General features: G+C 45.2%; 36 protein-coding genes. 25 read left to right on the top strand and 11 right to left on the bottom strand.

Annotation, left to right across the window (positions count from 1 at the left end; all coding sequences use genetic code 11):
• Positions 1 to 17: 17 nt before the first annotated feature.
• A complete protein-coding gene (gene ruvC / locus IQ257_RS13995) occupies positions 18 to 554 on the bottom strand; it encodes a crossover junction endodeoxyribonuclease RuvC (RefSeq protein ID WP_193873793.1) in 537 nt (178 codons plus the stop codon).
• A gap of 241 nt (positions 555 to 795) precedes the next feature.
• On the opposite strand from ruvC, the gene IQ257_RS13990 reads away from it, so the two are divergent.
• Positions 796 to 2,169 carry a gluconeogenesis factor YvcK family protein gene (locus IQ257_RS13990; protein ID WP_193873792.1) on the top strand — a complete coding sequence of 458 codons (1,374 nt, stop codon included), beginning with the start codon at positions 796 to 798 and terminating at the stop codon, positions 2,167 to 2,169.
• A 55-nt stretch (positions 2,170 to 2,224) separates the two neighbouring features.
• Positions 2,225 to 2,662 (top strand): tRNA (adenosine(37)-N6)-threonylcarbamoyltransferase complex ATPase subunit type 1 TsaE, encoded by a 438-nt coding sequence (gene tsaE, locus IQ257_RS13985; protein ID WP_193873791.1) that lies wholly within the window; start codon positions 2,225 to 2,227, stop codon positions 2,660 to 2,662.
• Positions 2,663 to 2,759: 97 nt separating this feature from the next.
• Here the strand turns inward: tsaE and IQ257_RS13980 are convergent, their stop codons facing one another.
• Positions 2,760 to 4,067 (bottom strand): oligosaccharide flippase family protein, encoded by a 1,308-nt coding sequence (locus IQ257_RS13980; RefSeq protein WP_193873790.1) that lies wholly within the window; start codon positions 4,065 to 4,067, stop codon positions 2,760 to 2,762.
• A gap of 125 nt (positions 4,068 to 4,192) precedes the next feature.
• On the bottom strand, positions 4,193 to 6,994 hold the full coding sequence (locus IQ257_RS13975) for a hypothetical protein (protein ID WP_193933068.1): 2,802 nt from the start codon (positions 6,992 to 6,994) through the stop codon (positions 4,193 to 4,195).
• A gap of 699 nt (positions 6,995 to 7,693) precedes the next feature.
• Here IQ257_RS13975 and IQ257_RS13970 point away from each other — a divergent pair.
• From IQ257_RS13970 to IQ257_RS13950, 5 genes are all read left to right on the top strand, one after another.
• Positions 7,694 to 8,182: a glycosyltransferase gene (locus IQ257_RS13970; protein WP_193873788.1), complete on the top strand. Its 489-nt coding sequence runs from the start codon at positions 7,694 to 7,696 to the stop codon at positions 8,180 to 8,182.
• A 50-nt stretch (positions 8,183 to 8,232) separates the two neighbouring features.
• Positions 8,233 to 9,225, top strand: coding sequence for a glycosyltransferase family 2 protein (locus IQ257_RS13965; protein WP_193873787.1), 993 nt, complete (start codon positions 8,233 to 8,235; stop codon positions 9,223 to 9,225).
• Positions 9,226 to 9,515: 290 nt separating this feature from the next.
• The gene (gene leuS, locus IQ257_RS13960) at positions 9,516 to 12,080 is read left to right on the top strand and encodes a leucine--tRNA ligase (RefSeq protein WP_193873786.1); all 2,565 of its coding nucleotides are present in this window, start codon (positions 9,516 to 9,518) and stop codon (positions 12,078 to 12,080) included.
• 201 nt (positions 12,081 to 12,281) lie between these two features.
• The gene (ispG, locus tag IQ257_RS13955; RefSeq protein WP_193873785.1) at positions 12,282 to 13,499 is read left to right on the top strand and encodes a (E)-4-hydroxy-3-methylbut-2-enyl-diphosphate synthase; all 1,218 of its coding nucleotides are present in this window, start codon (positions 12,282 to 12,284) and stop codon (positions 13,497 to 13,499) included.
• A 343-nt stretch (positions 13,500 to 13,842) separates the two neighbouring features.
• Positions 13,843 to 14,607 (top strand): HAD-IA family hydrolase, encoded by a 765-nt coding sequence (locus IQ257_RS13950; protein WP_193873784.1) that lies wholly within the window; start codon positions 13,843 to 13,845, stop codon positions 14,605 to 14,607.
• A 44-nt stretch (positions 14,608 to 14,651) separates the two neighbouring features.
• Here IQ257_RS13950 and IQ257_RS13945 read toward each other — a convergent pair whose 3' ends face one another.
• Both IQ257_RS13945 and IQ257_RS13940 read right to left on the bottom strand, forming a co-directional pair.
• Positions 14,652 to 15,671 carry a hypothetical protein gene (locus IQ257_RS13945; protein ID WP_193873783.1) on the bottom strand — a complete coding sequence of 340 codons (1,020 nt, stop codon included), beginning with the start codon at positions 15,669 to 15,671 and terminating at the stop codon, positions 14,652 to 14,654.
• Between the two features lie 80 nt (positions 15,672 to 15,751).
• A complete protein-coding gene (locus IQ257_RS13940; RefSeq protein WP_193873782.1) occupies positions 15,752 to 16,690 on the bottom strand; it encodes a serine hydrolase in 939 nt (312 codons plus the stop codon).
• 112 nt (positions 16,691 to 16,802) lie between these two features.
• On the opposite strand from IQ257_RS13940, the gene IQ257_RS13935 reads away from it, so the two are divergent.
• The 12 genes from IQ257_RS13935 to IQ257_RS13880 all read left to right on the top strand — a co-directional run bounded on the left by IQ257_RS13935 (position 16,803) and on the right by IQ257_RS13880 (position 29,190).
• Complete coding sequence (locus tag IQ257_RS13935; protein ID WP_193873796.1) at positions 16,803 to 17,522, top strand: C40 family peptidase; 720 nt, start codon at positions 16,803 to 16,805, stop codon at positions 17,520 to 17,522.
• A 38-nt stretch (positions 17,523 to 17,560) separates the two neighbouring features.
• Positions 17,561 to 18,580, top strand: coding sequence for a glycosyltransferase family 2 protein (locus tag IQ257_RS13930; protein ID WP_193873781.1), 1,020 nt, complete (start codon positions 17,561 to 17,563; stop codon positions 18,578 to 18,580).
• 941 nt (positions 18,581 to 19,521) lie between these two features.
• Positions 19,522 to 20,163, top strand: coding sequence for a glycosyltransferase family 4 protein (locus IQ257_RS13925; RefSeq protein ID WP_193873780.1), 642 nt, complete (start codon positions 19,522 to 19,524; stop codon positions 20,161 to 20,163).
• Between the two features lie 29 nt (positions 20,164 to 20,192).
• Entirely contained in the window at positions 20,193 to 20,807 is a 615-nt protein-coding gene (locus tag IQ257_RS13920) for a glycosyltransferase family 4 protein (RefSeq protein WP_193873779.1), read from the top strand.
• A gap of 70 nt (positions 20,808 to 20,877) precedes the next feature.
• On the top strand, positions 20,878 to 22,563 hold the full coding sequence (locus IQ257_RS13915) for a glycerol-3-phosphate dehydrogenase/oxidase (RefSeq protein WP_193873778.1): 1,686 nt from the start codon (positions 20,878 to 20,880) through the stop codon (positions 22,561 to 22,563).
• Between the two features lie 86 nt (positions 22,564 to 22,649).
• A complete protein-coding gene (locus tag IQ257_RS13910) occupies positions 22,650 to 23,207 on the top strand; it encodes a metal-dependent hydrolase (protein WP_193873777.1) in 558 nt (185 codons plus the stop codon).
• A 26-nt stretch (positions 23,208 to 23,233) separates the two neighbouring features.
• Positions 23,234 to 24,034, top strand: coding sequence for a class I SAM-dependent methyltransferase (locus IQ257_RS13905; protein WP_193873776.1), 801 nt, complete (start codon positions 23,234 to 23,236; stop codon positions 24,032 to 24,034).
• A 37-nt stretch (positions 24,035 to 24,071) separates the two neighbouring features.
• Positions 24,072 to 24,800 (top strand): class I SAM-dependent methyltransferase, encoded by a 729-nt coding sequence (locus IQ257_RS13900; protein WP_193873775.1) that lies wholly within the window; start codon positions 24,072 to 24,074, stop codon positions 24,798 to 24,800.
• Between the two features lie 60 nt (positions 24,801 to 24,860).
• A complete protein-coding gene (locus IQ257_RS13895; protein ID WP_193873774.1) occupies positions 24,861 to 25,904 on the top strand; it encodes an NAD-dependent epimerase/dehydratase family protein in 1,044 nt (347 codons plus the stop codon).
• A gap of 49 nt (positions 25,905 to 25,953) precedes the next feature.
• Positions 25,954 to 27,174, top strand: a complete 1,221-nt coding sequence (locus IQ257_RS13890) for a polysaccharide pyruvyl transferase family protein (RefSeq protein WP_193873773.1) — start codon at positions 25,954 to 25,956, stop codon at positions 27,172 to 27,174.
• A 44-nt stretch (positions 27,175 to 27,218) separates the two neighbouring features.
• The gene (locus IQ257_RS31205; protein ID WP_322744326.1) at positions 27,219 to 28,004 is read left to right on the top strand and encodes an acyltransferase; all 786 of its coding nucleotides are present in this window, start codon (positions 27,219 to 27,221) and stop codon (positions 28,002 to 28,004) included.
• Positions 28,005 to 28,167: 163 nt separating this feature from the next.
• Positions 28,168 to 29,190: a sulfotransferase family protein gene (locus IQ257_RS13880; RefSeq protein WP_193873772.1), complete on the top strand. Its 1,023-nt coding sequence runs from the start codon at positions 28,168 to 28,170 to the stop codon at positions 29,188 to 29,190.
• A 121-nt stretch (positions 29,191 to 29,311) separates the two neighbouring features.
• Here IQ257_RS13880 and IQ257_RS13875 read toward each other — a convergent pair whose 3' ends face one another.
• Positions 29,312 to 30,712 carry a flippase gene (locus tag IQ257_RS13875; protein WP_193873771.1) on the bottom strand — a complete coding sequence of 467 codons (1,401 nt, stop codon included), beginning with the start codon at positions 30,710 to 30,712 and terminating at the stop codon, positions 29,312 to 29,314.
• Positions 30,713 to 31,074: 362 nt separating this feature from the next.
• Between IQ257_RS13875 and IQ257_RS13870 the strand changes: the two genes are divergently transcribed.
• From IQ257_RS13870 to IQ257_RS13860, 3 genes are all read left to right on the top strand, one after another.
• Positions 31,075 to 31,377: a hypothetical protein gene (locus tag IQ257_RS13870; protein ID WP_193873770.1), complete on the top strand. Its 303-nt coding sequence runs from the start codon at positions 31,075 to 31,077 to the stop codon at positions 31,375 to 31,377.
• Positions 31,340 to 32,308, top strand: a complete 969-nt coding sequence (locus IQ257_RS13865; protein ID WP_193873769.1) for a hypothetical protein — start codon at positions 31,340 to 31,342, stop codon at positions 32,306 to 32,308. The genes IQ257_RS13870 and IQ257_RS13865 overlap by 38 nt, the downstream gene beginning before the upstream one ends.
• A gap of 116 nt (positions 32,309 to 32,424) precedes the next feature.
• On the top strand, positions 32,425 to 33,669 hold the full coding sequence (locus IQ257_RS13860; RefSeq protein WP_193873768.1) for an MFS transporter: 1,245 nt from the start codon (positions 32,425 to 32,427) through the stop codon (positions 33,667 to 33,669).
• A gap of 232 nt (positions 33,670 to 33,901) precedes the next feature.
• Here the strand turns inward: IQ257_RS13860 and dndE are convergent, their stop codons facing one another.
• The 5 genes from dndE to IQ257_RS13835 all read right to left on the bottom strand — a co-directional run bounded on the left by dndE (position 33,902) and on the right by IQ257_RS13835 (position 38,751).
• Positions 33,902 to 34,333: a DNA sulfur modification protein DndE gene (dndE, locus tag IQ257_RS13855; protein ID WP_193873767.1), complete on the bottom strand. Its 432-nt coding sequence runs from the start codon at positions 34,331 to 34,333 to the stop codon at positions 33,902 to 33,904.
• 114 nt (positions 34,334 to 34,447) lie between these two features.
• Positions 34,448 to 35,488, bottom strand: a complete 1,041-nt coding sequence (gene hisG / locus IQ257_RS13850) for an ATP phosphoribosyltransferase (RefSeq protein ID WP_228060697.1) — start codon at positions 35,486 to 35,488, stop codon at positions 34,448 to 34,450.
• A 73-nt stretch (positions 35,489 to 35,561) separates the two neighbouring features.
• Complete coding sequence (hisZ, locus tag IQ257_RS13845) at positions 35,562 to 37,106, bottom strand: ATP phosphoribosyltransferase regulatory subunit (RefSeq protein ID WP_193873766.1); 1,545 nt, start codon at positions 37,104 to 37,106, stop codon at positions 35,562 to 35,564.
• A gap of 118 nt (positions 37,107 to 37,224) precedes the next feature.
• Positions 37,225 to 37,872, bottom strand: coding sequence for a Uma2 family endonuclease (locus IQ257_RS13840; RefSeq protein ID WP_193873765.1), 648 nt, complete (start codon positions 37,870 to 37,872; stop codon positions 37,225 to 37,227).
• Between the two features lie 99 nt (positions 37,873 to 37,971).
• A complete protein-coding gene (locus tag IQ257_RS13835) occupies positions 37,972 to 38,751 on the bottom strand; it encodes a pentapeptide repeat-containing protein (protein WP_193873764.1) in 780 nt (259 codons plus the stop codon).
• A 232-nt stretch (positions 38,752 to 38,983) separates the two neighbouring features.
• Here IQ257_RS13835 and IQ257_RS13830 point away from each other — a divergent pair, with 232 nt between their 5' ends.
• From IQ257_RS13830 to IQ257_RS13820, 3 genes are all read left to right on the top strand, one after another.
• Positions 38,984 to 39,961: a carbohydrate kinase family protein gene (locus IQ257_RS13830; RefSeq protein WP_193873763.1), complete on the top strand. Its 978-nt coding sequence runs from the start codon at positions 38,984 to 38,986 to the stop codon at positions 39,959 to 39,961.
• The gene (locus tag IQ257_RS13825) at positions 39,958 to 41,181 is read left to right on the top strand and encodes a class I SAM-dependent methyltransferase (RefSeq protein ID WP_193873762.1); all 1,224 of its coding nucleotides are present in this window, start codon (positions 39,958 to 39,960) and stop codon (positions 41,179 to 41,181) included. The genes IQ257_RS13830 and IQ257_RS13825 overlap by 4 nt, the downstream gene beginning before the upstream one ends.
• 18 nt (positions 41,182 to 41,199) lie before the next feature.
• The coding region (locus IQ257_RS13820) for a Crp/Fnr family transcriptional regulator (protein WP_193933066.1) at positions 41,200 to 41,917 on the top strand (718 nt) is incomplete at its 3' end.

Here is a 41,917-nt window from a genome sequence, read left to right as displayed (position 1 = left end):
CCCCTACACCCCACACCCTACTCCCCCTCATGAAACCAAGCTGTTAAAGCAACTGCCAGTGCATCTGCCGCATCATCCGGCTTAGGAATACTTTCTAAATTCAACTCCCGTGCTACGGCTTGCTGCACGTCATATTTGTCAGCATTTCCATAACCGGTCAGCGCCTGCTTGACTTGAGCGGGTGTAAACTCTACCATCGGCACGTTATGTTGTGCCAGCACTAACATTAAAACTCCCCGTGCCTGAGCCACCATAATCGTAGAACTCATTCGGTAGAAAAACAGTTTCTCAACGGCTACCAAATCGGGTTGACAATGCTCTACTAATGTGTGTAAGTCCTCATAAATTGTACAGAGGCGCACGCCAATCTCAGTTTTGGCAGGCGTTTGGATGACCCCAAAGTCTAGCAACTGCACCGACTCAGCCTTCGGCTTTGTTGGTAATTTGACAGAACCAACCCTTGTCCCTGCCATTGTTGCCGCTGTTTGGCAAATAATGGCTCCAAAGCCTAAAATTGCTAGTCCTGGGTCAAAACCCAAAATACGCTTTTCCATTCACTTGAGTTCTCACCTGTGCTAGCGAAAAACGCGATCGCATCTCATTGTCCTATCGCCTCCTAGTATAATTTCCACGAATGTATCCTGATGAATACCCACTTCCCCTTGATTAAGTAACATGGCAACGTTGACAGCAGGCAGCCTATGAAATCGAGTTAAATACTTGAGAGAATCCACTACTCTTGGTTAAAGTCTATCCAGTCTTGATGTTCCCCTTCCCTCGTACTTGTAATCAGTGATGTCCTCAATCAGTATTTTCAAACGCGCTCTACGCACCCTAAGATGTGAGTCAAGCGGTCGAACGCCCCGGCGCTTTAACCGATGGTTTAAATGGTTAGCTCCTGGCTTATTGATAAAACGCTGGTTGCTTTTAAGTGCGAGTGGTGTCCTGCTGACGAGTCTGGGGGTAGCAATCTGGGCAAAGCTGACGCCGATTTTTTACTTCATTCAACTCACGTCCGACATTCTGGAAAGCATCGCCACCTATGTCCCCAATTATGTATCAGGTCCGAGCGCTATTATTGTGGGTTTGATGTTGATTTTTTGGGGGCAAACCCGGACGGTTAGCTCAATTACCGAGGTGTTAAAGCCTGGAGGAGACGAGGAACTCGTAGACGTACTCATGGCACATCGCCGCCTTTACCGGGGACCGAAAATTGTGGTAGTAGGTGGTGGGACAGGTTTATCTACTCTACTGCGGGGACTCAAGGTTTATAGTGCCAATATCACGGCAATTGTCACCGTTGCCGATGATGGAGGTTCTTCTGGACGCCTGCGGCAAGAGTTTGGGGTATTGCCACCTGGAGATATTCGCAACTGTTTGGCAGCACTGGCAGACCAAGAAAAGTTATTAACTGAACTGTTTCAATACCGTTTCAAAGCCGGTAGTGGTTTAGTGGGTCACAGTTTTGGTAATTTGTTCTTAACCGCTATGAGCAATATTACCGGAGATTTGGAACGAGCGATCGCTGCTAGTTCTCAGGTTTTAGCCGTGCGGGGACGGGTGCTACCTGCAACCCTAAGTGACGTTTGCCTTTGGGCAGAATTAGCCGATGGGCGTCGGATTGAGGGAGAATCGAATATTACTGAAGCTAACGGTAAAATTATCAAGATTGGCTGTACTCCTGAAAATCCACCCGCCCTACCAGCCGTTATTAAAGCTATTGACGAAGCCGATTACATTATCATCGGACCCGGTAGCCTGTATACCAGTATCATTCCCAATCTTTTAGTCCCAGAAATTGCTGAAGCACTCGCCTCTCGTTCCGTTCCTCGCATTTATGTGTGCAACGTTATGACGCAACCGGGGGAAACCGATGGATACAGCGTCTCTGAGCATATCCGAGCCATTGATAAAGCCTGTGGTAAACAGCTATTTGATGCGGTGTTAGTCCATCGAAAAGTTCCCTCAGCCGAGGTGCTGATTAAGTATGCCCAAGTTAATTCCCATCCCGTTTTTCTAGATCGAGAAGCAACCCTTCTATTGGGACGTCGCATTGTTCAAGCTAATGTAATGTATGAAGATGAGCAGACTAATCTAGTGCGGCACAATCCCGAACGGTTGGCACGGATTTTGCTACGGTGGTACAGTCGAGCGCATTATGAACTGTAAGCAACCCCGCTCTTAAGAGACGGGGCTTCAGCAAATAAGCTATGAAGAGTAATTAATGACTAAATTTGTTTTGGCAGATGCTGAGGCAACGCGATCGCTCGGTGTTAGTCTAGGACAGTCTCTGCCGGCGGGTAGCGTGATTTTGCTTGAGGGAGATTTAGGTGCTGGCAAAACGACACTGGTGCAAGGAATTGGTGAGGGATTGGGGATTCGTGATGCGATTGTTAGTCCCACGTTTACTTTGATTAATGAGTATCCCCAAGGGCGTATTCCCCTTTATCATTTGGATTTATATCGCCTGCAGTCTGAAGAGGTAGAGGCGTTAAATCTGGAAAGTTACTGGGAAGGTATAGAAATGCCGTTGGGAATTGTAGCAATTGAGTGGGCAGAGCGTTTACTTTATTTACCACCCAATTATTTGCATATCTATTTAAAGTATTCAGCAGAGGGGGGGCGTCAGGCTGAATTGGTATCGGTGGGGAGTGGGGAGTAGGCTTTTGCCGTGAGCGTCAGCGTTCGACACTTCGAGAAGCCTCAGTGAACACTGAGCCTCTCCGCACTAAAGGCACTCCAGGATTCAACATTCTGCCTTATCTTCTTGACGAAATCTTTGCAGCCAATGTCGAAACAATAGAAGGAGCAATTCCTAAATACTTGACCACTAAGATATGCAGCCAAATATTCCACATCGCCATGGTTGTAGCCGTAGCGATCGCGGCTCCTATCGTGCCTAACATTGGAATTGCGATCGCATTTAACACCACATTTAGTAAAGCACTGTAGCCGAAGATGTAAGCCGACTGGTTTTGATGACCGGTCATACTCATTAAATATCCCACCGATCCAGCTCCTACATTCACAAGCTGCCCCAACACCAAAATCGTCATTTCCCCACGGGCAGCTACAAATTCTGACCCAAAAATGCCGAGAATGGACTCAGCAAACCCAATCAGGCACAAAGCAATCATCAAGGAGGGCCAGAAAATCCAATGAGCCACTGTAGAAACTAGCCTTTGCAAACTCTGGCGATCGCCTTGAACATACAGTGCAGAAAAGGCTGGGGCTGCAACTGTATTCACCGCCTGCAACACCACACTCGCCCAGATTGAGGTTTTCGCCGCCACACTGTAAATCCCGACGGCTTTCGGTCCAACCCAGGCTCCAATCATTAAGATATCGATTTGACTCAAGAGAATATGAAACCCCGCCGTGAGTAACAAAGGAAAGGCAACCGCTAACCACTCACGAGGCTTATAAATCGGAGGGGTACAGTAAACTTGTTGATTCCACCGCCCGCGCAGCAGCCATAACTGCACTAACACAACGACTAATAACCCTAATATAGAGAGGGTGATTGCAGGTACACTAGTCAGCGTCTGGTTTTGCTGAAACAGCACAAATGCCCCTAACATCACCAACAAGTGCCAAATAACTTGAAACGGAGCATACGCCAACGTTATCTGTCCTGCTGCTCTCGCCATTTCTGATTGCAGGTGCGCCAGTGCCACTAGCGGCACCATCCAAATACCCACTAGCATGGGGGTTGAGTATGCCCACTGCCGAATGGTACTCAACCCTAAAATGCTCGCCACGCCGCCTAAAGCCAGCAGGAAACCTGCCAGTAAAATGAGCTGCCAGCTACCCCGAATCAAGCCACGCAATCGCCCCCAATCTTCTTGAACGCTGTATTCCGGGATAAAGCGTACAACCGCAGTTGGCAACCCTAACTCAGCTAGAATTGCCAACAGTAATATCCAAGAGATGACATATTCATAAATGCCATACTCTACCGTTCCCATCCATTGAGCCAAAACGACCTGAGCAAGATATTTCAGTCCGAGACTAGAGACGAGTAAAACGAAGGCAACCCCTGCACCTCTAGCTAGAGCAGTTAACATGGCTGAGTGCTATAAGCAGGGGAAGAAGGGAAAAATTTCCCCCCTTACTCTTGTTTCCGAATAACCGAAGATGGCGATGGAACTGGTAAATTAGATGCACTACAACTGACTAAACTATCCAACGCTTACCATTGTAGGTCTGCGATGGAAGGGTCTCCCTCACTGAAATCCATGTCTGAATCAGTCGGTAACGTATCGAGATAAAAGCTGATCGCATTAACCTCATTTTTGAGTTCTGCGAACGCGACTTCTAACTGCTCAAGGGTTTTCGCGTCCAATCGAGGATTTAACCGCTGGTTAAGGGCATCAAGCTGACGATTGATGTCAGCGATCGCCTCATCTCCTTCATTGGCTAAGTTAACCTCAAAGGCACGCGGTTGATGCTCAGGCTGAGAGGGTGTCAGAGCATTGATCTGACGGTTAATCTCAGCGATCGCGTCCTCAACTCCACTCCACTGGATATCTGGAGGTGTTGGTAAATTCTCCAGACATAATTCCATGGCATTTAACTGAAAATCAATATCCTTAATGGCGTCATCATCTAAAGGAGCGGGTGAACCATCCGGACTCGACATCATGCTGTTGAGCTGATCCGTCAACTGCACAATCGCTTCTCCCAACTGCTCGACGGCTTGTATTTCAGGTCGGGCGAGAAGTTGTTGCTCGAGAGCTTGGAGTTGAGAGTTAATATCTGCAACAGATGCTTCTAGGGGACTGAGTTCGATTTGTGGAGCAGTTGGCAAATTACCAAGACGCAGGGCAATAGTATTGAGCTGTTCTTTCAGTTGAGCGATCGCAGTTTGTGCCAGTTGAATTGTTTGTGTCTCAGATTGGAAGCTGAACTTTTGGTTCAGAGCGTCAAGCTGATGATTGATCGTAGCAATGACTTGCTCTTCGGGGCTGAGTTCAATAGCTGGAACAGTCGGCGAACTCTCTAAGATATCTGGCACTGTTTCGGCAGGCGGTGACTGCTCAATAGGCAGGCTGATAGCATTTAACCGCTCACTGAGTGCTGCGATCGCTGCTTCGACTTCGTAAAGATCAACCGTTGAAGATGAGGACGTTGGTAGCTGATCAAGACGCAAGGAAACACTACTCAGTTGCTCCGTTAGCAGCTCGATTACTTGCAGTTCCGGTCGCTCGTTGAACTGTTGGTTGAGAGTGTCTAGCTGAGAGTTGATGTGAGTAATAGCTTCTTCGACTCCACTCAAGTCAGCGTCTGGGGCAGTAGGTAACTCGTTAACCCGTACTGTTAAAGTATCAACTTGACCCTTAATCTCGGCAATTGCCACCTCAACAGTACTCAAGTCTACTGGTGCAGCCGTGGGGAGTTGGGCGATCGCTGTTTGTAACTGCTCAATCGCTTCAGTTTCTGGGCGCTCGTTGAACTGTTGGTTGAGAGTGTCTAGCTGAGAGTTGATGTGAGTAATAGCTTCTTCGACTCCACTCAAGTCAGCGTCTGGGGCAGTAGGTAACTCGTTAACCCGTACTGTTAAAGTATCAACTTGACCCTTAATCTCGGCAATCGCCACCTCAACAGTACTCAAGTCTACCGTTGCAGAAGTTGGCTGCTGGTCGAGGCGTGAAGTTAGAGCATTAAGCTGCTCTGTTAACTGAGCGATCGCTTCTTGCTCTGGTCGAGTCTCAAAGTGTTGGCGCAGGGTGTCTAGTTGAGTGTTGAGCTGACCGTGAATTTGTACGATCGCTTCTTCTAACCCATTTAAGTCTGTCTCTGGGAGAGCAGGTAGCTGATCGAGCCGTAGCATTAATGATTCTAGCCGCTCATTAATATCAGCGATCGCTCTGTGTAACTCACTAGTATCTGTCGCTGGGGAGGTTGGTAGCTCATCAAGGCGCAACGTTAATGATTCTAGCCGCTCGTTAATATCGGCAAAACCACTCAGATTGGTTTCTGAAGACGCGGGTCGTTGATCGAGGCGCAACGTTAATGATTCTAGCCGCTCGTTGATATCGGCGATCGCTTCGTGTAATCTGCTCGTATCCGTCGCTGGGGATGTTGGTAGCTCATCAAGGCGCAACGTTAATGATTCTAACCGCTCGTTAATATCGGCGATCGCTTCGTGTAATCTGCTTGTATCCGTCGCTGGGGATGTTGGTAGCTCCTCAAGGCGCAAGCTTAGGGTACTCAGTTGCTCTGTTAGTTGCCCAATTGCTGTTTGCGATTGTTCGATCGCCTGTAGTTCGGGTCGGTTATCGAACTGTTGAGTGAGATCGTTGAGCTGAGAGTAAATTTGGGCAATGGCTTCTTCAAAGACACTCAGGTTAATTTCTGAGGACGCGGGGAGCTGGTCGAGGCGCGAGCTTAAGGTACTGAGTTGCTCTATCTCCGGTCGCTCGTTGAATTGCTGGTTGAGAGTATTAATCTGAGCGTAAAGTTGAGCAATGGCTTCCTCGAAACCACTTAGGTCAACCTCTGAGGAGGCGGGTAGTCGATCAAAACGTATCGCTAAGGTATTCACCCGCTCGTTAATATCGGCGATCGATCCGTCTAGGCTGCTCAGATCCACCTCTGAAGAGGTTGGCAGTTGCTCGAGATTCCGACTTAGGCTATTTAGCTGCTCTTTGAGTTCAACAATTGCTGCTTGCGATTGCTCTATTGCTTGTTTATCAGGTCGGGCATTGAATTGCTGAGTGAGGCTGTTGAGCTGATTGTTGATGGCTGGCAGCGTCTGAACTTGCTGGTGTAGATTTTGAATATGTTGATAGGCTTCTGTAATTGCGGTTGTTGTATTTTCTTGAGTCTGCTGTTGAAATTGGCGTCGATTAACTACGTTCAGGGCAAGGGCTATAGTCAGGGGAGTTGCTGCGTAGACGACTTGCTGAGATGTCACCGCTACGACGGTGCCTAAGGCGGAGCCAGCGAGGGATATGTATTCAGCAATATCTAGCCAGGACTGTTGTTTCATTTCTATCTCAATCTAGAGTGATGGTTTGGCGGTTTCCCTTAAAAATTAGTGGGGGTCGATGCCTTTGGCGGTTTGCTGCTGGCAAGCCCTGTTAAGCAAGTGCCTCCCTAGTGGAAAGGCTAAGGGGTGATTTCGCTAGTAGATTACCCTGACGCTGTACTTATACTTGCGATTCTCGAAGTTAAATTAAAGGTGCCATGAACTGAAATGGGTGCATCTAGACGTTTACAGGGATACGCTATTACATTCCGAGTAAACTTCCCTCTGTCCGGATTTTTTCAGCAGGTACGTTTTGCCTATTCCAAGGCTCCGTGGATCGCAGAAAGCCGATCAGCTTGAGTGACTCCTTGAGAGAAACTCCAGCTATAGAGTTCCCTAAAAACTAATCCAACTAACAGATTTGTTTTTTCTAATTTACTCGTTCTTGTAGACCTTGCCAATAAATAGATTCAGGAGGTTGATTAGTTCATAGAAAATGTCGGCTACTCTTTGTTAAAATTTCTCAGTGACAAATAAAAGCTGCTGGCTTTAAAGTGAAAATTGGATGAATTAAAAATGAATTTTTTGTAAATTTATTGATTTTCATGAACGAATATAGGTAAACTAGGAAATGTTTATGTTGAAATTGATTTCTCTCTAAATTAGAATACAAATTGTTAAAAAAGAAAATATCAATAAATTTAAACCCATGAAATTACCATGGTTGAGTTTACCGTAGCCATCTGCACTTATAACGGTGAAAACCTTTTGCCTGCTGTTTTAGATAGTCTGCGATCGCAGATTGGTCATGAGGAAATTAACTGGGAAATAATCGTCCTAGATAATAATAGCTGCGATAACACAGCGAACGTTGTTACAGACTACCAAGACACTTGGAAAGAAGCTTATCCGATTCGATATTACCGAGAAACTCAGCAAGGACTTGCTTTTGCTCGACGCTGTGCTATTAAGTACGCTTTGAAACGTTTTTTCCGTAACAATGGTTTGTCTCGATACTCTGTGCGAATGTTAAATTATAAAGCTTGGCAAATACCTTTGGTAATACCTGCTTATATGATAAATGACCTCAGAAAACTCGTTTTTCACTGGCTCAAGTATCGCCGCGTTCTAAAAAATGATAAAGTTGCGGCTGGAGAAATGGAGCTTCTTTTAGCAATTTTTATCAGTCATTTTTACAAAAACATATAAAAAATAGTCTGCAAAATATAGCTAATAAATGATAAATAACGATAAAAATAATGGTTAATTTACAACGAATAGATAATAAGTCAATCTTATTAAAACCAGATGATATTCTGTGTTTTGCAGTAATCCGAAACGAGACTTTACGTCTGCCTTTCTTTTTGAAGTACTATAGAGAAAAAGGGATTTGCCATTTTTTTATCGTTGACAATGATTCGGATGATGAGACGTTGAGTTATCTGTTGGAACAAACTGATACCTATGTTTGGCATACCCAAGACTCGTTCAAAAATAAGCTGGCTTGGCTAGAGTGGCTACTTAAAGACTACGGAAGTAATTATTGGTGTTTACTGGTTGATGCTGACGAAATTTTTTATTATCCAGACTGTGAAACAAAGCCGATAAAAGCCCTCTGTCGTCAAATCGAAGTACAAAAGAAAGATGCACTAAGTATCGTTATGTTAGATATGTACTCCGATAAGCCAATTCAGGAGGTGCAGTACGAGCCAGGAACTAATTTTTTAGAAGTTTGTCCTTATTTTGACAGAGAGTTTTACCATCACAAAGAAGGACTAATACACGATTATTACTGGGGAGGGTTAAGACAACGGGTATTTGGAAGTCAAACGGACAATCCCAAAAAACTCTATTGTCTAACGAAGTTTCCCCTAATTAAGTACCATAGCCGGATGCAACTCTATTCCGAGCATAGGATTAAAAATATAAAATGTTCTTCAACAACAGGATGTCTTTTACACTTTAAATATCCATCATCTTTTGTAAATTATGTCAAGAAAGAAATCCATCGAAATCAGCATTGGCAGGGAGCTGTTGAATATAAAAAATACGCCCAGCTTCTTGAAAAAAATGAAAACTTAAATTTATATCATGAAAACCTATCGGTAAAACTGGAAACGAGTCAGCAACTGATAGCAATGGGAATTATGAAACGAGGTTATCAAAGCTTTTTGTTTGAGGTTGGCTATGATGTCTATGTTCGACTGAGAGCTTTAGGCAAAGCATTATCTAAAAAACTTTGGAACTCCTGAGTTTCCCCCATTTGGTATAACTACGATAGCGGCAATCTTCGCCAGCAGCGATCGCTTGTGAGCGATTTCGCCTGTTAGCTTCCTCTAGTTAGCTCACCTGAGTGGGTGAATCCTGTAAGTAAGCCGCGCTTTGACAATGCTAATTTGAGCTTTAGCCATGGCAGGTAGAACCTAAAGGATTTGGATGATTATACGTTTAGCGTCGTTTTTTGTCTGTCTGCTGACTGTCGGGTTAATGTGCCAAAATTGTTGAAGCGAACACGTTTAACTATCCACTAGGAGATTCTTTTGTGCAGTCAGCTTACAACCCCGCCGAGATAGAGGAAAAGTGGCAAACAACTTGGACACAATTAGGCTCAGACCAAACCCCTACAGAAAAGGACAAGCAGAAATTTTACGCCCTGTCCATGTTTCCCTATCCCTCAGGCAACCTGCACATGGGTCATGTTCGCAATTATACGATTACGGATGTGATTGCCAGGATTCGTCGAATGCAGGGTTATCGGGTACTTCATCCGATGGGTTGGGATGCCTTTGGTTTGCCTGCGGAAAATGCGGCAATTCAGCGCGGAATTCATCCGGCAAAGTGGACGTATCAAAATATTGCTCAGATGCAGTCTGAGTTAAAACTATTGGGGCTTTCCTACGACTGGAATTGCGAACTTGCGACCTGTTCGCCGGAGTATTACAAGTGGACGCAGTGGATTTTTTTGCAATTTCTTAAAGCGGGATTGGCGTATCAAAAAGAAGCCGCCGTTAACTGGGACCCCATCGACCAAACTGTACTAGCAAACGAACAAGTCGATAGTGAAGGGCGTTCTTGGCGTTCCGGTGCTAAAGTTGAGCGCAAATTATTGCGGCAGTGGTTCCTGAAGATTACTGATTATGCAGAGGAATTGCTCAACGACTTAGAGAAGTTGACGGGTTGGCCCGAACGGGTCAAGCTAATGCAGGCAAACTGGATTGGTAAATCTGTGGGTGCTTATTTGGAATTCCCGATTGTGGGGATGGATGAAAAAATAGGTGTGTTTACCACTCGTCCAGATACGGTGTATGGCGTTACCTATGTGGTACTAGCGCCGGAACATCCGTTAACGCCAAAAGTTACCACCGCTGAACAAAAAGCAGCCGTTGATGCTTTCATTCAAAAAGTCTCAGAAGAAAGCGAATTAGAACGAACAGCGGAGGATAAGCCAAAGCAAGGAATTCCTACGGGCGGTAAGGCAGTTAATCCGTTTACCCAAGAAGAAATTCCCATTTGGATTGCTGACTACGTGCTGTATGAGTACGGCACGGGTGCGGTGATGGGTGTTCCGGCACATGATACCAGAGACTTCCAATTTGCAACCGAACAGAATTTGCCTATTCAAGTGGTCATTGTGCGGGCTGATGCGGCAGACGTCAAAGCTGCACCCAAGCAGGCTTACACTGAAGCGGGAATTGTGGTGAATTCTGACCTGTTTAATGGGATGGAATCCCCCCAAGCGCAGGAAGAGATTGTTAAATACGCTGAAAAACAAGGATGGGGCAAAGCACGAGTCCAGTACCGCCTCCGGGATTGGTTAATCTCGCGCCAGCGGTATTGGGGTGCGCCAATTCCGGTGATTCACTGCCCGAAGTGCGGCATAGTGCCAGTGCCGGAAGCAGACTTGCCCGTGCAGTTGCCGGAAGATGTGGAATTTACTGGCGGTCGCATTTCGTCCTTATCACAAGTTGAAGGATGGACAGACGTGCCTTGTCCGACCTGCGGCACTCCAGCGAAGCGGGAAACGGATACGATGGATACGTTTATCGATTCGTCGTGGTATTTCTTGCGATTTACGGACGCAAGAAATGAGTCTCAAGTCTTTGACCCTAACAAAACCAATGACTGGATGCCCGTTGATCAATATGTAGGCGGGATCGAACACGCAATTTTGCACTTATTGTACTCGCGGTTCTTTACGAAGGTATTGCGCGACCAAGGGCTTCTCAACTTTGACGAACCCTTCCAACGCCTATTAACTCAAGGTATGGTTCAGGGCTTAACCTACATGAATCCCAGAACTGGGAAGTGGATTCCTTCTGTAGAAGTAGATTCTGCTGAACCCAAAGATCCAGAAACGGGGGAAGCGTTGGAAGTCTCTTACAAAACGATGTCCAAGTCTAAGTATAACGGTGTTGCGCCTGAGGCAGTGATTAACAAATACGGCGCAGATACGGCGCGGATGTTTATCCTTTTCAAGGCACCGCCAGAAAAAGACTTGGAGTGGGATGATGCGGACGTGGAAGGGCAATTCCGTTTCCTCAACCGTGTTTGGCGTTTGGTGACGGATTTTGCTTCCGCTAATTCTGAATACTCGATTGCAACACCAGAGACGTTGAGTAAGTCGGAAAAAGACTTACGACGGGCAATTCATACAGCAATTAAGGAAGTTACCGAGGATTTAGAGGACGAGTATCAGTTCAATACGGCTGTCTCGGAGTTGATGAAACTCAGTAACGCCCTTACGGATGCCGATTGTAAGAACTCACCCGTATACGCGGAAGGAATTGAAACCTTAATTGTGCTGTTGGCACCCTTTGCACCACATATTGCTGAGGAACTCTGGCACGGAATTGGTCATACTGATTCAGTACACGGGCAAGGCTGGCGCAAAGCTGACGCGGGTGCCTTAGTGGTGGATGAGATTCCCTTAGTGATTCAAGTTAATGGTAAACTGCGGGGTACGATTCAAGTGCCAGCGCAAGCCGATAAGCAAGCATTGGAACAATATGCCCGTAAATCGGAAGCCGCCCAGCGTTATATCGAGGGTAAGGAAGTTAAAAAGGTAATTGTAGTGCCTGGTAAGTTGGTGAATTTTGTGGTGGTTTGAAAGTAACTTTCGTCTTTCAAAGTGAAGAAGCGTATTTGTTTTTAGTGGTGTCTAAATCTTGGGCAAAGGACATTGCTACTCCCCACTCCCCACTCCCTACTCCCCTTTTTCTCCCCCTTAACCCAAAAACTCCCCAACTGTGGCACTCTGAAAAAGAGAAATACCTGATACATCTTGCCACTTTAAATTATCCAGTAGTCTATGCAAACCCTTCCAACCCCTCAAACTGCTCCCAAACCCCCAGAATTCGATACCACCATCCATCGCCGTAAGACTCGCCCAGTGCAAGTCGGTAACATCACCATCGGCGGTGGTTATCCGGTGGTAGTGCAGTCGATGATTAACGAAGATACCTTAGATATCGAGGGTTCTGTGGCTGCAATTCGCCGCCTGCATGAGATTGGCTGCGAAATTGTCCGTGTCACCGTGCCAAGTATGGCGCACGCCAAAGCCCTTGCAGAAATCAAGCAAAAACTCATCCAGAGGTACCAAGCTGTACCCCTAGTTGCCGATGTTCACCACAACGGCATGAAAATTGCCCTGGAAGTTGCCAAGCACGTTGATAAGGTGCGGATAAATCCAGGGTTGTACGTCTTTGAGAAGCCAAAACCTAGTCGCAGCGAATACACCCAAGCTGAATTTGACGAAATTGGTGCAAAAATTAAAGAAACCCTAGAACCTCTAGTTATCTCTCTACGCGACCAAGGTAAGGCGATGCGGATTGGGGTTAATCACGGTTCTCTGGCTGAACGAATGCTGTTTAGCTACGGCGATACCCCCGAAGGGATGGTGGAATCGGCACTGGAATTCATCCAAATTTGCGAATCCCTAGACTTCCGCAACATCGTTATCTCCTTAAAAGCCTCCCGTGTCCCGGTGATGCTAGCGGCGTATCGGCTGATGGTAAAACGGATGGATGAGTTGGGTATGGATTACCCCTTACATCTTGGCGTTACTGAAGCGGGTGATGGGGAGTACGGGCGAATTAAATCTACTGCTGGGATTGGCACCCTGTTAGCTGAAGGCATTGGTGATACCATCCGCGTCTCCCTCACTGAAGCACCTGAAAAAGAAATTCCCGTTTGTTATAGCATTCTGCAAGCCTTGGGACTGCGGAAGACGATGGTGGAATATGTCGCCTGTCCTTCTTGCGGTCGCACGTTGTTTAATTTAGAAGAGGTGCTGCATGAAGTTCGGGAAGCGACTAAGCACTTGACTGGATTAGATATAGCAGTAATGGGTTGTATTGTCAATGGGCCCGGTGAAATGGCAGATGCTGATTATGGGTATGTGGGTAAGCAACCGGGTTATATTTCCCTGTATCGCGGCAGGGAGGAGATTAAGAAGGTGCCAGAGGATAAGGGTGTTGAGGAGTTGATTAATTTGATTAAGGCAGATGGACGTTGGGTAGAGCCTTAAGCTATCTGATAACTGGCGATTATTCTGGAGTTCCAGGATAGTCGTTTTAAATTCCCAAATAAATTTAGGATTCCGTTATGAGGCTTTCCCATTATTGAACTAGTAGACGGGAAATACGATGACTGGGCTGGAAGCTTTGCAATCTGTCCAATTTGTCACCGTGAAAGGCAAGCGATCGCTCTTTTGTCCATGAAGTTTGACTTTCATCCGTTGGCTGCGATTTTTAGTTTCCCCGAGTGACAGAAGAGGGTTAGGGTGGGTAAGGGAGTAATCTTTTGTTGGTAGGGACACGATTGAGTGTGTTCATACCATTTACGTGAATTTTGTCAACAATTCCTCTGCCATGACCAAACTGCGGGCATTAATTTTTGACGTTGATGGCACATTGGCGGATACTGAGCAATATGGTCATCGTGTGGCATTTAATCGTGCTTTTGCCGATGCGGGGTTTGATTGGGATTGGTCAGTTCTGCTTTATGGTGAGTTACTGACTGTGGCTGGCGGCAAAGAGCGCATCCGCTTTTACTTGCAACAGCATCGTCCCGATTTCCAACCAGCCACCAACCTTGACGAGTTGATTGCTAAACTGCACAAAGCTAAAACCCAGAATTATCAACAATTAGTAGGAAAAAGATCTATTCCCCTGCGTCCGGGAGTCAAGCGATTGCTCGAAGAAGCTCACAGCCAAGGGATGCGTTTAGCGATCGCCACAACAACCGCACTTACAAATGTTACTACTCTCCTGAAACAAACCCTCGGTGCCGATAGCCCTTCGTGGTTCGAGGTAATTGCCGCTGGTGATATCGTACCTGCCAAAAAGCCAGCCCCCGATATTTATAAGTACGTGCTGCAAACGATGGGTTTAGAACCCCAAGAGTGTGTGGCGATTGAGGACTCCTATCAAGGTTTGCAAGCTGCTCTAAAAGCGGGTATCAAAACTGTGGTTACGGTTAATGATTACACGCGAAATGATGATTTTTCGGGTGCAATACTGGTGTTAAATCACTTAGGAGAACCTGAAGAACCCTTTACTCTCTTGGCGGGTGATGCTGGAGATGCTAGTTATCTGGATATGGTATTGGTGAATCGTTTGTGCGATCGGGAGTAGGGAGACAAGGAGAATTCCCCCCATCACCCCAAACCCCCTGCTCTCTAACGCGAGAAGTTAGGGAAGGTGTAACCTACTCCTAATATCAATCCAAAATCTGTCGTATCTTCAATAAAGCCGACATTAAGGGAAGCATTTGCCACAAAGGAGCTGGATATGGGAACATCAACACCACCTGTCACCAGGAAACCGATGTTATTATTATCATCGGTAGAAAGAATTAATCCACCTCCTGCGAATGGGGCGACGCGAACGGGTTCAAAGGGATCTTCCGTCGGAATGGCGAAGTCGTAAGTCAGGGGTATCATAAAAACTACATCATCTCCGAAGATCACGCTTGGTCGCACAGATAGGGTGGGCGTGAGACCAATTTTACTGTTTATTACAAAACCGGGTTCACCTAAAGCTGTTTCACCCTCATCCTCATCATCCTCATCGCTCAAACCAATATTGCCGCCCACTCCGATATAGCTGGGAACTCCACGAGTGCCTCGACCGAAATCGACATCCAGATCAGTTTGAGCTAAGGTGGTGTTTCGCTCAGGGGGTGGGGCTGATGCACTCTTGGGGGTTGTTGATGCAGGAGACGCTGCTGACTCGGTGGCAAGCAGAGCCGCTGATGTTGCCGTGGTTCCGGGAATCGATGGGGGTGCGATCTCGCTATCTACCTGAGCAGAACTTATTTCCTGACGTTCAGCGGTTTGGACTTCTGCTTGAGAATGGGGGGACAGTACTGAAGGGATTGGTGCGATCGCATTCTGTCTTACCCTAGATTCGGAAGTATGGGTAAGAGCGGGCTTACTTGCCAGTCCCTCAGCAAAGGACGTGGGAGGTATAGCAGGCTGAGTGGCTGAAATTGGTGCTTGAGCAGGATGTAAGTCAACGGCTGAACTGGACCTTGCCGCCAGCTCAACGGCTGGAAAGGGTGTCGCTTCTGATGGTAAGCGATCGATAGGGGCTTGATTGCTGGGTACTTCAGCACGGGCTGACAGGGTGCTGCTAGCAAGGGACAAAGCCCCTATACCTAACAGATAAGAGATAGATTTAAAACAATTACTTTTCAAGGGTTACTCCTCACACAATGATTTCAAACACGAAGAAGAGCCAAATCGATTGGCTCATATTTTCTGTTGTAGTTAGACAACTAAGTCAATTTACTCATTACGTCAACAATTTGTCGAGAAATAAAGGGGAGAATCGTCTGATTCTGGCTGTGAGCCTTGCCCTCAGTAAATACAACTAGCAAATAAGGGTACAGGGAGGGTATTTCAATATATGCCGCATCGTGGCGCACCTGGGATGTCCAACCCGCTTTAGACCATAGTTGCGCCTCTGGGGGAAGACCATTACCCAAAAACCCTGTAATCTGATTTTCATCATCGTCTCTCAAGTCAGCAGGATTGAGACTGCGTTTCATCAAACTCATCATCATTTGCGAGCGCTCTGATGATACCGCCACTCCCCCGACAATACTGTGCAGTAACCGTGCTGTGGCATTCGTTGTTAACATATTGCGATTTTCCCTCAATTCCCCCAAGAATGCCCGTTCTCGCCCATAAGGTCCGTCACCCCAAGTTTTTTGATTGACATTAATCGATTCCAATTCTGACCAACCCAGAGACTGAAAGTAACGATTGACGATATTACGCTGAAATTTCCAGGTTTCAAAGGGTCCCGGCGGTAACTCCGGTCCACTAGTCGTACCGCTCAAGATATCAACCACCAGACTCGTCGCATCGTTGCTGGAGTTGATAATCATATCCCGTATTGCTCTATCTAACTCAGCAGATCGACTAACCATCGCCGTTTCCACCCACTCCTGAATGGCAACGATGTAGAACAGTTTCACAACACTGGCAGGGTAAATCCGCTCAACACCGCGATAGCTAAAGCCTCGGACTTGGTATTTCCAGAATTCCTCAGCCGAGAGAGCACCGCCAGTATTTACTGGCACGGGTGGATCGTAGACAATCCAGGTGAGGGCTATTTGATTTTGAGCTAGTCCTGGAAACTCCGCCCAAGTGGTTTCTAGAATTTCGGTGCCGAGTTGTTCGAGTTGTTCGTTTTTGCAGAAGAATGTCATGGGCTTGAGTAGTGAGTTGTCTAGGGGTGGATTTTCTCCTAAATTTAGGCAATTACCGATCGCTTTGCTGCCCTCGGTTGGTTTTGAGCAACTGTGATTTGTGTTTACCCGTATGGTTTTATTTGAGAAATTACCAGAATCTCAGAGTGGTGAGTACTGCTGCCGCAGCAATTTGAACCTGTATGATTCTCCCACTTGCGATAGCTTGGCAACCCAAGCCGCAGGGGGGCGACAGTTGCAGATACTCTCATCTACACCTGTAGAGAAGGCGATAGAGATGCGTTTGTGCGAGGATGGTTACTCAGCTTGGTTGCCACTTGAAGATATAGCGGAACTGGAACCTGCTGCTAAAGGATATCAGGCGATCGCTCTTTCTCCAACCCAAATTCAAGAACGAGTTCCGGCGATAATCGCTTTTACGAAACAAGCCATGCAACAACCAAATTATTATCACTGGGGGGGAACCGTTGCTCCCAACTATGATTGTTCGGGACTAATGCAAGCTGGGTTTGCCGCGTCGGGAATTTGGCTGCCAAGGGATTCCTATCAGCAAGAAGCCTTTACTCAAACCCTTGAGATTGAGGAACTTCTACCAGGAGATTTGATATTTTTCGGAACACCCGAGAAAACGAACCATGTTGGCTTATATTTGGGAGACGGATACTATATCCATAGTTCGGGTAGACAGACCGGTCGTAATGGAATTGGGATTGACCAGCTCTCAGAGCATGGGGATAAAATTAGTCAATTTTATTATCGGCAGCTACGGAAACTCGGACGTGTGGTGGCAAATTATCAAGGGAACAGTAGGACAGGCAAGATGCCTGTCTAAGATTAGTGTTTCATAACTCAAGCTGATTCGACAGACCTATGAATACCTCACTATTTCCTGAAGGACAGCAAGCCTCCACAGGCTTAACCTCAATGAGCCCTGATGTATCAGTAGTAGTACCTATCTACAACGAAGTCGAAAGTTTACCCTCATTAATTGCAGCCATTTCCACCAGTTTCAATGACACCGGACTCAGCTACGAACTCATCTGCGTAGACGATGGCTCCAGTGATGGCTCGACGGAACTGCTGAAGGAACAGGTTCTCTCTCACCCCCATCTGAGAGGTGTGCTACTGCGCCGCAACTATGGTCAAACCGCAGCAATGGCAGCGGGATTCAAATACGCAGGAGGTCGGGCGGTTGTTACCTTAGATGGTGATTTGCAAAATGATCCTGCTGATATCCCTTTACTATTAGCCAAACTCAATGAAGGCTACGACTTGGTAAGTGGTTGGCGGAAAAATCGCCAGGATGCAGCGCTGACAAGGTTACTCCCTTCAAAAATTGCCAATTGGCTGATTGGACGAATCACTGGCGTCAAACTCCATGACTATGGTTGCTCTCTGAAAGCCTATCGCTTGGAATTGGTGGCAGATATGAATCTCTACGGAGAATTGCACCGATTTTTGCCGGCTTTAGCATTTATTGAAGGAGCCAAGATTACCGAGTTACCGGTGCGCCACCATGCCCGCCGTCACGGAAGCAGCAAGTATGGACTGGGACGGACGTTTCGAGTGGTGCTGGATTTACTCACAGTCTTTTTTATGAAAACGTTCTTGACCCGACCCATGCACGTTTTTGGGCTGCTGGGCATGATTTCCATGCTCTGTGGGATAGTGATTGGAGTGTATCTGACAGTTCTCAAGCTGGGTTTTGGGGAACAAATTGGCGATCGCCCCTTACTTATTTTAGCGGTAGTACTGCTGTTGGCGGGAGTGCAGTTATTTAGCGTAGGTCTGTTGGCGGAGCTATTGATGCGAACCTACCACGAATCTCAGGGAAGACCTATCTATAGGGTGAGGGAAATCGTCGAGTCAAGGGATACAGTAGAGGCTTAGGGATTTTGGCGTACCTCCTTGAGTGCAATTCAATATCAGACGGTTGATGTATTGCAAACTACAAAATGCCAAATGTTGAAAAAATCTTTGTGCCAGTTAAAGATGTGGAACACAGGCTATAGATAAACAGTAGACTCAACTGTGATCATTAAGTAAGATTAAGTGATAAGCTCTATTTTGGGATAACACTTTAGAGACACTCTTCCTTTTGTAAAGGTAAGGTAAAGCAAATCCAGAGACTAGCCTCGGAAAAGGATATAGGATTTAGTTATAAATACAAAAATTTACATAAGTAGAACTCTATAGAATATTTTCCTAATGCTAGTTCAGTAGTTGTTGCTCTGCAAGGCAGATAGTACAGGAAACCCAAGATAATGGGGGACGAAAGACACTCTACGGCTGATTCGTCTATATATAGAGAAGTAGGCAAAAATAATTGACAAAAGCAGGTTGATATGTTATCGAATTAATCAAGGCGGCTTTAGACTAACGCTATATGTAGTGTGATTCTCTGTCTAACTGCTAGATATAGAGCCTGAGGTACGTAGGGATTGTTTAAGTAGCTACAAAGTTAAGAGTTATTTTTATAATTTCTTAGGCTTTTATTATAACAAAAAACTATATTAATTTAGAATAACCCTTTATGAAGATTGCGTGAAGTCGGCACTAAAGTATGGAAATCTTCCCTGGGAATATGATATTTCTATTCTCTAGAAGAAGTGAAGTAGGTTCACGTCCTTCAACATAAACTATTTATGAAGATTTCAGTCTACCTACTTAGTCTTCCCACAAGCTACGTGCTGAAATTGAAATTTATAGAGATTGTCTATAACGATGGGCTTTAAATCCATCGCGACCTAGTTAGACTCGCAACTTTTACTCTATGTTCTTTTGGAACATGGGATAAAGCTGCATATTTATATTGAGAAGGAGCTTTAGGAATGTCTTTAGCCAGTGAAAATTACCTACGGCTTCATAATGGTTCAGCGTTTTACAAAAAAAGGGATAGCAATAGAATGAATGTCCTTATGCTAGCGCCTCACCCCTTCTATCAAAACCGTGGCACACCCATTGCAGTTAACCTAGTTTTAAAAGTTTTATCCAAGCGGGGGGATCAGGTTGATGTAGTTACTTATCCTGAAGGACAGGATATTCACTACGAGAACGTCAACATATACCGGATACCGAGATTACCATTTATACGCAAAATTAGACCGGGATTTTCTTGGAAGAAAATCATTTGCGATATTTTCATGTTTTTTAAAGTTATTCATCTTGTTGCTACAAAACACTACGATTTGGTGCATGCGGGTGAAGAAGCTGTTTTTATCGGATTATTTCTTAAAGTCTTTCTTAAAATTCCCTATGTCTATGATATGGATTCGTCGTTAGCTCAACAAATGGTCGAGAAATATCCAAATTTAAAGTTTCTCGTTTTACTGTTAGAGTTTTTTGAGGGAATTGCTGTTAAAAACGCTAAGGTTGTTGTAGCCGTTTGCGATGCTTTGGCTGTAGATGTTCAAAAATATAAACCAAGAAATGTTGTTGTTATTCCTGATATTTCTCTTCTAAATCCAAATTAGTTCTAATTTTCTAAAAGGAGGACAGTCTAATGTTGACTAACATAAGAGCAGAACTAGGAATCAAGAATCTATTACTCATGTATGTTGGAAATTTAGAATCCTATCAAGGAATCGATCTACTGCTAGAAAGTTTTACTTTAACTCTTAAAAATACTGATAAAGCGGATTTAGTAATTATTGGTGGAGAGGCGTCTGATATTCAGAAATACACACAAAAGGCTCACCAGCTTGGCATTAAAGAAAACGTCCATTTCCTCGGCTCTAAACCCGTTGAACATTTAGCTTTCTATCTAGAGCAAGCTGATATTCTCGTCTCTCCCAGAGTCAAGGGCAAGAATACACCGATGAAACTCTATTCCTATCTCGACAGCGGGAAAGTCTTACTAGCTACGAATTTATCAACCCATACTCAGCTTCTTGACGACCAAATTTCTATGCTAGCTGCACCGAATGCCAAAGCGTATTCGGTGGGAATGCTTCGTCTGCTCAAGGATCGAACTTTACGGCAAAGGCTGGGTAAGGCAGGCAAAACATTAATTCAGCAAAGACATACTTATACGGCGTTTAGTGAACAATTAAACACTCTGTATGATTGGCTACATACAGAATTAGTGCAGGGTGTAGGCTCTCCATTAATGTTGTAGGAATTCTCCTAGCAGAGTATAAGTGGAAAAGCGCGGATAGTGTTATCGGAATCTGTGAGGCTGATTCATCATGAATAGAAACCCCGTAGAGTTAACGAAGAACACTTACGACCTCTTGATTATCGGTGCTGGAATCTACGGTGCTTGTGTAGCTTGGGAAGCGATACTGCGGGGTTTGTCAGTCGCCTTAGTTGAAAAAGCAGATTTCGGTTCGGCGACCTCTGCCAACAGTTTAAAGACTATCCACGGAGGATTGCGGTATCTACAGCACGCCGATTTGCAACGGATGCGCGAATCAATCCACGAACGAAAAGCATTAATGCGAATTGCGCCGCACTTAATTCATCCCATGCCCGTGCTGGTTCCCACCTACGGGCATGGGATGAAAGGAAAAGAAGTGCTGTGTCTGGCACTGAAGCTGAATGATTTAATTAGTAGCGATCGCAATCAAATCGACGACCCACAAAAACACATTCCCAACGGACGAATTATTTCCAAACAAGAGTGTGAACAACTGCTTCCAGGCATTCCAAACGAGGGACTCACCGGGGGAGCAGTTTTTTATGATGCTCAAGTTTACAACTCCGAACGGCTAACCCTCTCCTTCATTCGCTCTGCTGAACAAGCGGGGGCTGATGTCGCTAACTACGTCGAAGTCACAGGGTTTCTGCGAGATGGCGATCGCATCACGGGTATCGAAGCGCAAGATGTACTAAGTGGGGATCGGTTTGATATCCGTGCCAAAACCGTGGTAAATACTAGCGGTCCTTGGATGAATCAGATGCTAGGTTGGCTTAACGGACTGTCGCCACACCCCAAAGTTCCTCTAGCTAAAGCGGTTAACCTGGTGACTCGTCCGCTTTTTCAGAGTTATGCAGTGGGAATTTCCAGCGCCAATGGTTATCGCGATCTCGATGCCATGCTTAACAAAGGCAGTCGCTTTCTGTTTATCGCGCCTTGGCGTGGCAAATCCATGATTGGTACGTCCTATAGCGTTTGGGATAAAGACCCAGAGGAGTTGCAAGTCACTGAAGACGATATTCAAGACTTGCTCGACCAAATCAATCAGGCATATCCACCAGCAAATCTTACACGGGAGGATGTCGATTTTGTGCATGGGGGTCTTCTACCCAGAACTGGCGTTGACCAGCAGACGGGAGAACCTCTACTGGCAAAACACCATCAGATCCGGGATTACTCCCAGGAAGGATTGCCAGGACTCCTCTCGGTGCTTGGCGTGAAATATACAACCGCCAGAGATGTGGCTCAAAAAGCAGTAGACCAAGTTTTCAAATCGTGGGGACAAAAACCACCGAAATCCACGTCCGCCGTCACGCCACTTTACGGCGGGACTATCGAACGGTTTGAGGAGTTTTTGCAAAATGCGATCGCTAAGTCACCCGATGGATTAAACGAAGAGGTAATGCGTCGCCTCGTTTATAACTATGGTTCTGCTTATCCAGAGGTACTCAAGTACTTAGATGAAAATCTAAAGGAATCTAACGAACCGATTAACGATCTAGCCGTACTCAAAGCTGAGGTAATTTATGCAGTCCGTGAAGAAATGGCTCAGAAATTGAGCGATGTAGTTCTTCGGCGGACAGAATTGGGAACTGCTGGACTTCCAGGGAATGAAGTCCTCAAGATTTGTGCGGAAACGATGGGTGCTGAAGTTGGTTGGAGTTCCGCCAAGGTTGAACAAGAATTGCAAGAGGTGAGCAATTTTAATCAGAATAAGCCGTTGGTAGCAGTTTAGAGTCAGTTTTTAGCCGACTATACTTGCTGTATCCAGGGGGTTTGAGAGTTTTAGGTGTTGAAATTTTAATTTTGAATTGCTAAATTATGCCATCCCCCATTGCCCACTCGGTTTCTGGATATGTACTTGCCAAGTTTTTGCCCTTGGCGAAATCACGGATGTCCAGGCGCAGAAAATGGGAGATGCAGATTTTCTATCCCGTTTTTGTAGCCAGCGTTGCTGACTTGGATTTTATTCCTCAGTTAATCACAGGAGAATCATTCCATCGGGGTTTGACCCACAGCTTGATTTTTACCCTTGGCTTCAGTGCTATCATCGCGATCGCACTCAGTTACTGGTGGAAGTTTTCCTACAAACAACTCGTTTGGATAACGTTAATTCTGTATGGCTCTCATCTAGTCTTGGATTTTTTCACTGAAGGCAGGGGAATTCCGCTTTTTTCCCCTTTCACGGACACCTTTTTTGCTTCCCCGATCAGCCTTTTTCCGGGAGTGCATTATTCAAGGGGTTTGTGGCATCCCAGCCATCTCATCCCTCTTGTTTTTGAATCGATTTATTCAGTTTTGGTGGTTTGGGGAGTCAGGCGGTGGCAAAAATCCAAGTTTAGAAAGAAAATTGATTCTATCAAAAACAGCATGAATTAAAACTTGATCTGAAGCCTAGTGACACTATGAGAGACAAAACCGAGCAAAACTGGCCCATCTTGCTGTTTAGCAAATCAGTCCTGAAACAGAGGAAGTACAAGGAAGTTACCGATTTTTTAGGAGATACGAAGGGTTTACACTGTTTAGACATTGGTTCCGACAACGGTGTGATTAGTTATCTCCTCCGCAAACGGGGAGGAACCTGGAAAAGCGCAGACCTTGATGAACATACGGTTACGTCCATCCGGGGTTTAGTAAAAGATAACGTGTTTCAGATTAATGGTCGCCAGACCCCTTTTGCCGATAACGAATTCGATCGGGTAGCGATTGTCGATTTCCTCGAACACATTGAAACCGATGAAGAATTCGCCAAAGAATTGTTTAGAATTATTAAACCTGGTGGAGAATTAGTCATCAATGTGCCACATATTAAAAATAGCCTGCTGCGAAAGTTTCGATTAGCGATTGGGCAGACCGATGAAAAACACGGACACGTTAGACCGGGGTATACAGTGGATGACTTAGTATCGCTGCTGATGGGAAAGTTTAAACTTGTTACTCACAGAACTTACTCTAAATTTTTCTCAGAAGGCATTGACACCTTGATGACACTGGCTCTTGACTTGCTCAAGCGGGGAGGTGAAACGTCTCAGAAGGGTCGAATCGTAACGGGAAAAGACATGAAGCGGTATCAAAAAATGTTTGGTATTTATTCCTTAATCTATCCCGTTGTCTGGTTTGCTTCAAAGCTCGATACTTTATTAGTGGGAGCGAGTGGGTATATGCTCATTGTGAAAGCAAAAATTGATAAGGAGCCAACTCGTTAGTTGTACCGTTAGAGTGAGTGATCAGGGGCATAGAAAAATGATTTCTACAAGTAGTTTTCCAGAAACAGCAGATATCGAAACCTCGTCCGATGATTATGCCACCCGTTTTACTGGTGAGATTGGAGCGTGGCTTCTAAAAGTCCAAGAAGAAGCGACGTTGAAGATGCTAGCTCCCTATCCGAATGCCAATATTTTAGAGGTTGGTGGTGGGCATGGTCAACTGACGGGAGCGCTAATCCAGAACGGCTACCACGTTACGGTTTTGGGAAGTGCGGAGATTTGCAAGGCGCGAATTCAGCCTTTTATTGATGCCAATCAGTGTTCGTTCAATGTTGGTAATATTCTGGATTTACCCTATGGTGATCGCGCTTTTGACGTTGTTATCAGTTATCGGCTGCTTGCTCATGTAACCCAATGGCAGAAATTTTTAGCTGAACTAGCGCGGGTAGCTGACAAAGCAGTAATTGTGGACTATCCAACGGTTCGCAGCGTGAATTATATCGCACCTTACTTGTTTAAATTCAAGAAAGGGTTGGAAGGCAATACGCGACCGTTTACTTGTTATAAAGAATCAGAAATTATTGATTACTTTAAATCTCTTGAACTTACAGCCACTGAGCGTTATCCTCAATTTTTCCTGCCGATGGTGTTGCATCGGGCATTAAAGTCGCCTAGGATTTCGTCGGCATCAGAAAAGCTGACGAGATTCTCAGGATTCACGAAGGTATTCGGTTCGCCAGTTATTTTGAAACTTGGGAAAAAATGAACGGATAAGTACAGGGAATTTAACCTTAAATTTCCTTTTTTTACTCGGAGAACCTTAACGATGGAAGACCCTCAATACAAGCTTCCCCTTGGCAGTCGTGCTTTGGTAACGGGAGCAACTGGATTTACAGGTTCAGTTCTCGCCCAAAAATTAGTAGAACAAGGGGTAAAAGTTGTTGCGATTGCCCGCCAGACCTCCAATCTTAAACCGTTCAAGGATATGAATATTGAATGGATTAGAGGCGATGTATTTGATGAAAGTTTAATCAGCAAAGCCGTAAAGGGAGTGAACTATATTTTCCACATGGTCACCCCATTTCGAGAAGCTAAATCTCCAGATATGGGTTACTATAATGTTCACGTTTTAAGTACTCAGTTGCTGGCAAAAGCAGCTTTGAAAGAACCGGACTTTAAACGATTTGTTCACGTTTCTACCATTGGCGTTCATGGTCATATCGCGCATCCTCCTGCGGATGAAAATGCGCCCATATATCCCGGAGATGTCTATCAAGAGACAAAGCTAGAGGGAGAACTGTGGCTAAAAAATTATGCAGATCAGGAAGGGTTGCCTATAACTATAGTTCGACCAGCGGGAATTTATGGACCGAGGGAAAAAAGACTGTTGAAAATCTACAAATGGGTGAGTCGTCAGTGGGTTCCAGTTATCGGTGATGGCAATAACTTGCTCCATTTTATCCACGTTGATGACCTAACCAATTTTTTTATTTTGGCAGCGACTCATCCTCACGCCGTCGGAGAAGTTTTTATTTGCGGTAGTCCAGAAGCCATGCCATTTAAGAAAATGGTTTCTATTATTAGTGACTATTACGGAACTCCGGTTCGATTTATCAAGTTTCCCGCTGTCCCTCTGTTTGCCTTGGGTGATTTTTTTGAAGTTATCTGTCGTCCTCTGGGTATAGAACCTCCGATCTACAGACGGCGGTTAGCTTTTTATACCAAAGACCGCTCGTTTAATACAAGTAAGATGAACCATTTATTGGGCTTTGTTCCTGCTCATTCCGATGAGGAAGGGCTAAAAGAATTAGCCCAATGGTATCTTGATCAAGGATGGATATCTCTTACAAAAAGTTTAGCTAGGTATTGACAACCTGCTATCAATTGCCCCAGCCTGTACAAATCTTTTTAAATGAGTAATGATTCAAAAAACCATGAAGAAAATTACAGTTCTCGGTAACTTCTCCGGTCGTAATGCGGGCGATGCGGCTATTTTAGGCAATTTGCTGAAGGATATTTCCGCTGTACATCCCGATGCCCTCTTTGTAATCCCAACTCTCAATCCCCAGTTCATCTATCGCCATTTTGGGCATTACAACATCAAGCCCCTCGGACTGATGCCCTGGAACGGCGCGATTAAGATTTTTGGTCTGTCAACCTTCCGCGCAATGTTACAGACTGACTTAGTGCTGGTGACTGATAACATTCTGTTTGATCGCAAGTTACTCAACCCACTTTTTAATTATCTCTCGACAATTTCATTAATTGCTCCGGCTTGTCAGCGGCGCGGTATTCCCATTGCACTTTATAATGCCAGCTTGGGACCCATTACCACACCTCTAGGCAAGCAAGCATTGCAACGGGTACTTGACGCTAGTCCCCTACTCATTCTGCGAGATCGGCAGTCAAAGGAGTTGCTTGACAAGCTTGAACTGACTTATCAAGATGTTCACATTAATGCCGACTGTGCAATCAATACAACCCCGCCACCCAGGGAACGCATGGACGAGATCGTGAATCGAGAGGGACTCTTTAAAAATCCAAACGGTACTCTTGGCTTTAATATTAATGCCTACATCGATTCTTGGAGCAAGGATAATAAAAGCTTTGGGCGCGAACAATTTTTGCAGATTATTGGGTCTACCCTCGACCGACTCATTGAAGAACTAGATATTGATATTCTCTACACCATCACTCAAGTGATGGATACTAAGATTACTAATGAGAGTTTGAAATACGTCAAGCGACGCGATCGCATTCAGGTAGTTAGTAATGCCAATTACACATACCAGGAAATTGCTGGCTTATTAGAGCGAGTGGATGTCCATGTGGGCATGCGTACTCATTCCCTAATTCTAGCTTCAGCAGTTTTAACACCAATACTGGGAATCAATTCCTATCCCAAAACAGCAGGCTTTATGCAAACGATTGACCAGGACAAATGGGCGATCGATTTTGATAAATTGACCCCCGAAAACTTGACAAATTTAATTAAGCGTGCATGGAAACAGCGTCATGAAACCCAAGCAGCGATGGCACCCCTAGTGCAGCGCGAGCAGGCTAAAGCACTTAGCAGTGTGGCGCTAATTAGTAACCTGCTCGGTCATCGGGTACAACCAGAAAGACAACTGACAGCCTAAAACATCATCAGACAGCTTGGCAAGACAATACAGGGAGTTTTTCGATGAATAGCAAATATGATCAGCTACGTTTTGAGGAGGTATTGACCGATAGCAAGAGTTCGTTCCTCCAGAAATATCAGAACTTAGTGGTAGGCAAACCGGGACTGGGACGGCTATTGCAATACGAACTAGTGACGTTTTTATTCGGGCAACTTCCCGGTGCCGTTGGACTGGCGCTACGACGCATATTCTACCCGCAGTTATTTGCCCGTGTGGGCAAGAATGTCCTCTTTGGTCACCACCTGATTGTCCGCGCACCTAGCCGTATCAGCATTGGCAGCAATGTTGTAATTGATGATTATGCATTTCTTTCCATGCGCTCTCTGACAGACGAAGGCATCGAAATCGGCGATGGCGTGCAGATTGGTCGCTATGCCCAGCTAAAGGCGCGTGCTGGCTCTATTTTTATCGGTGACCATACCAATATTGGTTCTGAATGCCGACTTGATTCGACCAGCGAGGTACGCATCGGCAGCTATTGTCTCATTGCTGGTCGCTGCTATATCGGTGGTGTCAACCATGAATTCTCTCGAACAGACATCCCCATAGTCAAACAGCCATTGGCATCCAAAGGCGGTGTACGAATCGGGGATGATGTCTGGCTAGGAGCTCATGTGATTGTCAAAGACGGTGTGACGATTGGTACAGGTGCGGTAGTAGGTGCTGGGGCAGTGGTAACCAAGGACATTCCCCCCTATGCGATCGCTATGGGAGTGCCAGCACGAGTATGCGGCTGGCGCAAACCGGAATTCACCCAAACATTAACTGAAGTATTTTCTGAGGGATAGCAACCTACGTTGCCAGTGCTAAAAAGCGATCGCGTCCCTAACGGGAGTTCAACTCGATTCGTATGTTTTGACAGCTTAATGATTGAAAAGAGTTCAAAGGTCTGGACAAAGCTGAAAAAATTGCTGAGACTAAGTTTGAAGCATTTTCGTTCTTGCATTAACAATGAAAACAGATTTGAAAAAACTACCTTTCTTTATCGTAGGTTGTCCCCGTTCTGGCACGAGTTTACTTCAAATGCTTATGAACTTACATCCTAATATTGCCATACCTCCAGAAAGCCATATATTTGAACGATTTTCAGGAGTTTTTGCAAATTATGGTGATCTTCATAAAAGCTCTAATCTTCAGCTTTTTGTGAAAGATATTTTGCACGATAAGCGAATTAAAGAATGGGGATTAGAAATATCAGTTGCAGAATTTTGCACTCAAATTAAAATTGTTTCTATTAAAGGTGTTGTTTCATTGCTTTTCGAGCTTTATGCGCAAAAAAATGGTAAAAAACGCTGGGGAGATAAGACTCCACAACACGCTATGTACTTGAAAGAAATCAATAAAATTTTTCCAGAAGCAAAATTCATTCACTTAATACGTGATGGCAGAGATGTAGCTGAGTCACTGAAAAGAGTTCCAATTGGTCCTAAGAGTATCTATAAGATTGCACATCGATGGAGAAAATATATCTTAGCCTTTGAAGAATTTAAACAAAGTACTGATACCAGGAATTGGATAGAAGTTCATTACGAAGATTTGGTTCAAAATTTAAATAGTGAATTATTTAAAATATTTGATTTTCTTGAAGAAGATAGAATCACAGTTACTCGAAATATTCCAGAAATAGAGATAAAGAAACAATATATTAAATCTGCTGCTTTGCACAATTCATTAAATAAAACTATTTCTGAGAAAAAAATAGGTGTTTTCAAAACCAAACTCAAACGGAGAGAAATTGAAATTTTTGAATATGTTGCAGGTGATGCTCTAATCAATTGTGAATATGAAATGGCTACTTCTAGAATATTTCCAATAAAAATATATGAGAGAATTGTTTTTTTTATAGAGGATAATTATCTTCGATATTTATTTAAATTTACTAACTACGATGCATTTAATCTTTTTAAAAAACAAATTAATTATGATTTACAAGTCAAAACAAGGAAATTATTGAGGTCAATAAAAAATTACTAAAATTGCCAATAGATTCTATCGATTACTTAATTAATTGGTATATATTTAGATTAAATTAATATGAAAGAACGGGGCTTTCAATCTCACATCCAACTCAGGTTTGTCTGAATTCTTAGTACACCTATGTTACCCGTTCTAAAAAGCGATCGCGTTTCATCAATACCATCATCGTCGCAATACTAGGAACCATTAACCCGATTCCCATAATTGGAGTCAATCCGTAAAGCATCAGAGATGGGATCGCAGTTACCAGTAAGCTAATGGCTGTAATCATACCAAGGCGCTTACTCATTCCCTTATACTGCATCCGTTTCATCAAGCTTAAACCTACCAGACACAGCACCAATTCACTTAACAAGGTTGCAACTGCCGCACCAACTCCCCCCAGATAAGGTATGAGAATCAAATTAGTCACCACATTAGTCATCGTAGTACCAAACAGCAGGGTAGGCAGTTGCTTCTCTCTTCCAGTAGCCTGAAGTAACTTTTGCACTAAGGTGCCAAACATTTTGACACTCAGGCTAGGTAGGAGAATAGCAAGGGGTTTGACCGAAGGCGCAAAGGCTTCACCATAAATAACGTTTACTAAAGTACTCTGGAACAAACCAGCTACAACGATGGTAGGCAGCACTACTGCCAGTAAGAGGCGCGTACACTTGTAAATCTGCTCCGGAAGTTTCTCGGGTTCGTTAGCATAGTATCGAGCAAACCTAGTAAAGGCGACGTAGAAAACAACTTGAGGCAGGGCAGCAAACATTTCTAATATCCGGTAGGCAGCACTGTAATATCCAGCCTCTCCAGTAGGAGCGAGTCCCTTAAGCATGACTACATCAATCTGATAATAGAGAATCCACAGAACCCCAGCTAGGGCAAATGGGTAAGCCATACGAACAGATTGCCAAAGTCCGTTGAGGCTCAGAGGTGACCAGATGCTAGTCTTCCGACTCAGGTAAACCAGCATTCCCACAATGTCGAGCAAGCGGACAAGGACAAATGTCCCCACCACCAACACTAGATTTTGAGTCAAAAACAGAACAATAACTGGGAGTAGTACAGTAAAGAACCGCTCTATTGCTACTGAGATCGTTTCGCTTCTGAACCACCCCATACCCTTGAGGACACCGCGTTGCGTCATTTTCACGCTGCGACAGAGTTCTGCGAATATGACTAAGTAGCAAACAATTAAGCCCTCGCCTTGGTAACCTAACAGACGAGCTAGGGGAAACAGAAGCAGGAGAACTAAAAGGAAGCTCAAGCCTTCGATAATCAGGAACTTCCCTGTAGATTTAGGTCCTTCGATAGGGTTTGCTGCTACCTCACGGGTTATTAGTGTCGGAAACCCGAACTGGATAAAAAGAGAAAGGATAGCTCCCAAAGCAACAGCCGCCGAGAAGATCTCATACCGCTCCGGTCCGAGGACGCGGGCAATTGTCATGTAGAAGACAAAAGTGAGAGCAAGGGTTGCCTCTCCTACCAAAACATACAGGTAGGATAGATCGAAACGGTGAAGTAGGGTTTTCACGGTCAATTAACGGTTATTTAAATTACACTTCTGAAAGTGGTGTAGAAAAACTGCCAGCATCACACCCAAAGCAAGTGTAGAAGAGTTGTCTTCTAAAAGGAAGTGGCTCCTTGTAAAGCAAGACTCAGGTTTTTAACACGGGTAATGTCGGATAAACTGTAGCGAAAGCTATAACGTGAGCATAGCAGGAGATATTAGAACATTACTATCATGGCTCCGCACCCACCTATTCGGCTGCTACACAAAGTGTTCATTGAGCAACGCTAAAAAATCCGTGAATAGTTGTTTGGTTTACTGTAGAATACTCAATTAATTCACCCTAGTTTTGCAACTGACAACTAATAACTTTCAGAATTAACAACATGAAATTCAAAAAACTGAATTCGGCAGAACTCCTAATCCAAGCAGATTCTCTGAAGCGGTGGATTTCTATCAGCCTAATTTTACTCGTAGCCACGGCTTTATATCTCTATCAACTTGGCACGGAAAGCTTGTGGATCGATGAACTTTATAGTGTTCATGATGCTAAAAACGGAAATGTAATTACTATCCTTTCCCTTCATGGGTTGGTGGGCTGTAGGGCGACTCTTGGCGATCTTGACAACACCGCTCAATTTCTCGCTGCTAGTGCCAGACATCTTATTAATTGGGCTGAAGTTTCGTAACCAGCGGCGTGTATTGTTAGGGTTTGCTAAGTGGCTTCTGGTTATCGGTATTGTATGGCTTCCCTTTGCAATTCAATTTGCCACTGTATCAACACCTCAGTTCATGAATCATTGGGTAGCTTTAAAGCCGAAACCTGGTATTAAGAATGTCGTAAGAATGCTGACACAGAAATTTACGGTTAATGGGGGGTGGCCTTCTCCAATCGTCTATCCTTTTTACAACGTCTACACTGTAATGCTGGTTGTATTGCTGGGCATGGCTCTCCTTGGCAGGAACCGCAAACCGCAACTTTTCTGGGTTGCAGTTTGGGGATTGTTGCCGAGTGCTGCTATTCTATGCATTTCTTATATTTCTAGCTCGATATGGATACCCCGCTACCTGCTGTTTGTTGCCCCATACCTGCTGATTCTTTTAGCAATCGGTTTTATGAAAGTTTGGCATTGGCAGCGAAATGTGGCTATTGTAGTTGTCCTTACCTATATCGTGGCAGTTAGCGGTGGGTTGGGGTATTATTACACGAAGTTGAATCGTGAAGATTGGCGTGGTATATTCCAGACTATTAGCTTAAATGAAAAGCCTGGTGATTCCCTAGTTCTACATATTACTAAACCCCGTCCTGAAGTGGTGCCGGAGCATTACTATCAGGGTTCGGCACCCATTCATTTTTTGGAAATCTCTCAGGAGTTGTTCCCCGAAGAAAACAAGCAATCAGAAGTGGAACCAGCGCGTCTCACTTTGCCGCCTATTAAATCCCGGTCTTGGGTGGTCTATGAAAGCTCATTGGGCAGAGGAATTGAACCTGAAACGTTCCGGAAGCTTGTTGAAAAACAGTTTAACCTCCAAAAACACCAGATATTTTTCAGAGATCTGGAGCTTTTCTTGGTCACGCCTCGTTCGACTAGCACGGAAGTCAACTCTCCTCCATCTTAGTCAGGACAACCAATCTATCGGGTGAAGGAAATAGTTAGCTCAGATGTTAAGAATGTTGAATAGGAGGAGATAACTCTCCTAATTCTATTGAACATTTCGCCAGGGATGATTCGGTTTTGAAGCTTTTTAGCACAATAGAGGCGCAACAACGCCAAAATTTACTGGTTTTATTTGCGACTGGTCTACTGTTTTGGTCGGGTTTAGCCTCTATGCTGCCAACGTTACCACCTTACATTGAGGATCTGGGAGGAACCAAGCAGCAGGTGGGAATGGTAATGGGTTGCTTTGCCATCGGTTTGTTGCTGTTTCGACCCAAATTGGGGCATTTAGCAGACCAGCGCAGCCGCAAGCTGGTGGTAATTATTGGTACTATTGTTGCCGCGATCGCTCCGTTGGGCTATTTAGTCGCCGATTCAATCGGCTTATTAATGGTACTCCGGGCGTTTCACGGCATTAGTATCGCTGCTTTTACTACAGGTTATCTGGCTCTAGTGGCGGATTTGTCGCCAGTGCGCCAGCGGGGTGAGTTGATTGGCTACATGAGTCTAGTCACGCCGGTTGGTATGGCTCTAGGTCCTGCTTTAGGCGGATTATTACAGGGAGCGGCGGGCTACACGGCTCTATTTCTATTCTCTGGGGGACTGGGTTTCTTGGCAGCAGTTTGTGCTAGTCAGGTGGGCGAACCGGAGAGAGTGCAGGTATCCCAGCAGAAGACTGCACAACCGACCCTCAAAACCATTTGGCGGCTGTTGACCAGTCCTCGTCTGCGAATTCCTGCGACGGTTCTCCTGCTAGTGGGTTTGGCGTTTGGGTCTTTGAGTACGTTTATCGCGTTGTTTATTCGAGAAACTGGCATCAACTTAAATGCGGGCTGGTTTTTCACGGCGGCGGCGATCGCTAGTTTTATGATGCGCTTAGTGGCAGGTCGGGCATCTGACCGCTACGGGCGGGGATTGTTTATCACAGGGAGTTTAATTTGTTATGGACTGTCCATGGTTTTAATTTCCCAGGCTAGAAGTCCCCAAGCCTTTTTGCTGGCGGGTTTCATTGAAGGGGCAGGGGCAGGAACGCTGCTACCGATGATGATTGCCTTAATTTCTGATCGCTCTTCTGGCACCGAACGCGGTCAAGTTTTTGCCGCCTGTATTAGCGGGTTTGATTTGGGAATTGCGATCGCAGGACCTGTCTTCGGTGCGATCGCAGATCCACTCGGCTACGAGGGCATTTTCACCCTAATGGCTGGTTTAACGTTCTTGGCACTCATGATCTTCATCACCCAGTCCAGCAAAAACTTATCCCACTCCCTACGCTTTGCCACGGGTCGGGAACGGGATATTTATGCCCTAGACAATAGAATTTAGGACAAATGTCGATGGACTAATTATTTGTCGTCTTGACTCACTATTTGTCATTGGTCGATGTGTTGCTACAGGACTTACGCACAGATGTAGCGTCTGTGCGTAAGTCCTGTAGAACTCAGATCTTGCACCAGTCTCACTAACAGCCAGTGGTTAAAACCACTGTCTCATAGCTGGCATTCGTCTTGCATACGACTGGATAAGACTTTCAGTCCATTTCAATGGACTTGAGCTATTAGCCCGGAGTTTGAACTCCGGGCTGATTTTCGGGTTTACTGACTTCAGGCTGTAAAATGATTTCAACCAAATTATCAATTTTTTTAAGAGTTGGATCTCCTGCTAAATAACCAATACCGCGATGCAGGTGCAGGCGAAACTGGGTGGCAAGTGTTTCCTTCTCACACCCCAAGCCATCATTGTGACAGCGTTCCTTAAGGGCAATTAACAAAATATCAGCAATCTCTCCCCCAAAAACCCGCCATGTCAACTCCACATTTGAGTCAGCAGGAATAGGTACTGGCGAAGGCATGGAGGGTTCGGCAAGGGAACGGCAGAATGCCCAGCGGCAGAGGATGTTCCATTGGTCGATTTTAGTGTAGCGCTTGAGCTTTACAAGTTGGTCCTTGGCAGATTTTGAGAGTGTAAAGCGCTCAATGGGTGGTTCCATATACCGTCAGGCAGATACGGGAATTGATCTCAATCGCTAGAGTACTCCATAAGAGGATACTACGGAGAGGAGCCAGTGACCCAAGACAATACTGGACTAGCGGCACTTAAGTCCCTACTCCCCCTTCAACCTCTCCAAAAACAACTGATAATTTTGAGACTGGGAACCAAAAACATAATCCGGTGAAAGAACCGTCATATCCGTACCACCCGCATTTCTCAAATGATTAACAGCGGGCAGCAACATCTTCTGCTCCACCACAACGGTAACAGCAAACCAATCATCCCCATGATGAGAATAAACCTTAGCAATAGTGGGTCCTCGCAACCCTGTCAAACCCCTCAACTCCGTCTTATTCATCAAATAAGTGCCAATCTCATCTGCTGATTTCCCTCGCACGTTGGCAGTAATCGAAATATAATTTTTGGCTTTGAGATGAGCCTCAATTAACTCTAAAATCGTCTTGGTTGTATTAAGTTTAGTTGGGTCTTCCTGTAGTAATCTCCGATTCCCAATCAGGCAAGCTTGGGACTTAAGCAGAGTACCCCCATCAATCCGCTTCAATCGGTTTTCCCGCAGGGTAGTTCCCGTACTGCTGACATCGGCAATCATATCGGCATAACCCATACTCGGTGCAGCTTCCATTGCTCCTTGCACTGCCACGAGTGAGAAATTGACAATCAGTTTCTCGTACAACCAATTGCGGGTGAGATTAGGGTATTTCGTGGCAATTCTCAAGGTTCTGCCTTTCTCCTTAAATAGGAGTGTCAGTTCCGCTAAATCTTCAATCGACGAAACATCTACCCAACTTTCAGGAACCGCCAAAACTAACTCACACTTACCGTAACCAAGGCGATCGTGAATTACGACGACATTATCATGCCCCGTTCCTTCTTCAAAAACCACATCATAGCCAGTAACCCCTAAATCAGCGCTGCCCTCTTCTACCTTAGTAAAAATATCGGCAGCTCTTTGGAAAAGAACGGTAATTTGTGGTAGAGAAGGAATCGAACCCACATATTGGCGATCGCTCGGTCGAAATACACCCATCCCGCAAGCTGAAAGCAGGCTAGTTGTAGATTTTTCCAGCGCCCCTTTGCTCGGTAGCGCCAATCTGAGAGGAGAATAGTTGCCGTTAGGGTGCATGGTAATCATTCAAAATTCAAAAACTTAACGGTGTCGGGTATTTTACAAAGAAAGGCAGAGGGCAGAAGGCAGAAGGGAAAACTTACTCCTTCCTCCTATTAACTTGCTGGGCAACTTCACTCACCTTCAACCGCTGCTGTTCGCCGGAATCCATGTGTTTTAAGACAACCTCTGAAGTGCGGCGTTCATCGGAACCAAGGGCGATCGCAAAGGGAATGCCTTGCTTGTCGGCGTACTGGAAATTACTGGAAACGCTTTTACCCCTGACATCAATTTCCACTCGCAACCCCGCTTGTCTCAACTCTTGGGCAACTGCGATCGCATAACCCGTATCCTCCTGACTCACTGGCACTACCAGCACATCAACCCGCTTCTGTGCTGTCCAGACTTTGCCCTCAACTTCTAGCGCTAACCGCAACCGTTCGATACCGTAAGAGAATCCAGTAGCAGGCGTCTCTTGTCTCCCCCCGAACGTGGCAACCAAATCATCATACCTGCCGCCGCCACAGAGTTGTCGCTCGTCTCCCACCGAACCGTGATGGATTTCAAAAATCATCCCGGTATAGTACTGTAACCCTCGACTTAGACCCAAATCGAGACAAATTTGGCTTTTGTCGAGATTGTAGAATTCTAGGGTATTAATAATCTCATGCAACTGTTCCAAACCGGAATAATCAATACCGTGGGCAGATAGAAGTTTTTCCGCTTCCTTGAGAACGTCCGCAGGTTCCCCCACGAGTTGCCCCAATTCACTCATAAACTCTAGCGCCTGACTCACTCTAGCCGTTTGGTCTTGACGCTTCATTTTGGTCAACAGGCGATCGACAATTTCCTCAGCATCCCGGTTTCCCCCCAGTTCGATATTCATGTTCTCTAGCAGATCGAGAATCGCCCCTTGTGCCTCGGATTCATCCATATCCCGAAATAAATCGGTGAGGCGTTTGGTGTCTTGTAGAGACTTTTCCTGTAACGTCTCTACCTGTTCCACCTGTTTCTCGAAAGCGGGATAGATGTCACACAAACGGCGTTCAACGGCGGGTTTGCCTTCCTTTCGCAATAGTTCCATATTGACAAGCAGGAAACTACGCAGGCGACTCTCTAACTGGAGGTTGTCGAGAAACGTTGCCAGCACCCCAACGTGACCTAAAACCACCCGATACCCAGTCAACCCGATACTGTTCAACCCCTGACAAGCGACGGAGATAATTTCAGCATCTGCCATGCTACCTGTTGCACCAATGAGTTCGATTCCCATTTGGGTGAACTGGCGATATCGTTCTTTCTGGGGACGTTCGTAGCGAAAAGCAGGTCCGGCGTAGTAGAGGCGGATGGGTAGGGGTGTGCCTTGCAGGTTATCGACATAGGCGCGAACCACTGAGGCTGTAAATTCTGGTCGCAAGCAGAGGCGGCGGTTGCGGTAGATAAAGTCGTAGAGGCGGGGAGCAATTTCCTCACCGGATTTCCTTAAATAGAGTTCGGTATATTCAATTAATGGCACGTCAATCGGGCGGTAGCCGAAAGACCCGAAGCACTGCCTGAGTGTATCTTGGAGTTGTTTAGCGATCGCGCAGTCGTCGGGCAAGACATCGTTGACGCCGCGTACTCGTTCAATTTTGGTCGTTCGCATCGTTTTTTAAGGGAACCGGATTTTGAGGAATTGAGGGACTAACACCTTGACATAAAACTAACTTTATGTATACAAGGCGTCAGTCGGGCGTCAGACGGCTTGCCCATGGTTGATAGTATCAGAAAGAGCCATCTCCACCTCTAATCAGCGCCTCGAACTCTTCCAACGTCTGACTAACCCCAACCTCTCTAGCTCGCTGCACAAAGCGGGGAATAATCTCTACAACAGCTACATCGGGAAATATCAAACTCCTATCACCCTCAACATACTGATTTTCTCGCAGCACATTGATTTTGAGTTTACCCCTAGAGTAAATCCATAACTCTGGAACTCTCAACGCTTCATAAGCATCCAATTCAGTTTTTGAGGTGACATCGGTTTCAAGGGCTAAGTCAGGTGGTGGATCGACCGTTAAATCTAGTCGCTCTTTACCAATGACGGCTTTGTAGTTCTCAATATAAAAGCAATCATCGGGTTCAATGCCTGCTGCCATACCTTCTCGCTTAAACATTGTAGAACCCAAAGGTTCCCATCGTCGTTTCTGAGCTTTCAGCAGAGTTTTGACTAAATCAGCAATCAAAACTTTTGACCGTTCATGTTCGGGTAGGGGTGCCACAAGTTCCAAAATTCCGTTAGCATAAGCAATTCGTGAGGAACGCCGTTCTCCTAGCTGAGAAAGAATTGCTTCAAATCCTTGCCAAGAAACAGGTTTTAGGGTCACTTTTTGACCTGGTTCTAAACTAAAGCTGATGGCAGTTGCTGGCATAGCAATCGTTTTGAGGGCTAATTTGAGGAAAAATATTAAAGACTTAAAATTTGTCTACTTCTCCCTTTTATCGGTTTTTGCAAAGGCAGCTTTTAAGAACTAGGAGCAATCTCGATTAGAGACAGTTCCATCCGGTAAAGTAGTATTGCAGTAAAAAGCGCCCATTAGGTTAGCATTCTTTAAGTTAGCACTACTCAAATCAGCGTCTCTTAAGTTCACATCCCTTAAGTCAGCCTCTATTAAGAGAGCATTGCTCAAATTAGCACCACTCAGGTTAGCACCACTCAAATTAGCAACGTTGAGTTTAGCATCCGTAAGTTCAGCACTCCCCAAGTCCGCCGCGTGTAGGTTAGCACCACTGAGTCTGGCACCTGTAAGGTTGGCGCGTCTCAAGTCAGCTCCTCTTAGTTCTGCCAGGGTTAAGATAGATTCAGAAAGATTGGCTTCACTGAGATTAGCCAGACTTAAAAGGGTTTGGGTCAGGTTAGCACCCGTTAGAATGGCTTGATTGAGATTGGCTCCCTTAAAGTTAGCTTGTCTAAGGTCAGCGTTGGTTAAGTCAGCACCACTCAGGAACGCTTGCGTCAGGTCGGAATTTCTTAAGTCCGCATTGCTGAGGTTGGCACTCACTAAGTCAGCATTTCTTAAGTTGGCATTACTCAGAATAGCTTCAGTCAGGTTCGCTCGACTCAAGTCAGCATTTGTCAGAATCGTTTCCGTTAAGTCCGCACTGCTGAGGTTGGCATCACTTAAGTCACAGGTGGCACATTCCTTAGTTTCCTGTAACTGCCTAACCTGATCGGGGTTTTCGGCTTGAGTCGGAGTCGCTATCCCCAAGGGTGCAAGGAGTAAAATCGTTGCCAAAAGCCTGGGTTTCATAATTTTACTTTAACTTCAAAACGTTGTAAGTAGATTGGCACGGGTTAAACTTAACGGGTGAGGGTCGTCATTTGTCTTAGTAAGGTTCAAGGCATCTTTACATTTAGCAACATAGTTTGGTTTATTCCTGCCTACCTACTTATCAAAATTTCTATACATTTCCAGATTAGAAAAATCAGTCATAATCGCACACCTCTGGTAGTCTGATGAAGACGTTTAGAAAAATACAACCGTGACCCATCCTCGTGTGCTTTGCCTGGGTGAAGTATTATTTGACCGTTTAGCCGATCAGTTGGGACGTCCCGTCGAACAGGTTGAATCGTGGACGGATTACCCAGGAGGTGCTCCTGCTAATGTTGCTACTGCCTTAGTAAAGTTGGGAACCCCTGCTGGATTTATCGGTTGTGTGGGGCAGGATAAACCGGGAAACGAGTTGGTACAGTTATTAGAGGATATTGGAGTAGATATCACTGGTGTTCAGCGTCATCCTACAGCCCCAACGCGACAGGTTTACGTTGTGCGCTCCGAAAAAGGCGATCGCGAATTTGCCGGTTTTGGGGATTTGGATACATCTCAATTTGCTGACGCCTTTCTTAACGTCTCAGAGTTACCCGAATCCTTATTTGTACACGCCGATTATTTAGTCTTAGGAACGCTGGAGTTAGCTTATTCTCAAACTCGGGATGCCATTGACAGAGCGCTACAACTGGCTGAACTCTACGATGTCAAAGTTGTCGTCGATATCAACTGGCGTCCAATGTTCTGGCACGATCCGAGTATTGCCAAGCCACTCATTCAGGAACGCTTGAAGCAAGTAGATTTTCTCAAAATTGCCAGAGAAGAAGCAGAGTTATTATTTGACACCGCCGATGCTGGTGCGATTACCCATCGTCTTGATTCCCTAGAAGGTGTCTTAGTGACAGATGGCGATCGCGATACAACCTACTGCCTCAGTGAGCAAGAAGGGAAGTTTTCTCCTTTTACTATGGATGTTCAAGATACTACAGGAGCAGGGGACGGTTTTGTTGCTGGTTTTGTTCACCAGCTTTGTCAGCAGGGACTCAAATGTATTGCCACTCCTGAATCAGCAAAAAATGTCGTCAAATATGCCAGTGCTGTAGGGGGACTGACAACATTGAAACCCGGAGCGATCGCAGCCCAACCCACCGCCGACAAGGTGGCAGCATTTTTGCAAGAAAAAGACAAATGATTAATGATCAATTGCTGCAAAATTTAATTACCGATACAATCAACGCAGCACCAAAGCAGCAAATTACCTTTGCCGAATACATGAATTTGGCGCTCTATCATCCACAGCAGGGTTACTACGCAACGGGTGCGGTTAATATTGGCTCAGAGGGTGACTTTTTTACGTCACCCCACCTCAGTAAAGATTTTGGGGAATTGTTAGCTGTCCAATTTGCCCAAATGTGGGAGAGTTTAGGATGCCCAAAACCGTTTACCTTGGTAGAAATGGGAGCAGGGCATGGACTTTTGGCAGCCGATATTTTGAGTTATCTGCATCAACAGCATTCTGACTGCTTTAATAGTTTAGACTATTGTATTGTTGAGAAAGCCGAGGGATTGATTGCCCAACAGCAAAAACTTGTGCAGCAATTGGAACTACCAGCGCTACCCCTGCGGTGGTGTTCCTTAGATGAAATACCAGAATATTCAATAACGGGTTGCTGTTTTTCTAATGAATTGGTGGACGCTTTACCTGTGCATCAAGTTGTGCTTGAGAAGGGGCAGTTAAAGGAAGTTTATGTAACGTCTCTACAAGAATCAGATATTAGAAATAATAACATTAATTTTGTAGAGGTAATAGATAGCCTTTCAACTCCGAAACTGCGGGATTATTTTGACGTTGTGGGTATCGATTTATTTTCGGGAGGCTATCCAGAAGGTTATCGGAGTGAGGTGAATTTAGCAGCGTTGGACTGGATAAAGACTGTTGCGAGTAAACTGCGGCGGGGGTTTTTGTTAACCATTGATTACGGGTATCAAGCCGAGCGCTATTACTCGCCAGCACGTCATCAAGGAACGCTACAGTGCTATTATCGACACCGACATCATAACAATCCCTACCTTTATATTGGGCAACAGGATATCACTGCTCATGTTAATTTTACGGCTCTAGAGCGTCAGGGGGAATTGTGCGGCTTGCATCAGGTGGGGTTTACAAAGCAGGGCTTGTTTTTGATGGCATTGGGATTAGGCGATCGCCTTGCGGCGCTTTCTTCGAGGAGTAGAGAGCAGGGTGAAGCGATTGCCAAGGCGCAAGATGTAATGAAAATTATACGCCGTCGGGATACTTTACACCAACTTATCGACCCGATGGGATTGGGTAGTTTTGGTGTTTTGGTACAGAGTAAGAATTTAGAAGAACCGATAACACTGAAAGGGTTGACTGTACCGCCAATGATTTGAACAAAACAGGGGATAAGTGTGGATCAACCCTCTAAACTAAAAGAATTGATAGCGAATATCCAGTTATGGCGGGGACTACCAGACGAGCAACTAGACGCCCTAGCAAAGATTGCGATCGCCAAAACCTATCGCAAAGGTGAGATAATTTTTGAAGAAGGGGATGAAGGCAGAGGATTTTTTGTGGTTCGTTCTGGCAGAGTTAAAGTCTTCAAACTCTCTACTGAAGGAAAAGAACAGATTTTACAACTCTTTGGGGCTGGCGAACATTTTGCCGAAGTGCCAGCCTTTGACGGAGAATGCTTTCCAGCATCAGCAACAACCTTAGAAAAATCTGACCTATTGTTTTTTCCCCGAACTGCTTTTTTAGAACTACTCCAGCAACACCCAACATTAGCCATTAATATGTTGGCAATTTTCGCACGTCACTTGCGGCGATTTGCCCAGCTTGTCGAAGATTTATCCTTAAAGGAAGTTCCAGGACGATTAGCAGCTTATCTACTCTATTTGAGTGACCGTAACAAGACTCTTAAAGTAGTGGAATTAGATATAACCAAAACTCAGTTAGCAGCATTATTAGGCACGATTCCAGAGACGCTATCCCGCGTTTTTGCCAAGCTGAGTCAGGAGAGATTGATTTCTATTGAGGGTTCTCGAATTCAATTGTTAGATCGAGAAGGTTTAATGATTTTGGCGGAAGGGAGAAAGGCAGGGAGTGGGCTGTCTCTTATAAACATCT

This window comes from Coleofasciculus sp. LEGE 07092, from assembly GCF_015207375.1.
In the GTDB taxonomy this organism is placed as follows: domain Bacteria; phylum Cyanobacteriota; class Cyanobacteriia; order Cyanobacteriales; family Coleofasciculaceae; genus LEGE-07092.
The sequence above is the reverse complement of the archived record's forward strand: the minus strand, read 5'-3'. Positions and strand labels throughout refer to the sequence as shown.

Bases quoted from the DNA above. Each gene is read 5' to 3' on its own strand.
- IQ257_RS13940 (WP_193873782.1), bottom strand. From the start codon at position 16,690: ATGACATTCTTCTGCAAAAACGAACAACTCGAACAACTCGGCACCGAA.
- ruvC (WP_193873793.1), bottom strand. From the start codon at position 554: ATGGAAAAGCGTATTTTGGGTTTTGACCCAGGACTAGCAATTTTAGGC.
- IQ257_RS13970 (WP_193873788.1), top strand. From the start codon at position 7,694: ATGGTTGAGTTTACCGTAGCCATCTGCACTTATAACGGTGAAAACCTT.
- hisG (WP_228060697.1), bottom strand. From the start codon at position 35,488: ATGATTACCATGCACCCTAACGGCAACTATTCTCCTCTCAGATTGGCG.
- IQ257_RS13935 (WP_193873796.1), top strand. From the start codon at position 16,803: ATGGTTTTATTTGAGAAATTACCAGAATCTCAGAGTGGTGAGTACTGC.
- IQ257_RS13965 (WP_193873787.1), top strand. From the start codon at position 8,233: ATGGTTAATTTACAACGAATAGATAATAAGTCAATCTTATTAAAACCA.
- dndE (WP_193873767.1), bottom strand. From the start codon at position 34,333: ATGGAACCACCCATTGAGCGCTTTACACTCTCAAAATCTGCCAAGGAC.
- IQ257_RS13880 (WP_193873772.1), top strand. From the start codon at position 28,168: ATGAAAACAGATTTGAAAAAACTACCTTTCTTTATCGTAGGTTGTCCC.
- IQ257_RS13990 (WP_193873792.1), top strand. From the start codon at position 796: ATGTCCTCAATCAGTATTTTCAAACGCGCTCTACGCACCCTAAGATGT.
- IQ257_RS13930 (WP_193873781.1), top strand. From the start codon at position 17,561: ATGAATACCTCACTATTTCCTGAAGGACAGCAAGCCTCCACAGGCTTA.
- IQ257_RS13915 (WP_193873778.1), top strand. From the start codon at position 20,878: ATGAATAGAAACCCCGTAGAGTTAACGAAGAACACTTACGACCTCTTG.
- hisZ (WP_193873766.1), bottom strand. From the start codon at position 37,106: ATGCGAACGACCAAAATTGAACGAGTACGCGGCGTCAACGATGTCTTG.
- IQ257_RS13835 (WP_193873764.1), bottom strand. From the start codon at position 38,751: ATGAAACCCAGGCTTTTGGCAACGATTTTACTCCTTGCACCCTTGGGG.
- ispG (WP_193873785.1), top strand. From the start codon at position 12,282: ATGCAAACCCTTCCAACCCCTCAAACTGCTCCCAAACCCCCAGAATTC.
- IQ257_RS13905 (WP_193873776.1), top strand. From the start codon at position 23,234: ATGAGAGACAAAACCGAGCAAAACTGGCCCATCTTGCTGTTTAGCAAA.
- IQ257_RS13925 (WP_193873780.1), top strand. From the start codon at position 19,522: ATGTCTTTAGCCAGTGAAAATTACCTACGGCTTCATAATGGTTCAGCG.
- tsaE (WP_193873791.1), top strand. From the start codon at position 2,225: ATGACTAAATTTGTTTTGGCAGATGCTGAGGCAACGCGATCGCTCGGT.
- IQ257_RS31205 (WP_322744326.1), top strand. From the start codon at position 27,219: ATGAATAGCAAATATGATCAGCTACGTTTTGAGGAGGTATTGACCGAT.
- IQ257_RS13980 (WP_193873790.1), bottom strand. From the start codon at position 4,067: ATGTTAACTGCTCTAGCTAGAGGTGCAGGGGTTGCCTTCGTTTTACTC.
- IQ257_RS13825 (WP_193873762.1), top strand. From the start codon at position 39,958: ATGATTAATGATCAATTGCTGCAAAATTTAATTACCGATACAATCAAC.
- IQ257_RS13890 (WP_193873773.1), top strand. From the start codon at position 25,954: ATGATTCAAAAAACCATGAAGAAAATTACAGTTCTCGGTAACTTCTCC.
- IQ257_RS13840 (WP_193873765.1), bottom strand. From the start codon at position 37,872: ATGCCAGCAACTGCCATCAGCTTTAGTTTAGAACCAGGTCAAAAAGTG.
- IQ257_RS13900 (WP_193873775.1), top strand. From the start codon at position 24,072: ATGATTTCTACAAGTAGTTTTCCAGAAACAGCAGATATCGAAACCTCG.
- IQ257_RS13895 (WP_193873774.1), top strand. From the start codon at position 24,861: ATGGAAGACCCTCAATACAAGCTTCCCCTTGGCAGTCGTGCTTTGGTA.
- IQ257_RS13910 (WP_193873777.1), top strand. From the start codon at position 22,650: ATGCCATCCCCCATTGCCCACTCGGTTTCTGGATATGTACTTGCCAAG.
- IQ257_RS13920 (WP_193873779.1), top strand. From the start codon at position 20,193: ATGTTGACTAACATAAGAGCAGAACTAGGAATCAAGAATCTATTACTC.
- IQ257_RS13870 (WP_193873770.1), top strand. From the start codon at position 31,075: ATGAAATTCAAAAAACTGAATTCGGCAGAACTCCTAATCCAAGCAGAT.
- IQ257_RS13975 (WP_193933068.1), bottom strand. From the start codon at position 6,994: ATGAAACAACAGTCCTGGCTAGATATTGCTGAATACATATCCCTCGCT.
- IQ257_RS13950 (WP_193873784.1), top strand. From the start codon at position 13,843: ATGACCAAACTGCGGGCATTAATTTTTGACGTTGATGGCACATTGGCG.